Origin of the sequence: Streptomyces sp. NPDC057287 (genome assembly GCF_042667905.1) — a bacterium.
Classification (GTDB): domain Bacteria; phylum Actinomycetota; class Actinomycetes; order Streptomycetales; family Streptomycetaceae; genus Streptomyces.
Genome location: NZ_JBHUYV010000017.1, coordinates 124892 through 181485 on the forward strand (window position 1 = coordinate 124892; position 56594 = coordinate 181485).

Here is a 56594-nt window from a genome sequence, read left to right on the forward strand (position 1 = left end):
CTGCGCGCGTTTTGGGTTGTCTTAAAAATTATAGCACCCCAACCATTTTTGTCGCCGCGGGGGGGGGGGGCCCCCCCTGGGGCCCCCCCCCGACGGAGACCCCAGCACAGCAGAGGACCAAACTGCACGAAGGGGAAGCCATGACAGCGACGACCGACGGAAGCACCGGGGCCGCGCACCTCCGCGCAGCCCCGGCCTGCGATCCGGCCGAATCAACCATCGCCGCGGACGACATGTTCGCCGTCGCGCGGCTGGCCGCGGAACGCTCGGTGGAGCACCTCCTCGGCAGGCAGGACGAGCAAGGGTGGTGGAAGGGCGACCTCGCCACCAACGTCACCATGGACGCCGAGGACCTGCTGCTCCGTCAGTTCCTGGGCATCCAGGACCCGGACACGGTCAAGGCCGCCGCCCGCTTCATCCGGGGCGAGCAACTCGGCGACGGCACCTGGAACACCTTCTACGAAGGTCCGCCCGACCTCTCCGCCACCATCGAGGCCTACGTCGCCCTGAGGCTCGCGGGGGACCGGCCGGACGACCCCCACATGATCCGAGCGGCGGGCTGGGTCAGGGAACAGGGCGGCATCGCGGAATCCCGGGTGTTCACCCGGATCTGGCTCGCGCTCTTCGGCTGGTGGAAGTGGGACGACCTGCCGGAGCTCCCTCCCGAGCTGATGTTCTTCCCGAAGTGGGTCCCGCTCAACATCTACGACTTCGGCTGCTGGGCCCGCCAGACCATCGTGCCGCTCACCATCGTGTCCGCGAAGCGGCCCGTACGCCCGGCCCCCTTCGCCCTGGACGAGCTGCACACCGATCCGACGTGCCCCAACCCGCCCGGACCCACGGCGCCCGCGGTCAGTTGGGACGGCCTCTTCCAGAGACTCGACAAGGCACTGCACCTCTACCACAAGGTGGCCCCGCGCGGCCTGCGCCGCGTCGCCATGAACGCGGCCGCCCGCTGGATCATCGAGCGCCAGGAGAACGACGGCTGCTGGGGCGGCATCCAGCCGCCCGCCGTGTACTCGGTCATCGCCCTGCACCTGCTCGGCTACGACCTCGACCACCCGGTCATGCGGGCCGGCCTCGAGTCGCTCGACCGGTTCACCGTGTGGCGTGAGGACGGCGCCCGCATGGTCGAGGCCTGCCAGTCCCCGGTCTGGGACACCTGCCTCGCCACCATCGCCCTCGCCGACGCGGGAGTGAGCCCCGATCACCCGGCGCTCGTGAGGGCAGCCGACTGGATGCTCGGCGAGGAGATCGTACGGCCCGGGGACTGGTCCGTACGCAGGCCCGAACTCGCCCCGGGCGGCTGGGCGTTCGAGTTCCACAACAGCAACTACCCCGACATCGACGACACCGCCGAAGTCGTCCTGGCGCTGCGCCGCGTCCGTCACCCCGACCCCGCGAGGATCGAGGGCGCCATCGAGCGAGGGGTGCGCTGGAACCTCGGCATGCAGTCGCGCAACGGTGCCTGGGGAGCCTTCGACGCGGACAACACCAGCCCCTTCCCGAACAGGCTGCCGTTCTGCGATTTCGGTGAGGTCATCGACCCCCCGTCGGCCGACGTCACCGGGCACGTGGTGGAGATGCTCGCCGTCGAGGGCCGGGCGCAGGACCCCCGCACCCGCCGGGGCATCGAGTGGCTGCTCGCCGAACAGGAGGCGAGCGGGGCGTGGTTCGGCAGGTGGGGCGTCAACTACATCTACGGAACGGGATCCGTGGTGCCCGCGCTGATCGCCGCCGGGCTGCCTGCCGCGCACCCCGCGGTGAGGCGGGCCGTCGACTGGCTGAGATCCGTCCAGAACGACGACGGGGGCTGGGGCGAGGACCTGCGCTCCTACCGTGAGGAGAAGTGGATCGGCCACGGCAGCTCGACGGCGTCCCAGACCGCGTGGGCACTGCTCGCGCTCCTGGCGGCGGGGGAGCGGGAGAGCAGGTCCGTGGAGCGGGGCGTCGGCTGGCTGGCGGAGACCCAGCAGGCGGACGGTTCCTGGGACGAGCCGCACTTCACCGGAACCGGCTTCCCCTGGGACTTCTCCATCAACTACCACCTCTACCGGCAGGTGTTCCCTCTCACCGCCCTCGGCCGGTACGTGTACGGAGACCCCTTCGCCACCGCCACCGGTATCGGCGCCGGTGCCGGTAAGGGGGCCTGAGCCCGTGGGTGGTGCACAGGAGCCGCCCCGCCCCGTCACACCGCTGTTGATCGCCTGTGCGCTCGGCATCGAGCGCTTCGCCCTGCGTACGGGCAGGAAGAGCGGTCTCCCCGGTCCCGGGCCGGTCAGCATCATCCGGTCCGGGATGGGACCCCGGGCCGCCGAGAACGCCGTCCGGGAGGCCCTGGGGCTGAACGGGGCCGGGGGCACGGCGGTCATCGCCTCCGGCTTCTGCGCCGGGCTGGAGCCCGGCATGCACCCGGGCGACCTCGTGGTGGCCGAGGAGACCCGGGACGCCGGCGGCACCACGCCCTGCACGGGGACCGGGCTGCTCGTCGACGCGCTGGTCAGAGCGGTGCCCGGGCGCACGGTCCACACGGGCCCGCTGACCGGATCCGGGCACGTCGTCCGGGGGCCCGAGCGGGCCGGCCTCCGGGCCGCCGGTGCCATCGCGGTGGACATGGAGTCCGCCGCCACTCTCCGCACCGCCGTACGGACCGGGCCACGCCCGGTTGCGGCCGTACGGGTGGTCGTGGACGCTCCAGAGCATGAGCTCGTCCGTATCGGCACGGTCCGCGGTGGAATATCGGCATTCCGTGTTCTCCGTGCCGTCCTTCCGGCATTTCATGAATGGCACCGTTCTTTGCTGCTCCCCAGGAGGTGAGCCCAGATGGCCATGCCGCTCCGTCAGTCCATCAAGGTCGCGACGTATCTCTTCGAACAGAAGCTCCGCAAGCGGGAGAAGTTCCCGCTGATCGTCGAGCTGGAGCCCTTGTTCGCCTGCAATCTGGCGTGTGAGGGCTGTGGCAAGATCCAGCACCCGGCCGGAGTGCTGAAACAGCGCATGCCGGTCGCGCAGGCGGTCGGGGCGGTGCTGGAATCAGGTGCCCCGATGGTCTCCATCGCCGGTGGTGAGCCCCTGATGCACCCTCAGATCGACGAGATCGTGCGTCAGCTGGTGGCCAAGAAGAAGTACGTCTTCCTCTGCACCAACGCGATGCTCATGCGCAAGAAGCTCGAGAAGTTCACGCCTTCCCCCTACTTCGCCTTCGCGGTGCACATCGACGGGCTGCGCGAGCGGCACGACGAATCGGTCGCCAAGGAAGGCGTCTTCGACGAGGCGGTGGAGGCGATGAAGGAGGCCAAGCGGCGCGGCTTCCGGGTCACCACCAACTCCACCTTCTTCAACACGGACACCCCGCAGACCGTCATCGAGGTGCTGAACTTCCTCAACGACGAGATGCAGGTCGACGAGATGATGATCTCGCCCGCCTACGCCTACGAGAAGGCACCCGACCAGGAGCACTTCCTGGGCGTCGAGCAGACCCGCGAGCTCTTCAAGAAGTCCTTCGCCGGCGGCAACCGCAGCCGTTGGAGGCTCAACCACTCCCCGCTCTTCCTGGACTTCCTGGAGGGCAAGGCCGACTTCCCCTGCACGGCGTGGGCGATCCCCAACTACTCGCTCTTCGGCTGGCAGCGGCCCTGCTACCTGATGAGCGACGGGTACGTCCCGACCTACCGGGAGCTGATCGAGGACACCGACTGGGACAAGTACGGCCGGGGCAAGGACCCGCGCTGCGCCAACTGCATGGCGCACTGCGGCTACGAGCCCACCGCGGTGCTCGCCACCATGGGATCGCTGAAGGAATCCCTGCGAGCGGCACGGGAGACGATCGGCGGGAACCGGTGACGCCATGACCACGGGAGAGCCGGCCGTCACTCTCCCCGCGCCGCCGGCCCGGCCGCTCGCGGTGCGCCGCCCCGCGCGGCGCACCCGGCTCCGGCCGGTGGCGGCGGCGCGGGGGCGTGCCGGTGCGGGCGCCGGCCGATGACGACGACGCGTACGTCCGTTCGGCGGTGCGACGCAGGAGGCGGGAGCCCCCACCGGATCCCGGCCGTGACCGTGAGCCGATGACAGGACCAGAGAGAGGGGCCCGGGCGTGACGATGCTGGAATCCATCAAGGGGCCGCAGGATCTCAAGGCGCTGAGCCGACCGGAACTCGATGAACTGGCTCAGGAGATCAGGGAGTTCCTGATCCGGGCCGTGACGAGGGCGGGCGGTCATCTCGGCCCCAACCTCGGGGTCGTCGAACTCACCATCGCCCTCCACAGGGTCTTCGACTCCCCCGTGGACCGTGTCCTCTGGGACACCGGGCACCAGAGCTATGTGCACAAGCTGCTGACGGGGCGTCAGGACTTCTCCAAGCTGCGCAGCAAGGGCGGACTCTCCGGCTATCCGTCCCGCGAGGAGTCCGAGCACGACGTCATCGAGAACTCCCACGCCTCCACGGTGCTGGGGTGGGCCGACGGCCTCGCGAAGGCCGACGAGGTGCTGGGCCGCCGACGTCATGTCGTGGCGGTCGTCGGCGACGGGGCCCTCACCGGTGGCATGGCCTGGGAGGCTCTCAACAACATCGCCGCGGCCAGGGACCGCCCGCTGATCATCGTCGTCAACGACAACGAGCGCTCGTACGCCCCCACCATCGGCGGCCTGGCGAACCATCTCGCCATCCTCCGCACCACCGACGGCTACGAGCGCTTCCTGTCCTGGGGCAAGGGTGTGCTCCAGCAGACGCCGGTCATCGGGCCCCCGCTGTACGGATCGCTGCACGGTGCGAAGAAGGGCTTCAAGGACACGTTCGCCCCGCAGGGCCTGTTCGAGGACCTGGGCCTGAAGTACGTCGGCCCGGTCGACGGGCACGACACCACCGCCGTCGAGTCAGCACTGGGGCGGGCCAAGCGGTTCCACGGCCCGGTGCTGGTGCACTGCATCACCGAGAAGGGCCGCGGCTATGCGCCCGCCCTGGCCGACGACGCCGACCGCTTCCACACGGTCGGCAGGATGGACCCCCTGACCGGCGAGCCGCTCGTGGTGCCCGCCGCACCGACCTGGACCTCGGTGTTCGGCGACGAGATTGCGGAGATCGGTGCCGAGCGCCCGGACGTGGTCGCGATCACCGCGGCCATGCTGCACCCGGTCGGGCTGACGCGCTTCGCGGCGGAGTTCCCCGACCGGATCTGGGACGTCGGGATCGCCGAGCAGCATGCCGCGGTCTCCGCCGCGGGTCTGGCCACCGGCGGTCTGCACCCGGTCGTCGCCGTCTACGCCACCTTCCTCAACCGGGCCTTCGACCAACTGCTGATGGACGTGGCCCTCCACAGGTGCGGGGTGACCTTCGTCCTGGACCGGGCCGGCGTCACCGGCGTCGACGGCCCCTCGCACAACGGCATGTGGGACATGTCCGTGCTCCAGGTCGTCCCGGGGCTCAGGATCGCGGCCCCGCGCGACGCCGACCGGCTGCGGGAGGAACTGCGCGAGGCCGTCGGGGTGGACGACGCGCCGACGGTGATCCGGTTCCCCAAGGAGTCGGTGGGGGAGCCGGTGGCGGCCGTCGGGAGGATCGGCGGGATGGACGTCCTGCACCGGGCCCCGGACCCGGACGTCCTGCTGGTGGCCGTCGGGGTGCTCGCCCCGCTCTGCCTGCAGGCGGCCGACCTGCTCGCCGGGTCCGGAATCCGCTGCACGGTCGTCGACCCGCGCTGGGTCAAACCGGTCGACGAGCAGTTGCCCCCGCTCGCCGCGCGGCACCGGCTGGTGGCGGTCGTCGAGGACAACAGCAGGACCGGCGGTGTCGGCTGGGCCGTCGGACAGGCCCTGCGGGACGCGGGCGTCGACGTACCGCTGCGGACCTTCGGCATCCCCGAGGAGTTCCTCGGGCACGCAGGGCGCGGTGAGGTGCTGGCCGAGATCGGGCTCACCCCGGTGGAGATCGCCGGACCCATCGGCGCGGCGCTGGAGCGCCGCACGGCAGTGGGAGAGCGGAACGTGCCGAAGGAGAACGGGTCATGAAGGACGAAGAGCCCGGTTTCGATCTGGCTCGGCTCCTCGCGGATCGGGGTGCCGAGCGCTACGAGCTGCACACCCGCCACCTCAACCACCAGCTGCCGCGGATGCTTCACACCCTCGGTTTCGACAAGGTCTACGAACGGGCCGAGGGCGCGTACTTCTGGGACGCGGAGGGCAACGACTACCTCGACATGCTCGCCGGTTTCGGCGTGATGGGGCTCGGCAGGCACCACCCCGTCGTACGCAAGGCGCTCCACGACGTCCTGGACGCGTCGCTCGCCGACCTCACCCGCTTCGACTGCCAGCCGCTGCCCGGGCTGCTGGCGGAGAAGCTGCTGGCGCACAGCCCGCACCTGGACCGGGTGTTCTTCGGCAACAGCGGCACGGAGGCGGTCGAGACGGCGCTGAAGTTCGCCCGGTACGCGACCGGCAAGCCACGGATCCTCTACTGCGACCACGCCTTCCACGGGCTGACCACCGGCTCGCTGTCCGTCAACGGGGAGAAGGGCTTCCGGGACGGGTTCGCACCCCTGCTGCCCGATACGGCCATCGCGCTCGGCGACCTCGACGCCCTGCGGCGTGAGCTCAAGCGCGGTGACGTGGCCGGACTGGTCGTGGAGCCGGTCCAGGGCAAGGGGGTCCACGCCCCGCCGCCCGGCTTCCTGCGGGAGGCGCAGGAACTGCTCCACCGGCACAAGGCCGTGCTCATCGCCGACGAGGTGCAGACCGGGCTCGGCAGGACCGGGGACTTCTACGCCTACCAGCACGAGGAGGGAGTCGAGCCGGATCTGCTCTGCGTCGCCAAGGCGCTCTCCGGCGGGTACGTGCCGGTCGGAGCCACGCTCGGCAAGGACTGGATCTTCAAGCGTGTCTACTCCTCCATGGACCGGGTCCTCGTCCACTCCGCGAGCTTCGGTTCCAACGCCCAGGCCATGGCGGCCGGCCTCGCCGTCCTCACGGTGATGGAGCAGGAGGAGACCGTCGCGAACGCCCGCCGCACCGGCGATCTGCTGCGCGAACGGCTCGCCGCGCTCGTCGGCCGCTACGAGCTGCTGCACGAGGTGCGCGGGCGCGGGCTGATGATCGGCATCGAGTTCGGCCGGCCGTCCTCCCTCAAGCTCCGCAGCCGCTGGACGATGCTCCAGGCGGCCCGCAAGGGGCTGTTCGCGCAGATGGTGGTGGTGCCGCTGCTCCAGAAGCACCGGATCCTCACCCAGGTCTCGGGAGATCACCTGGAAGTGATCAAACTGATCCCGCCGCTGATCATCGGAGAGCCCGAAGTCGACCGCTTCGTGACCGCGTTCACCGCCGTCATGGACGACGCGCACAACGGGGGCGGGCTGATGTGGGACTTCGGCCGGACACTGGTGAAACAGGCTGTCGCCAACCGCTGAGCCTTTTGCCTCCGAGGCAATTAATTTGCCTCGGAGGAAAGCTCCTGGCTCAATGGAGGCATGAATCCTCCTGACGGAGGGGTGGCCGACGAGCTCCCCGGGGTCGCGCCCCGCCTCCGCGACCTGCGTCGCAACCGCGGCCTCACCCTGGAGGCGGCGGCCGGACGGGCCGGTCTCTCGCCGGCCCACCTCTCCCGGCTCGAGACGGGCCGCAGGCAGCCTTCGCTGCCGATGCTGCTCGGCCTGGCCCGTGTCTACGGTACGACCGTCTCCGAGCTCCTCGGCGAGATGCCGCCCGAACGTGACGCGATCGTCCGCGGAGGCCCGCCCGGGGACGCACCGCGCGGCACCGAGGCGGGCGGCTGGGTCTACCGGCAGGCCGGTGGAGCGGGCCGCGCCATGCAGGCTCTGCGGGTCCACGTCCCGTACGGCACCGAGGGCGACCTCGTCCGTGTCCACCCCGGCGAGGAGTGGCTGTACGTCCTCGACGGCAGGCTCCGGGTCGTGCTCGGCGAGACCGTGCACGACCTCGGTCCGGGGGACAGCGCGCACTTCGACTCGCTCACGCCGCACCGGATCGCGGCGCTCGACGCCGGTGGGGTGCGCCTGCTCTTCGTCCACACCCTGCTGCAGAGCCCCGCCGCCGAGCTGTGCCTGGGCAGCGGGATCCACCGGCTCTGAATCCCCGCACGCCCGTCCCCGTAAGCCCCCGCCCTGTTCGTCACACCGGTCCCGGAGGGCCGGAAGAGAGGACCGACATGCCCGATTCGGAGCACTACGACCCCCTGACCCCGCGCAGGGCGAGGAGCGCGGACACGCAGGAGCGGCGGATGCCCCGCGGCGTCGTGATCCGGCTCTTCGCCTACCTGGTGGCCGGCCACGTGGTCGCGGCCTTCCTCTTCCTGCTCTTCACCGTGGCGGGGAAGGGCTGACCTCCGCCGCGTTCACGCGTCCTCGACGAGCCGCTCACGCAGCTGCGCGCGGGTCTCGGGGCTGATCTTCAGTCCTTCGAGGAAGTAGCGGTCCGTGCTGCCCCAGACCTCCTCGATGGTGGCGAACGCCGCGGCGAGGTAGTCGGCGCGTGCGCCGAAGAGGGGATTGAGCAGCTCCATCACCTCTTCGGACATTCCCACCGGGGAGGAGTCGCTGCGCTTCACCTTGTAGCGGCGGTGCGCGTCGTTCGACTTCAGGTAGTCGGCCTCGATGGCCTCCTTCTCGACGCCGACCGCAAGAAGGGAGACCGCGACGGACAGGCCCGCCCGGTCCTTGCCCGCCGCGCAGTGCATCAGCGCGGGCACGCTGTCCTGGGCGAGGGCGTGCAGCACGCGGCTGTGTTCGGCGGTGCGGTCCTTGATGATCGAGCGGTACGAGGCGATCATGCGGTCCGTCCCCTTGTCGCCGGCAAGGATCGAGCGCAGCTGCTGGATGTTCCCGTCGCGCACCAGCCGCCAGAACTCCGCGCCGTCGGCCGGATCGGAGAGAGGAATGCTGACATTCCGGACGCCGGGCAACTCCACGTCGAGCCCGTCGAGCTTGTGGTCGGCCGCGTTGCGGAAGTCGAAGACCGTGTGCAGGCCGAGCCCGGAGAGGAACGCGGTGTCCGCCTCCGTGGCATGGGCGAGATGGCCGCTGCGATAGAGGCGCCCGTAGCGCACGGTGCGGCCGTCCGTGGTCGGAAGCCCGCCGACGTCGCGGAAGTTGCGGACGCCGGTCAGGCCGACGTCCGTCGGCTCCGGGCCGGCCGGGGGGACCTCTGGCAGCTGCGTCACAAGGGCTCCTGGAGTGTCGGGCGTCGGCGCCGCTCGCCGACGGGGGCACGCCCGCGACGATACGACATGGCTGCATCAGGCAACCGTCTCGGTCGCCGCCCCACGGGGCGGTGGGCATGACATGTCCGTATTGGTGCATTTAGCGGAACATGCCCCGCTTGTACGGGAGATGGGGTGAGGCGGGTGAGCGGGATCATATACGTGACGGTGCGTGGTGAAGATTCCGACAGGCATTCCGGACGCCACGCGGAAAGCGAAGATCCGTAATCCACGGAGTGTGACGGGAATTCGGGCCCGGAAATGAAGCGTCGATTCCGGTCCGCAATCCGAGGCTTGTTCGCGGCGTCCCGGTGCGCTTACGGTCACGGTCAATCCGGACGGAACGCCTAATCCTGCCGCCGCCCGGAATCCGCACCGACTCACGTGTGGCAGGAGCGGGGGAACCAGGTAGGCCGCCGGCCGGAGGGATCCGGTACGGCTTGGGGTCAAGACGCGCACCGCGCGGCCGGGCATCTCCAGTCCGAACCCGACAGCTCACCTCGCAGGCGCCGGAGAGGAATTTCCCCATGCCCGCAAAAGGCAAGCACCGTCGTACGAAGACCGGCCCGATCTCCCGAGGCGTCCTTGCCGCAGGGACCGGCGGCGCCGTCCTCGCCCTCCCGCTGATCGGCGCCACCGGCGCCCACGCTGCCGAGCAGGCCGCTCCGGCCGCCAAGTCGGCTGCCGCTCACAGTGCGCCCGCATCCGCGGCCAAGAGCTCCGCGAAGACCTACACCGTGGTCTCCGGCGACTACCTCGCGAAGATCGCGGCCGACCAGAAGGTCAAGGGCGGCTGGCAGAAGCTGTACAAGGACAACCGCGACGTCGTCGGCGAGAACCCGAGGCTGATCGTCCCGGGCATGAAGCTCACGCTCGGCGCCAAGGCATCCGGCTCCGCCGAGGCCGCGCCCTCCAAGGCCGCGCCGAAGGCCAAGGCCGCCGCTCCGGCCGAGCAGGCGGCAGCGAAGACCGCCGACTCCGCCGCCTCGGAGAGCAACGGCTCCGGCTGGGCCACCCCGGTCGAGAACCCCAACGTCACCACCCAGTACCGCGCCGCCGGCGCCAGCTGGTCCAGCGGCTACCACACCGGCTCGGACTTCCAGGCGGCCTCGGGCACCAGCGTCCGGGCCATCGGCCAGGGCACCGTGGTCTCCGCCGGCTGGAGCGGCTCGTACGGCAACGAGGTCGTCATCCAGCACAGCGACGGCATGTACTCCCAGTACGCGCACCTGTCCTCGCTGGAGGTCTCGGCCGGTCAGACCGTCACCGGAGGCCAGCAGATCGGCCTCTCCGGCTCCACCGGCAACTCCACCGGCCCGCACCTCCACTTCGAGGTCCGGACCGGCCCGAGCTACGGCTCGGACGTCGACCCGATCGCCTACCTGCGTTCGCACGGCGTCTCCATCTGAGACGCGCCACCTGAGGGTGGAGGAGAGGGGCGGGGCGCCGACGCGCCCCGCCCCTCTCCTTATTCCGGCTTTACCAAAAACTGACCGGGTGGTCTTTCTCACCACCCGTCAACCCCTTATTACGGTCGCGTAGGTCACAATCGAAGGTGCAGGATAGGCCCTTGTGGCAGACGATTCGAGAAACAAACAACGAGGCATCATCGGGTCGTACGCAGCGATTGGCGACAGCTTCACCGAGGGCGTCGGAGACCCCGGCCCTGGCGGGACGCTCGTCGGCTGGGCGGACCGGTTCGCGGTCCTCCTCGCCGACCAGCTCCCGGTCCCCGATGCGGTGGTCGGCCCCGTGGACGACCCGCACGGGAACTTCCGGTACGCCAATCTCGCCGTACGCGGACGCCTCCTCGACCAGATAGTCGAGGAACAGGTCCCCCGGGCCAAGGAGCTGGCACCTGATCTGGTGAGCTTCTGCGCCGGCGGCAACGACATCCTCCGTCCCGGTTCCGACCCGGACGACGTGGCGGAACGCTTCGAGCGTGCGGTCGCCGAGCTGACGCAGTCCGTCGGCACCGTCATGGTCACCACCGGCTTCGACACCCGGGGCATCCCGGTGCTCAAGCACCTGCGGGGCAAGATCGCCATGTTCACCGCGCACGTCCGGTCCATCGCCGACCGCTACGACTGCCCGGTCCTGGACCTGTGGTCCCTTCGGTCCGTGCAGGACCGGCGGGCGTGGGACAGCGACCGGCTGCACCTGTCGGCCGAGGGACACACCCTGGTCGCGCTGCGCGCCGCCCAGGTCCTCGGACTCGACGGGCCGGCCGACCCGGACCAGGTGTGGCCTCCGCAGATCCACCGGGGGGCCTTCGAGGTGCGCCGTGACGACATCCAGTGGGCGCGTGAGTACCTCGTCCCGTGGATCGGGCGGCGGCTGCGCGGGGAATCCTCCGGAGACCACGTCGAGGCCAAGCGCCCCGACCTGCTGCCTCTCTGACGCGCCGTCACCGGTGGTGGTCGACGACTGACGGAGGGGAGCGGACGCCGGGCGGGGGCCGATGGGCACGAGCCGATGGGCGACGGGCCCCCGTACGGCCCGCGACGGGCTCACTCAGCCGGTCAGTACCTCGTGGTCGATGCCGAGTTCGCGGGCGAGCGCTTCTTCGGTCCACAGCAACATGGTGGCCCGGGAGAGCGGACCCGCGTACGACGTCATCTGGACGGCCAGGCCGTCCAGGAGGGCGGTCAGCCGCCAGGCCACGGACATCGGGTCCTCGCAGTGGAACTCACCCGCCGCGGCGCCCTCCTCGATGACCTCGGCCAGCTCGGCCTTCCACTGCTGGTCGAGATCACCGGCCACTTCCCGCAGCACGGGGTCACGCAGGGACGACGCCCAGCCCTCGATCCACAGCCGCCAGCCCTTGGCCTGGCCGGTCGGCGCGTACCAGCGGACGGCGGCACGGAGCCGCCGGACGGCGCTGGTGCGGCGGGTCAGCAGCTTGCGCAGGTGGGCGAGATCGGCCTCCGCCGCATACGCGAACGCGGCGGCCACCAGCTTCTCCTTCGACGAGAAGTGGTAGAGCACCAGTGCGTTGCTCACCCCGAGAACAGCGGCCACATCGGCGATCCGGACGGAGGACACACCCCGGACCTCGATCTGTTCGACGGCAGCGCGCAGCAACTCCTCACGACGCTCCGCCACGCTCAGCCGCACTCTCGCCACGGCGTCACCCTAACCAACGCACCGGCCCGGGGGCCGCCCCGGTGCCTGACGGCCTACCGGTACCAGCCGAAGCGCTCCGCCATCACCGGCAGCCGGTCCGCGGCGAGCGCGTGCGCGGCCGCCCGTGGAGTGCAGCCGTCCGCCGCCGCCCGGTCCAGTACGCGGTCGACGAGGGTGCGCATGGAGTGGCGGATGTGTCCGAACGCCTCCTCGGCATCGGCCCCGATGTCCCCGAACAGCGTCCACCACCACCAGGCGTTCGTGCCGGAGTTGGCGACCACATCGGGGAGCACCGCGATGCCTCGATCAGCGAGGAGCGACTCCGCTTCCGGCAGCACCGGCATGTTCGCCGCCTCGACCACCCAACGGGCCCTGACCGAAGCCTGGTTCACGGTGTTCACGGCGTACGACACGGCCGCCGGCACCAGCACCTCCGCATCGGTGGCCAGCCAGGCGTCGGCGGGCAGCTCCCGGCACCCCTTCGGCAGCGCCCCGCGGTCCACCGTCCCGTGCGCGTCACGCGCGGCCAACAGCGCCTCGACGTCCAGACCGGACGGGTCGGCGATCGTGCCCTTCACGTCGGCGATCGCGACGACGGTCAGCCCGGCCCGGGAGAGGAAGCGCGCCGTCGCCCCTCCCATGGTGCCGAATCCCTGCAGGGACACCCGTGCCCCGGCGTGCGGCAGGCCCGCCCGGTCGAGCGCGGTGAGGACGGATTCCGCGACCCCGCACCCGCCGGCCAGCTCGTCGAGACCGAGCCCGTCCACTGTCACGGCGAAGGCGTCCGCCAGCCGTCGCCGGGCCCCCGCCTCGTCGTCCAGCAGGGGGTAGACCGCCTGGACCGTCGAGACGAGCCCGGCCTCCGCCGCCGCCCGGTCGACGAGGTCCTGGCTGAGCCCGAGATCCTCGCCGGTCGTCCAGACGTTCTCCACGTACGGGCGCATCGCCCTGAGGAAGCGCACGAGCACCCCGTACGCGGCCGGATCGAGCGGATCGCAGTCGATGCCCCCCTTGGCGCCACCCAGCGGGATGTAGCGCGCGCCCGTGTCCTCGGGGTCGAAGTGCAGGGCCTCCTTCATGGTCATACCCCTCGCCAGGCCCGCGACCTCCGTGAGGGTGCACCCCTTCCGCATCCGAAGACCCCCGCTCGACACACCGCGCACCAGACGGTCCACGACGAGGTGTCCCTGAGTGCCGGTGACATGGTCCGTCCAGGTCAGGGTGATCAGTGGGGCGGGGAAGGGGGACGTCACAGAGCGGCTCCTCGGGGGATCTGCAGGGTCGAGGTACTGAACAGCGGGTCAGTATCCGGATGGGCGGCAACGGATGTCAACGCGTCCGGCCCACGGATGTGAACGCGTCCGGCCCACGGATGTGACGTGACCGGAGCCCGGATGCGGAATCCTGCGAGGGGCACGGACGTTGGATCCGGCATGAGTGACTTCGAACCGGGCCGAGAGGCGCTGCTCCGACTCCTCGGGGAGCGCGACGGCGGGGTGCTGGTCACCCTCAAGCGTGACGGCGGGCCGCAGCTGTCCAACGTGAACCACGCCTACTACCCCGATGAGGGAGTGCTCCGTGTGTCCGTCACGGAGGACCGGGCGAAGACCCGAAACCTCCGCCGGGACCCCCGGGCGAGCTACCACGTGACCAGCGAGGACCGCCGGGCCTGGACCGTGGCCGATGCCACCGCCGAGCTCACACCGCCCGCCGCGGATCCGCACGACGCGGTGGTGGAGCGGCTGATCACCCTCTACCGGGACGTCCGGGGCGAGCATCCGGACTGGGACGACTACCGCCGCGTGATGGTCCAGGACCGCAGGGTCGTCCTGACCCTGCGGATCGATCATGTCTACGGCCTGCCCCGTGCCTGAGGTGTCACCACTCGCGACACCGGTCCGGGCGAGCGTCCGGCCCTGCTCCGTTCACCGGCGAGCTCTCGCCCTGTCGTACCTCCCGACCATAATGAGACGACACCGACTCCCCCTGGAGATGTTGTGACCGGCGCCGACGATCAGCCCTCGCTCCGTACCCGACTCCGCTCGCTGCGCCCGGACGCCTTCGGGGCGGACCCGGCCGGTGCCCGGATGGAGCGGATCCGCCGCTCTCCCAATTTCGCCGACGGAGTCTTCCAGAACCCCGAAGGGGCGCGGACCAGGCCGTCCGGCTCCATGATCGAGTTCGCCAAGGTCTACTTCCACAAGGAGCAGCGGGCCCGCAGATCCCCGCTCGGCACCGTGCCCGTCCACGCCACGACCCTGGCCGACCTGGCCTCGCCGCCGGCGACGGGCCTGCGGGTCACCTGGCTCGGTCACTCCAGCGTGCTCACCGAGATCGACGGCCGCCGGGTGCTCTTCGACCCGGTCTGGGGCGACCGCTGCTCACCCTTCGCCTTCGCCGGACCCAAGCGACTGCACCCCGCGCCGCTGCCGCTGGCAGCGATGGGGCCGGTCGACGCCGTCGTGATCTCCCACGACCACTACGACCACCTCGACCTGCCCACGATCAAGGCCCTGGCCGGCACGGACACGGTCTTCGCGGTGCCGCTCGGCGTCGGCGCCCACCTGGAGCGGTGGGGGGTGCCCCTGGACCGGATCCACGAGCTCGACTGGAACGAGACCGTGCAGATCGCCGGCATCAGCCTGACCGCCACCCCCGCGCGGCACTTCTGCGGCCGAGGACTGCGCAACCAGCAGCACACGCTCTGGGCGTCGTGGGTCGTCGCGGGCCCGGAGCACCGCGTGTACCACAGCGGGGACACCGGCTATTTCTCCGGGTTCAAGGACATCGGGGCCGAGCACGGCCCCTTCGACGCGACGATGATCCAGGTCGGCGCCTATTCGGAGTACTGGCCGGACATCCACATGACACCGGCCGAGGGGCTGCGGGCGCACCTGGACCTCCAGGGCGGTCGGCCGCACGGCGCGCTGCTGCCGATCCACTGGGGCACCTTCAACCTCGCCCCGCATCCGTGGTCGGAGCCGGGGGAGTGGATGAAGGATGCTGCTGGGGAGGTGGGGCAGCCGGTGGCGTTCCCCCGCCCGGGTGAGCCGTTCGAACCGTCCGGGGAGCTTCCCTCGGATGCCTGGTGGCGTGCTGTGGCGGCACCCGGTGAGCACCCATGGCGCCGCTCCGACGTGGTGGATGCGGCACCGGTGCACCGTGAGGAGGTCGACCTCGCGGGGGAGCGGTGACGGAGTACAAGGAGGATCTCCAGCAGCTCGCCCGGATGCTGGGCGAAGAGCGGGACCGTCTCTGCGCGGCTTTCGACGGGCCCTCCCGAGAGGGACGGCCTGCGGCGCCGCGACCGTGCTCACCGTTTCCCGCCGCGCAGGGATCGTCGCGCATTCCGGTCGGGACTCGCATGGTCTGAGTCGCGTGTTCACAACCGTGTGGCCCCGAGGAGCAGGTTCGGGGCCACACGCGTGTGCTGGGTAGCGGCCGCTCTCCTACGGTGTCGACCGCTCGGCCAGGACGACAGCTCTGAGGGGTTCCGGATGCCCGCGACCCCGGCCCGGTGGAGGCGGTCCCTGCAACCGCACGTCACCTCGCGGCACTCGGCACTCGGCACAGGGCACAGTGTTCGGCTGGGCGGGCACCGGCTTCCGAGGTGTGCGACAGGCGTCAACCCGCGTTGGAGGAGGCACCCGTTAGTGATCTTGCCCGTCGGATACCCCTGTGTCGTGCTGGAGTTGGGTGATAACCGCTGGTATCGAGCGGTTGGTGAAACGACGAGGGGATGACGATGAGCAGCACAAGCGCCGAGGGCTCCACCTTCCCGATCAGCACGGTCGCCGGTACCGGGGCCCCGGGGTTCAAGGGAGAAAGCGAACCAGCCGTCTCGGCTCAACTGAACCGCCCGTACGGGATCGCGGTGGGCAGCACCGGCACCGTCTACTTCTGCGACTACAGCAACCATCGGGTCCGGCGGATCACGACCGACGGCAAGATCGGCACGGTCGCGGGGACCGGTGTCGCCGGGTACCGGGGTGACGACGGTCCTGCTGTCTCCGCCCAGCTGAACTGCCCTCGCCAGATCGCGGTGGACAGCGCGGATGCTCTCTACGTCACTGATTCCAGCAACCACCGGATCCGCAAGATCACAGCCGACGGGAAGATCAGCACCATCGCCGGGGCAGGAGTCGCGGGCTTCAGCGGGGACGGCGGCCCCGCCACCGCGGCCCGGCTGAACCTTCCGTTGGGGATTGCGGTGGACAGTACCGGCATCGTCTACTTCTCCGACTACAGCAACCACCGGGTCCGGCGGATCACGACCGACGGCAAGATCGGCACGGTCGCGGGGACCGGTGTCGCCGGGTACCGGGGTGACGACGGTCCTGCCGCCTCCGCCCAGCTGAACTGCCCCCGCCAGGTGGTGGTGGACGAGGGCGGCGACCTCTATGTCGCCGACGCCGGTAACCACCGGATCCGGAAGATCGCAGCCGACGGGAAGATCACCACGGTCGCCGGCACGGGCGTGGCCGGCTTCAGTGGTGACGGGGCGCCGGCTACGGAAGCCCGGCTGAACTCTCCCCTGGCCATCGTGGTGGACAGCACCGGCACCCTCTACATCTCCGACCACAACAATCACCGCGTCCGCATGGTCTCGGCCGACGGGAAGATCACCACCGTCGCAGGCACGGGCACAGGGGGCTTCAGCGGTGACGGAGCCCCCGCTCTGTCGGCCCAGCTGAACAACCCCTTGGGGCTCGCGGTGGACTGCGTCGACACCCTCTACGTGGCCGACTACCTCAACAACCGGATCCGCAGGATCGTGTCGGCGAGGATGGCCGGGCTGCCGGACTCAGGTGCGGCGGTCTCGTGGGCCAACGTCCGCAGCAGGCTGCGGATGGGGGTGCTGCGTGAGTCCATGAAGGACGGCGCGGAGATCCACCAGTCCCTCGCCGCGTCCAGGTCACATCAGCAGTGGCGTCTGGTGGCCGCGGGCCAGGACGACGGCGAGGTCCTGTACCGGATCGAGAACCTCCGCAGCGGCAAGGTCCTGGAAGTCGTAGGAGGAGGCACGTCGGACGGGGCGGTGGTCGCTCAGCGCGCGTACGAAGGGAGTGGAGCGGATCACCAGCAGTGGCGGCTCATCCCCGCGGGCCCGGTGACCGACACTCCCCGGGTGTACGAGATCGCGAACCGGAACAGCGGCCTGCTCCTGAGCATCGACACCAACGCGCCTTCGGTGATCAAGCAGTACGGGGCGCAGCGCGACCGACGTGATCGGCAGTGGCAGCTGCTCCCTGTGTGACGCATGACGAGTGGTCAGGGGCGACCGTCGCCCCTGACCACTCGGATACGCGTGTCTACTTGGCGTCCGACGGCTTTTCGGCGGTCGCCTTGGGCGCTTTGGGAGGCTCCTCCGCTTCAGGGGTTGCCGGGGCCTTCGGCGCCTTGAAGTCGCTCCTCTTCGGCTTCTCCAGGTCCTCGTCCTTCTGGAGGTCGGCGTGCCCGGTCACGGTCGTGCTCGACTCCTGCATGCCGGCGGCGGCGGCTGTGGCGACCGAGCCCGGATTCTGGGCGTAGGCGGCCTGCGCGTCCGCGGACGCCTGGGTGGTCCGGATGAAGGAGCCGAGGAAGCCGAGGACGGCCCGCGCCTCGGGTGACTGCTCCTGCACGACCTTCGCCCGGTTCGAAGCGCCGTGGATCGCGCTGGTGAACAGGCTCGTGCTCGTGTCGTCGTACGTCTCGTCGTCCGCATCCTCGAAGTCGACACCGGCCCCCGGCTGGGCGCTGTCGCGGTCGGGGATCACCGAGAAGAGCCCTGCGCCCCTGCCCGCGGACCCGAAAATGTTGTCGAACACCATGGTCGTCACCTCTCGTTGTCGTGGTGGCGGTGCTGCACGCCGGGTCAGGGCTGCTTGTGCGGGGCACGGTCGCTGTCGGTCAGACTCTCGCCGTCGAACATCGTGTGGTGGACCTCCAGGGCGGAGACGACTTCGGCCAGTCCCTTCATGCGGAAGCCGCCACCCGCCAGATCGAGGTCGCTGATGTCGCGGGCGACCAGCTCGTCGAGCCCGGGATGGTCCCCGCTCTGCGGGGGAGACAGGACCGCTACCGGCACGTCGTACTTCACCGCGAGCAGCCCGGAGAAGGTCACCGGGATCTCGTAGGTGTACTGCTTGTGGGCGCGGCGCTGAGTGACGATGGTCTCCACGCGTGATCCCGGCGGGACCTTGCCGGAGATCTGCGATTTCGAGGCCCAACTGGTGGTCAGGGACCCGCCGACGGAGGCCGCGATGCCGAGGGCCAGTGCGGCGTTGAGCGCCGCGGTACCGGAGGCGCTGCCCGTGGTCGTGAAGTCCACCGAGCCGGCCATGGAGGCCGACGCCGAGTTCGTCGCACCGTTGGTCACCGCCGTGTCGACGGTGTTGGCGTTGTCCACCCCCACGCTGTCCTTGCTGTTCTTGTTCGTCACCGTGTTCGCGTTCTTGTTCGCCATCTCGTTCTTCAGCTGCGTTCCCAGCTGCGTCTGAAGGTTCAGACCGAGCTTGCTCTGCAGTTGCAGTTGGAGCTGTGCGCTGAGGCTGCCGCCGAAGGTGAGCTTGGAGTCCCCGGAGAGCGACCACGTGGCCCCGTTGGACACGGTGAAGTCGACCGCGTCGTTGAAGGTCATTTCGGACTGGCTGCGGTTGACGTAGGTGCGCGAGGAGAACGTGTCGGGCGGAGGCTGGGAGATGTTGCGCCGCTCCTCGATCAACGGCTCCCCGAGATTCATGTAGGCGAGCCACCCCAGCTGGAACGCCGTCCCGGGGAAGGCGCCGAAACGTGACTTGTTCACGGAGAACCCGACGGGCTTGTGCCGCACCCCGTAGTCGTCGACGTAGACCAGGTTGGGGTGGTCCAGGATCGACTGCCAGGTCTGCTCGATGTTGAGCTCCCGCAGGTTCTTCTTCGTCAGCGGCTGGCGCTTGGCCCGTTCCAGGTTGTACGCGTTGGAAGGCAATTTCTGTCCTCGACTGATCTGGCCGAAACCGCGCTCGGTTAAATGGAACCAGGCATCTGCGCACGTGTTCCGACGAGTGAAGTTATCAGGGACCTCGTCGCCCGAGAAGGCATGTCCAAGTACCGCACTCCATCGGGTGATCAAGTTCTCCAGGCCTTCTTGATCACCCGATCGATAGCACTTCGTCGTTTCTCCCATGAGGTGTGACCTCGAACGATACCGCTTTGAGGGCATTTGCTTCGGTCAAGTATTCGTTTCTACGGCTGATTCGACGGAGGATGACTGAGGCCGAAGGATTCCATCGTGATAAACCACTGCACTAAGCGCCCGAAGCGTTGTTCTCCACGTCGATAACAGGTGAGGTTTCCGCGATGTACACCCAAGAACGCACAGCGATGTCGAATTTGGTGGTCGGCGGCCCGGTCGCGGTGAACAGCTACGACAACGCGATCGTGGCGGCGCTGGTCGAGAACCGTCCTGTCATGCTCGTCCACGCTTTCAACGGCGGATACCTGCGGCCCGCAGAGCTGAAGGAGGAGAGTCACGACAAGGGGGTCAAGCTCGCCACCGCGCTCGACCCCGCCACCAAGGACGCGCAGGGCCACCTCTGGCACATCACCCCCGGAGGCTTCTTCGGGCAACGGCCGCTCTATTACATCGAGAGCGCCGCGGGCCAGGTGACACCCAAGGCCGGCGACGCGGCCGGAACGGACGGCGGACGCGGGGACGACGGCTTGCCGAAGCCGCAGCGCAGGCGCGTCACCGTCCATCAGGACGCCCCCAAGAGCACGGCCGACATGGTGCAGGTCGGTCTTCCCGCGAAGGTCGGTGACAAGTGGCGGGGCAAGAACGGTGCGATCGAGGACACCCAGCTCTGGGTCGTCACGGTCACGCCGTGGGGCGGGATCACCTTCGTGCCCATCACCCATCCCGACGCGATCCTCGGGTTCAAGGACCACGCGGTGGCGGCCGACAGCGAGGTGCGGCTCACCTACAACTGGGGCGGGGACTTCACCGGGACGGTCATCAACACCTTCTACCCGCGGCTGCCCAATGAGTGGAACGTCCCCTACCACCACGTCTTCACGTGATCCGCGGATATCGCTCCGCAGCCGTCCCGAGCCGTCGCTCCAACCGCCTGGAAGAGGCACCACGATGCCCGTGCCCACGCACGTACTGAAGCTGGAGATCGTCAACGCCGCAACGGGGCAACCCCTCGGCGCCAGGGCCACACCGGGCGCGGACGGGGCACTCGTCGTCCGCGACCACCCCGAGGACGGCCCGAGCCCGGAGCAGTGGCTGTTCGTCCCCGTGCAGGGCTCGGAGGACGATCCGGCGTATGTGATCCGCAACGCGGTCGGCGGCAAGGTGCTCGACAACCCCGCCGCCGCGGACCGCGGCATCCGTCAGTGGGACGCCGCCGCCAACAAGAAGAGTCAGCAGTGGCGTCTCGTCTCCGTAGAGGGCGAAGCGGGCCTCTACTTCATCGAGGGCGCCGCCGACGGAGCTGTCCTCGGCCTCGCCGAGCCCGGGGCGGACGACACCCGGATCGTTCTCGGCGAGTACGACGACAGCACGCGGAGCCAGTGGTGGCGCCTCGTGCCGGCCGAGCCGGAGCGCACCAGCGACCTCGTGCTGCACTGGGCGCCGCTGAGCCACTGGAACAGCCGGCGGTCCTGGCGACTGGGCCACGAGAGGACCGCGCTGCGGCCGGCAGCCGACGCGGCCCCTTCCTTCAGCAACGTGCTGCTGGTCCTGGAGAAGTTCGGCAGCGACCAGAGCGCCGGCGGGTGGAAGCCGGACAGGCCCGCTCCCTTCCCCGCCGGACAGGGGAACCGGTGGGCGGGGCTGGGTGAACGGTTCCTGGCCGACACCACAGGAACAGGGCGGGCGGACATCGTCGGGCTCAAGCCGGCGAAGGGGGCTGTGACCTCGTCCGGCAGAGGGGACGGGACCTTCGACGACGGTGAACGGGTTCTGCACCCGCCCGCGTCCTCTGCGAGTCCTGCGGATCTGTGGACCCTCGCGAACCTCACGGGCGAGGGCCGTCCCAGTGTCGTCGTGCTGTCCGCCGGAGGTGTCCGGGTGTCCGCCCAGGACGCGGGCGGCACATTCGCGCCCGCGGGTGCCGAACCGGTCCTCAAGGCGTTCGGCCACGGCAAGCAGGCCGGTGGCTGGCTCACCGACAGGCACCTCCGCCTTCTCGCCGACACCACGGGTGACGGCAGGCTCGACGTCGTCGGATGCCACGACGACGGCGTATGGGTGTCCCTCCAGGACGAGGAGGGCGCGTTCGCGCCGATCGGCGACGAACCCGTGCTCCGGGCATTCGGCCACAACGACGAAGCGGGTGGCTGGCTCACCGACAAGCACCCCCGCTTGTTCGGTGACATCACGGGTGACGGCAGGCTCGATGTCGTCGGATGCCACGACGACGGCGTATGGGTGTCCCTCCAGGACGAGGGCGGGGCGTTCACCGAGCCCCTCTACGTCCTTGACGACTTCGGGGTCGACCAGGGCTGGAGCTCGGTCGCTGAGCACCCGCGCTTCTTGGCCAGCACCGTCAGTGGCGGCCCCCAGGGCATCATCGGGTTCGGCCCGCAGGGCGTCGTCGTGTCCCGCGGGCGCGGCGACGGCACGTTCGAGCCCGCGAAACTCGTCCTGAACGACTACGGGCAAGCCCAGGGATGGTCGAGCCGGAGGCACCTCCGGCTCCTCGCCGACGTGACCGGGGACGGCGCCCCGGACATCGTCGGCTTCGGCGACGAAGGGGTCTGGGTGTCGCACAACGACGGCGACGGCGGGTTCGGGCAGGCCCAGTTGGTCTGCCGGGGATTCGGATACAACGACGACGCGGGCGGCTGGCGGGTCGACCGCCACCCGCGCTTCCTCATCGACATCACCGGCGACGGAAAGGTCGACATCGTCGGCTTCGGCGGCCCGGGCGTGCACGTCGCCCGCAATCTCCACCGCCGCTTCAGGACCGGGTGACGTCTTCAGGAACCCGCACGGACCACCGTGTAGCTTGCCTTGCCGGGTGCCCAGGAACGTAGCCCCCCGACGCCCGGCCCGTCCGTTCCCCCGTGGTGCATCGCGGAATTCTCCGGGGGGCGCCCGCCCGTCATTCCAGCTCTGGGCGAGGTTCGTATCGTTTGCCACCGGTGAGGCAGCCAAGAGTTCTGTGTCCGGTGACATCTTGAAAAGGTCCGGGTTACTCACTCCGAGGATGCCCCATGTTCCGAACAGAGGGTCGAGTCGCCTATCTCTCCGAATTGCATCAGGCTACCTGGATGCTCGTCATGCGCCAAAGATACAGAATCAGCCATCGCGGCTGATTCAGTCGTCAGCTGCATCTATATCGAGCCATATCGGAGGCTCTCTTGCCGGTACGTTACGGCACGGTTCGAGAAGAATTGCGCAACCCCATCTCGATGATGGCGTGTTCTGCCGTGATGTCGGCATCCGGTGATCAGTTCATGCCCGTATCCGTCCCTCGCGGAATGGCCTGGGGTTTCCATTTTTGTCCGACCCCGGGAAATCGCATGGCTCGAACTACGCGCCGCCGCTCATCTTCGGAGTTCTCCTCGTCCTCGTCCTGTGCGTGGTGCTCTCCGAGATCGCGGAAGGCGGCATCACCTCCAAGGCCCTCGCCATGCTCGGCGTCGTGTCCGCCGTCAACGCGGCACTGCGACCGCTGGGCGCCGGGACCGCGGGTATCGAGACCGTCTTCTTCGTTCTCGTCCTGGCGGGGCGCGTCTACGGGCCCGGCTTCGGATTCACCCTCGGCTGCACCTCGCTCTTCACCTCCGCGCTGATCACCGGCGGAGTCGGGCCCTGGATGCCGTACCAGATGTTCGGCTGCGCCTTCTGAACCTGTCCTTCTGGCCGTGCTGGCCGGACCCGCCGTGCTCACCACATTCCGCCGCGCCGCCCGACGCGCCCGCTTCCAGGCACCGGCCCGCTTCACCCCTTCCCGCCCGGCGCCGCCGGACGGGAAGGGAGGAGGCGACGCCCGCGTCAGCCCTCGGCGCCGTCGGGGTGGAGCCTCAACAGGTACGTGTCCATGATCCACCCGTGCTCCGCCCGCGCCTCGGCACGCACCCGCCGGATGCGGTCCGACACCTCGTCGAGCGGCCCGGAGACCAGAATCTCGTCCGGGGTACCGATGTACGCACCCCAGTAGATCCATATGCCGCTCCCGGCGAGGTGCCGGAAGCTCTCGTGCGCGTCGAGCATGACGACGATGTCGCCGTCGTCGTTCGGGAGGCTCTCGGAGAGCCGTCGGCCCGGAGTGATGTGAACGGAGCGTCCGACCCGGTTCAGGTTGATCCGGTGACGTGCTGCCAGAGCGGAGACGCTGCTGATCCCAGGAATCACCTCGTACTCGAACGCCACCTGCTCGCGGCGCCGGATGTCCTCGAGGATGGCGATGGTGCTGTCGTACAGCGACGGGTCGCCCCACACGAGGAACGCACCGCACCGACCCGGGGCCAGCTCGTCGCGGATCAACTGTTCGCAGACGTCGGCACGTCGGCGCCGCCAGTCATGAACCGCGTCGGCGTAACCCGCGAACGCGTCCTGGGACCGGTCACGCCAGGGATCGTCGGCCTCGACGACGCGACACCCCGTCCCCACGTGCTCGTCGAGGATGTCCCGCCGCAGCCGGGTGAGGGAGTCCTTCTCGCTGCCCTTGCCCAGAACGAAGAAGACGTCCGCTCTGCGCAGTGCCTTTACGGCGGCCAACGTCAGGTGGTCGGGGTCACCGGCGCCGATGCCGATGACCAGAAGATGCCGGATCTCGCTGCTCATCTGCTGTATTCCTTCGCGTGCGCATCGTGGACTTCCTTCACTGCCGGACTGTCGTGCGGCGGGTTTCGACGGCCTCCTGTGCATCCTCGCTCCGCCCGGCCGCAGGACCGACGTCGGCGCGAGCAGCGCTTCTCACGGTGTGCCACGCGCGACTCCGGCGATGTCGCCGCCCGCACCATGGTCCTACAACCGGTACAGATCGTCCAAGGCGGCGAACCTCAACAGGAGCTCTGAACAAGCCGATTCGTCGCATGCCCGCACCATCGGCCGGACATGATGCCGACCATGAAGCGCGAGACGCGACGGAAGCTGGTGTGGGGCGGCTGCGTGGCCGGGGCCGGACTCTTCATGGCGGCGCTCATCTGGGGGCCCTGGCTCTTCGAGGGCCGCCACGTCCGGGACAGCGAGCTGGCACCGGCCGCCGGAATCATCATCACCGGATTCCGCACCATGCTCGTCGCCCTCGCAGCCGGAGGGGTCGCCGGACTGGGGCTCTTCTACACCCACCGCAATCACCAACACGCGGAGCGGCTCTACGACCACAGTCAGGAACAGTTCGCCCACGTCCGGAGCACGGACAGGGAGCAGGCAGACCTCGCCCGCGAGGGACATGTGACCGGCAGATACGTCGAGGCCAGCAAACTCCTGGCGTCGGGAAACCCGACCGAACGCCTCTGCGGCATCTACGCGTTCGAGCGCATCATGCGGGACAGCGAGAGGGACCATCAGACCGTCGTCGAAGTCCTGGCAGCCTTCATACGGCAAGGCGCGCACGAGGGCCGGCCCGATGACCACGGGGGCGACGGCCCACGACCGGAGCGAGCAGCCGAAGACGTCATCGCGGCCTTCACCGTGCTCGGAAGACGCCCGGTTCGCACCGAGGCATTCCGCACGGACCTGAAGATCACCGACCTGCGAGGAGCGCACCTGACCGGCGCGAACCTGCACCGCGCCCATCTGGAAGGCGCTCGCATGCAGTCCGTGGTGCTGGAGGGGGCCAACCTCCACCGAGCAAGCATCGCAGGAGCCGACCTGGAGGGGGCGGATCTCAGAGACGTGAACCTGCACGATGCCGATGCCGTGTCGGCGAACCTGAAGCACGCGGACTTGCGGAGAGCCAACCTCCACCATGTCCTGCTCCAGGCAGCAGACCTCGAAGGCGCGGATCTCCGTGAGGCCAACCTCCACGATGCGGTCCTGGACGAAGCGAACCTGCTGGACGCCGATCTGCAGGGCGCGTCGCTCGCAGGAACCCGGATGGCCGAGGTCAGGCACGTGACAGTCGAACAACTGGTCGGTGCGCGCCTTTTCGGCTCGACCGTCCTCCCCGGGAGCCTTGCCGCAGATGTCCGTGTCCAAGCCCGGATCCGAGCGTGCGAGGAGCAGCGGCGGCACGGCCGGGAGTGACTGCCTGAAGAACACGCGCTGCCTGGCCGTGCTGACCACGGGGCGCACCCGGAGCTGTGGTCCGCACCGGCCGGGCAGCCGACGACCTCCGCCAGGTGCTCGGCCGTGACCTCACCGATGAGGAGTACCAAGGGCTGCCCGGCGAACCGCCGGAGGAGTCCTGCCCCGCCCGAGGGGGCGCGGACCGGGTGGTTCGCCGCCGCGGCGGCTCGTCTCACCCGTCCAGGGCATTCACGTACGGAGCCAGCTTGGCGGGGTTCATCACCCACATGAGGTGTTCGATGCCGCGTGCCGAGGCATCGACGGACAGGAGTGCCACGGCCTCGCCGCCGGCCGAGACGAGGAGGGCCGGCCTTCCGTTGGCCTCGACCCGTCGGATCTCCGTCCCGGGCCAGAAGCGCGGGGCGAAGGCGACGAGGTACTTGGAGACCTGCGGCCGCCCGACCACCGGGATCCTGGATGCTCCGCGCACCCCTCCGCCGTCGGAGTGGCTGACGACGTCCGCCGTGAGTACGTCCTCCAGCGCCGACAGACTTCCCGTCCGTGCCGCGGTGAGGAAGACCTCCAGCAGTCGCCGGTGGGCGTCGGAGCTGACGGGCTCCCTGCGTTCCGCGGACAGGTGCTTCCGGGCGCGGCTCACCAGCTGGCGCGTGTTGGGCTCATTCGTCTCCAGAATGTCGGCGATGCGCCTGTACGGGTAGTCGAAGGCTTCCCGCAGCACGTAGGCGGCCCGTTCCACGGGGGTCAGCTTCTCCAGGAGGAAGAGCACGGCCAGGTCGAGCGCCTCTGCCCGTTCCGCGCCCAGCTGCGGATCCGCGCGGGTGTCGACGGGTTCGGGAAGCCAGGGGCCGGTGTACGACTCATGGCGCACTCTGGCCGACCGGGCAAGGTTGATCGCCAGACGGGTTGTCACCGTGGCCAGGAACGCCGCCGGTTCGCGGATGCCCGAGCGGTCGGCCCTCTGCCACCGCAGCCATGCTTCCTGGACGATGTCCTCGGCCTCCACGGCGCTGCCGAGCACGCGGTACGCGATGCCGAAGAGCTGGGGCCGCGCTCCCATGAAATCCCGCGTAGCCCGGTCGAGGGAGTCCGGGTCGTCCGCGGCACGCATATGTGTCCTCCAGCTCTGGGCCATCAGGCTACAAGCCGTAGCCGCGGGATGCGCGCAGCGATGTCGGAGCCGGATCCGGGTGACATCCGCACGCGGCCGGAGCGGCGGTTCGCGCCCTCACCCGGCCCTGCGTCCGGCCCCCTGTCCCGCCGCCTTCCCGCCCTGCGGCAGGAAGGCGGTCCCGCGCCCGGAGGGGTGCGCGGTGCCGGCCCTCCGCCTCCCACGCCACCTGCGAGGGGGAGGAGAGGCCACCGGCCGGGTGAGCGGCGCAGGTCAGCCGAACTGGCCGGGCTGGTAGTCCCCGGCGGGCTGCTGATTGATGACGTTGATGCGGTTGTAGGCGTTGATGACGGCGATGAGGGAGATCAGTGCCACCAACTGGTCCTCGTCGAAGTGCTCGGCCGCGTTCGACCAGGCTTCATCGGAGACACCACCTGCGGCGTCGGCGATCCGGGTGGCCTGCTCCGCGATCTCCAGGGCGGCGCGCTCGGCGTCGGTGAACACCGTGGCCTCGCGCCAGGCCGCGACGAGGTTGAGGCGCTGCACGGTTTCCCCCGCGTGGGCGGCGTCCTTGGTGTGCATGTCGGTGCAGAAGCCGCAGCCGTTGATCTGGCTGGCGCGGATCTTCACCAGTTCCTGGGTCGACACCGGAAGCGTCGAGTCCGCGACCGCCTTGTTCGCCGAGTTGATGTGCTTCAGCACCTTGCCCGCGAGGGGGTGGCCGAAGTAGTCGAGACGTGATTCCACGGGGGTCTCCTAGCCGTGTTGCGGATACACACGTCTGACCGGGACGACCGTGGAAATGTGACAGCGGGCGGTGCGTGACGTGCGTCTCATCGCGTGGCGAGCGCTCAGCGACGCCACGGCGGCCCACCGGGGTGCGAGGACGGCGGGCCCGAGGGGCGCGCGAGGGCCGGACCAGGAGCCCACGGGAGGAAGAGGAGGTGGGGGCAGGCAGGCCGATCGTCTCAGCCGGGCGGCCGCGCGCGAGTGCCGTCGGGAACGGCCGGCGCGGCCGCCGGTGGAGTCGCCCTCGTCAGTGTGACGCAAGCCAGTCCGCGTAACGAGTGGGGGCGAGTGAGGCGTCGGCCTTGCCCGTGAGGACGTCCCCGCGGACGACGGCGAACATACCTGCGGATTCGTCCGTGGTGACGGTACGGCTGTCGGAACGGGCCGTGAGAGTGATTCTGCCCAGTTCGTCCAGGGGGAAGACCTCGGGCCCCGCGATGTTGTGGATCCCCTGCAGAGGGTCCCCGGCGGCGACCGCGGCGACCGCGTCGGCGACCTCCTGGGCGGCGATGGGCTGGATGGGGGTGGTGGGCAGCCGGACGGTGTCGGCGTCGGCGGTCCAGCTCATGACCGCGTCGACGAACTCCATGAACTGTGTGGCGCGCACGACGGAGTACGGGATCGGTCCCGCGGCGAGAATCTCCTCCTGGAGGGCTTTGGCGCGGTAGTAGTCCAGCTCGGGCACCTGGTCCACGCCGACGATCGACAGCACGACGAAGTGACGGACGCCGGCCTTCCGCCCGGCCTCCAGCAGGTTCTCCGTCGACTGCCGGAAGAAGGCCGGAGCCGCGTCGTCGAAGGTCGGGGAGTTCGTCAGGTCGATGATGGTGTCCGCCCCGGCAGTGGCCCTCTCCAGGCCTTCGCCGGTGATGACGTCCACGCCCGTCGACTTCGAGACGGGCACAGCCTCGTGCCCGGCGCCGTTCAGCTTCTCCACGACCTTCGAGCCGATCAGCCCGGTACCACCGACCACCGCGAATCTCATGACAGGCCCTTTCGCCGGGGATCTCTGTTCCTGTTGCAGATCACCGGCCCACTCAAACACGCACATCCCGGCACCGCACACGCTCTCTCCGCGAGGGCTTCTCGTCGGCGGACAGCCGCCCGCCGTCCGGTGCGCCTCCACCGCGTCGGCGGCGAGCCAGGGTCCGTGAGCCACCGGTGGTGGGGACCGCGGACCGCGGGCGGGTCCGCCGGAGGCGGTCTCGTCACCCGGGAGGGCCACTGCCATGGGTGCCTGCTCCGGCGCCCGCGGTTCCGGCGCCCGCGGTTCCGGCGAACGGCCCGTTCGGGGACGCGGTCGCGCCCGGGCCACGTCAGCGGTCAGTCCGCGGTCATGGCCGCGTGGTGTTCCGCGAGGCGAGCCTCGGTCAATTCCCTGGGGTAGACGGCGACTTTGCCGATCCCGCCGAGGAAGAAGGACCGCAGCGCCGCGCTCCCGATCCGCAGGGGCGAAGTGGTGTTGCCCGGAACGATGCTGTAGTCGGCCAGTGCGTCGCTGTCCCGCAGCCGGCCGTCCCGGTAGATCTTGGTGCGACCCGGAGGCCGGGCCGGGCCGTCCGGTGCGGTGGTGATGACGAGCGCGTAGTGGATCCACTCGCCGGGCCGGAGCGGATCCTGGAAGTACGAGCCCGCACCCAGCCCGCCCGGAGGGTTGAAGGCGTAGCCCGAGACCCGGTTGACGCGGCCCTCCGTGTTGTCGGCCGAGTAGATCCGCGCGACCCATTCGCACTGGTTGACGGTGGCGTAGGTGAGCTTGCCGAGCCAGTGGACGTAACCGGATCCCTCTGTGCGGGGGAAGACCAGCACGTCCGGGCGCAGCCACGCCTCGATGGTCAGGGCTCCGGTGGTGGAGACGGACAGGGCGTCGCTGTCGGGCACTTCGACGTACTGGTCACCGGTGCCGTCGAACAGGGTGGCCGGGTCGCCGTTGGGCAGGTGCGTGTGACCGGGGGAGCCGTGGAAGGCCGCGGTCGGTCCACCCGGGGACACCTCGGTGCCGGCTCCGCCGAGTCTCAGGAAGAGCACCGGGTCGTCCGAAAGGATCATCTGGTCGTAGCTGCTCACTTGCGCCCTCCTTGCGGCTGGTCGCGCCGATGCTCGGCCCGGTGCGGCCGTCCTCCACGGTGTGGCAGGCGGCGGGGCGTGAAACGCGGCGGGCGAACCGTCTCACCCTAGAAGGGGGCGAGCGCTGAGGTAACGGCGCTCGGACAGGTGCTACGGGGCCGGGGAGGTGCGCCGGAGTACGTGTCCGCGGGGGCGCGCCGGAGTGCTGTGCCCGTGTTCGCGGGGACCAGTGGCAGCGCGTGCGTGCGGCGGCATGACGCGCCCCTGGACACCTCCTGGACGCGCCCGATTGGCCCAAGGTCCAGGCGCCCAAATGGCTCCCGTCGCTGGGCCCATGTGGGCATAGAGTCGTGTTCATGACGGAGAACACGATTGCCTCGCCCCTTCCGGTGCTCACCCGCCACGCCGATGCCGAGACCACCGTCGATCCGAGCAGTGTGATGCGTCTGCTCGGCGAGGGCCGTCACGCCGACGGAGGTTTCACCAGCTACCGGTCCACCTTCGCCGAAGGGGCGGCGGGTGCACCTGCCCACTTCCACACCAAGGCCACCGAACTCTTCTTCGTTGTGGGGGGAGCCCTTCGCGTGCTCGTCGGCGACGAGGTGACGGTGCTGCGGGACGGCGACTTCCTGGCGGTGCCGCCGCACACCCCGCATGCCTTCGCCGCCGCCCCCGGCTCCACCGCCGACGTGCTGTTCGTCTTCGACCGTCACATGGACCGCTTCGAGTACCTGCGTCTGCTCGGAAGGGTCGTGCGAGGAGAGGCGGACCCGAAGGAGATCGCCGAGTCGGCTCAGCGCTTCGACAACCACTACGTGGAGAGTGCCGTCTGGAGCGCCGCGCTGAAGGCGTCGTGAGCGCTCGGGGCACCGGGCCGGTGTGAGGCGGCGCACCGGGCCGGGGGCAGAGCGACGGTGGGCATCGCGGGGGCCGGCCGGTACGACCGCGAAGGCATACGGAGATGCGTGCGCTGCCGACTACCGGGTACTCGGCAGCGCAAGGCGTTACCGAGCGAAAAAGAAGGGGTTGTTCTCATGTCCGCCTCCCTCGTCGAAACTGTCGATATCAAGGCGCCGGTCAGCGTCACCTGGGCGCTGTGGAGCGATGTGACGCAGTGGCCGAAGTTCCTGAGCCACGTACGACGCGTCGATCCGATGGACGAGGTCCGGTTCTCCTGGCAGCTGTCCCTGCCTGGCGCGGACAAGAGCTTCGTCGCGGAGCTCACCGAGGTCGTCCCGGAGGACCGGATCGCCTGGAAGACCATCGAGGGCGTGCACCATGCGGGTGTGGTCACCTTCCACCGGCTCGACGACACCTCCAGCCGGGTGGCCCTGCAGATCGAGTACGACCCCAGCGGATTCGTCGAGCGCCTGGGAGCCCTCACCAACCTCGACTCGGCGCTCGCCAACTACGACCTGGGCGAGTTCCAGAAGCTGGCCGAATCCACCGCCGTGGGCGACGGTCCCCGGGGTCTGTGACCACGGCCCGTTCAGCGGGGGCGTCGACCGCCCCCTGCAGACGTGACCGCCCGTGCGCCCCTCCGGGGTGCGCGCGGGCGGTCACGTCTGTCGCCGGGCCGCGCGGAGGGATCAGCGTCGTGACGGCGTGGAGGAATCGGGCCGACGAGTGACCTGTGCGCCGACGTCCGCGCGCCGCTCGTGCGGTGTCTCGTCCTCCGGCGCGGGCGCCGCCCCCGGCTCGTGCGCCGTCCCGGACTGTCCTGCGCCTGCCGTCTCGGCCTCTCGTCGCGTATCGGACTCGCCTGCCGCCGCGGACGCGCGCCGCCTCTCGGACTCGCGTGCCGCCGCGGACTCCCGCGCGGTGCGCAGTGGTGACTGGGTCCACTCGGCGAACCACCAGACACCGGCGACCACGCACGCCCACAGGAGCCCGCGCAGGACCGCGCTCGACCACGGTGCCTGCTCCGCCCACCGCTCCACGGCAGTCAGTGCCACCCAGCCGCTGAGAAGCACGGTCAGAACTCGTACACGCCTATACCTGAACATCTCGGCCCGGTACCCGGTCGGCGGGGGATTACGCAGCGTGATCCCGAATAAATCGGCGTGCCGCATCGAAGACCCCGCTCGCGCGAAGTGGAGGGGAACGGATCGGTGCTCGTCGGACTTCCGTCTCTCCCCGTGGAAGGGGGGTTGTCGGCAGCGGCGTGAGCGGGTGGGATGACCTCATGGAGAAAGCGCTTTCATCGCTCGGCACCGAACACCCGGCGCCCTTCGACCACCTCGATCACCGCTACCGCGGCGAGAACCCGGTCCGCACCCTCGGCCATCTCTTCCGCCCCGACCGCGGCCGACTCGCCCTGGCGGTGGCCATCTTCGTCGTGAAGCACAGCCCCATCTGGCTGCTGCCGCTGATCACCGCCACCGTCCTCGACGTGGTCGTCCAGCACGGCCCCGAGTCGGGCATCTGGAGGTCCGCCGGCGTCCTCCTGTTCATCCTCGTGATCAACTACCCGCTCCACCAGTGGTACGTGCGGTTCCTGGGCGGCAGCATCCGCCGCATGGGCACGACCCTGCGCTCGGCGCTCTGCCGCCGCATGCAGCAACTCTCCATCGGCTACCACGCACGGGTCAGTTCCAGCGTGCTCCAGGCCAAAGTGGTCCGCGACGTCGAAGCCGTTGAGCAGATGGTCCAGCAGAGCTCCGACATGGGACTCGGCGCGGTCGTCACACTCGTCGGCGGGCTCGTCGTCATCGGCGTACGCGTGCCCGAGTTCCTGCCCGTCTTCCTCGTCGTGGTCCCCGCATCCGGCATCCTCGTGATGAAGCTGCGGAGCCGACTGCGCAGCCACAACGAGTCCTTCCGCCGCGAGGTCGAACAACTCTCCTCCCGTGTAGGGGAGATGACGACCCTCATCCCTATCACCCGCGCCCACGGACTGGAGCGGACCGCGCTCGGCAGGGTCGACGGATCGCTCCGCCAGGTGTTCGCGGCCGGGCTGCGCCTGGACATGGTCAACGGCCGGTTCGGGTCGCTCGCCTGGGTCATCCTCAACACGCTCGGAGTTCTGTGCCTCACGGGCTCGGCGCTGGTCGCCTACCACGGCTGGATGCCGGTCACCGCGGGCGACGTGGTGATGCTCAGCGCCTTCTTCACCGTGCTGACCGGATCCGTGACGACGCTGCTGGGCCTGGCCCCCGTCCTCACCAAGGGACTGGAATCGGTACGGTCGGCGGGCGAGGTGCTCCAGGCGCCCGACCTGGAGAACAACGCCGGCAAGGCGCGGGTCGAGAGCGTCGTCGGCCGCATCGACTTCGAGGACGTCGGGTTCGCCTACGAGGACGGGAAGCCGGCGGTCGAGGGGTTCACCCTCTCCGCGCGGCCGGGGGAGACCATCGCGCTCGTCGGGGCCTCGGGCGCGGGCAAGTCCACGGTGCTGAACCTGCTCATCGGGTTCATCAGGCCCACCTCTGGCCGCATCCTGCTCGACGGCACCGACATGGCGGGACTCGATCTGCGGTCCTACCGGCGCTTCCTGTCGGTGGTGCCCCAGGAGTCGATCCTCTTCGAGGGCAGTATCCGCGAGAACGTCACGTACGGCATGGCGGACACGGACGAGGACACGCTGATGAGCGCCCTCCGCGACGCCAACGCCCTGGAATTCGTCAACGGCCTTCCGCACGGCCTGGACACGGTCATCGGGGAGCGGGGCGCACGGCTGTCGGGTGGTCAGAAGCAGCGTCTCGCCATCGCCCGGGCGCTGATCCGTGACCCGAGGGTGCTGGTGCTCGACGAGGCCACCTCCGCGCTCGACAACCGTTCCGAGGCCCTGGTGCAGGAGGCGCTCACCCGGCTCGTGCACGGCAGGACCGTCTTCGTCGTCGCCCACCGGCTCTCCACGATCCAGGGGGCCGACCGCATCGTGGCGATGAAGGGCGGCCGGATCGCCGAGGTGGGGACGCACGAGGAGCTCCTGAGCACGGACGGTGTGTACGCGGGGCTCCAGCCCGCCCACCCGAGCTGAGACACGGATACCCCGCCAGGGACGGACACCCCCGGACCGGTGGCCGAGGGGACGCCCGACGCGGAGGGGGACGACCGGGGCGGTTGCTCCCCGGTCGTCACACCGGTCGCGAGTGGGGAGCAGCGGCTGGGCCCCGGTCTCCGGGGGCGGGAGGCGCAGGCGACGGACGCAGCCACGGGCTGACCGGCTCCGCTCCGGCACGAGTCCTGGACCCGCCGGTGTACCTCTGGTTGGCTTTGCGCATGACCAAGCACCCCGGGTTCGGCGCCCTGCTGGCACGGCTGCTGAACCACAGGGAGCTCGGTACCGAGGCGTTGGCCGAGCGGGCCGGGACGGCTGAGAGCGAGATCCGGCAGGTGCTCGCCGGGAAGGCCCCCGAGGTGGAGCTGCTCCGGTGGCTCGCGCCCGCGGTGGGTCTCCAGGTCCTCGATCTGTTCGTCCTCGCGGGTGCGGCGGTCCCGGACGATGTGGCGCCGGTGGACGCCGCTGCCCAGGAGTGGGTGTGGCACCTGGTGGCCGACGGGGTGCACCTCCCGGCCGCGGGACGGCGGGAACTCCTGGGGCTCGTCCGCTCACTGCCCGAGGCGGAACCGTCATCCCCCTTCGCCCCGAAGCTGCTTGCGGACCCCGCCGACGGTCCGGGCGCCTGGATCATCCGCATGCTCCAGTACCGCAACCTGAGCCGGACAGGCATGGCGCACACGCTGGCGGTCGTGACCCCCACCTATCTGTCGGCTGCGACCTACGGCGCGATCGGCGCCGGCCGCAAGGTGCTGACACCTCGCCTGGTGACGGACTTCGCCGGCCTGCTGGGCATGGACCCCGGTGCACTCGCCGCGCTGACGGGCGTCATCCTGCCCGGTGCGCCCCGCCCTCCTGCTCCCGAGACGCGGGACGCCGCGGCACTTCTGTGGGAGGCGCGCCGTCTGTCCGCTGCCCAGGCCCGCCACGTCGCCGGACTGGCGCGCTCGATGCGCGGGGACTCCGGCGACGGCTACCACTTGAACCTGCCTGCTTCCTGACGCCCGCGGTCGCTCACGCGTCACGGCGTGGTGGCCGCCCACCCCAGGAGTCCCCGAGGGCCCTCCGCCGGAGGGGGCGCGATACGTACACCCGGTCGGTACCAGGATCTCCGTACGAAGTGGGCAGCTCTTGGATTCGGCTGCCCGTGCGACGCGTCATACCAGAGCGGGACGCCCGGCGGGCAACTTCGACAACTGCACGTCGAGCGCGGACGATTGGCGACTACCGTGTGTGGCCGGTGATCAACGGTGGGCTCATATCGGTCGAGCCCGCCCCGACCGTTGACCCGTGCCTGACCGACCACCGTAGGTGTCACCACACGAATGCCGATTCCTGGTGCCCCACGTACCGAGGACGATGATGTCTCAACTTCGCGCACCCACCGCGCGACCGGAACGCCGCGAAGGCGGGCGGCACGGCCGTCCGGGTGGCCGTTCGCACTCGGCCGCGAACCGGCCGCGCGCCGCGCAGCCCGCCCCCGACACCCGTGTCCGACCACAGCTGCTGCGAACCGCCCTCCTGCCGACCGTGGCCGCCGTACTCAGCGGGGCCGCAGCCGTCATCTTCACCATCCGGTCCTCAGGGGTGCGCCCCTCCGGCAGCCTCCTGGCCGCGCTCGGCGGATCCGGGGCGCTGGCCGTGGCAGCCGTGGCGGCGGCCCTCCTCGGCGCCAACCGCGTCGCCGCCGGGGTCCTCGACCGGTGTCTGGCGCTACGACGCACCGGCGCCCAGCACCAGGCCGAGCTGCAGCGCGTCGTGGAACAGCTCCGCGACGGCGAACCCCTGCCGGCCCGCCGGGCCACACCCGCCGCAGCCCCCGGCGCGGATGCCTTCGACCTCCTCGCCCAGGAGATGGGCCGCGCACAGGATGACGCGGTGGCGGCCGTCGTCCAGGCTTCACAGCTCTTCCGGGGCAACGGCAACGAACAGAAGGTCGAGGTCTTCGTCAACCTCGCCCGCCGGTTGCAGTCCCTCGTGCACCGCGAGATCCAGATCCTCGACGAACTGGAGCACGAGGTCGAGGACCCCGACCTGCTCAAGGGCCTCTTCCATGTCGACCATCTCGCCACCCGCATCCGCAGGCACGCCGAGAACCTCGCCGTGCTCGGCGGTGCCGTCTCACGGCGGCAGTGGAGCAATCCCGTCACCATGACGGAGGTGCTCCGCTCGGCGATCGCCGAGGTCGAGCAGTACCCACGGGTCAAACTGGTCCCGCCGATCGACGGCACCCTGCGCGGACACGCGGTCGCCGACGTGATCCATCTGCTCGCCGAACTCGTCGAGAACGCCACGGTGTTCTCCGCTCCGCACACCCAGGTCCTGCTGCGCGCCCAGCGCGTCACCGCCGGACTCGCCCTGGAGGTGGAGGACCGGGGGCTCGGCATGCCCGGCCCCGAGCAGAAGCGGATGAACGCCCTGCTCGCCGACCCCGACCAGGTCAACGTCGCGCATCTGCTGCAGGACGGGCGGATCGGACTGTTCGTGGTCGCCTCTCTGGCCCGCAGGCACGGTATCGCCGTACGGCTGCAGAGCAACATCTACGGGGGCACGCAGGCGGTACTCGTGCTGCCCGAGGTCCTCCTGGGCATCGACATCGATGCCAGTACGGCTCCCGATGCCATCACGGCTCCCGATGCGGCACCGGTCCCGCCCGCGGGCCCCGTGCACCGCCCGCCCGCCCACGACACACCGCCGGCGGTCCCGCAGCAAGGGGGGCAGCCCCCGCTGCGGCTGGACCAGCGGCCCGCGCAGGACCGACGTCAAGGGGAGGGACCTCCGCTTCCGTTGCGAGCGGAACGGGTCGACCGCCCGAACCTCGCCGCGTCCTCGCCGGTCGTCCGGCCCGTCGGGACGGCCGATCCCGCAGGGGCCACCGGGCCCGCCGAGACCCCCGTTCCCGTCCCGTCCTCCGATTCTCCCGATCCCTTCCCGCTGTCCGGCCATGTCCCGTCGTCCGGGTCCGCTTCCCCCGCAGGGTTCGTCGAGCACGGGCGGCCCGCCACGGCCGCGGGTGCTCCAGTCGAAGCGCCCCCCGCCGCCGTGGCCGGCCCCAGCCGGCCACAGCTTCCCAGGCGCAGCAACCAGGAGCATCTGGTTCCGCAGCTCAGGGAGGCTCCGGCCCCGCGCGCCGAGGACGAGAACGCCCTGCACGACCCCGGCCTGATGGCGGCCTTCCGCCGCGGAGTCGACCTCGCCGAGGCCCAGACCGCCGAGGAGGCGGCATCCGAGGACACCTATGGCTCCCCGGGTTCGCCTCCTGCCACCGGAGGCCCCGTCATGGGCGTGGGGGCACAGCGGTCCCACGCCCTCGCCCCACTGCCCTTCCGCACCCCCACAGCCGCGACTGTCCCCGCGGAGCGGGCGGCTCCCGGGCACCGGGGGCCGCAGGCGTCCGAACCGGATCCACGAACCGAGAACATGTTCAAGGAGTAGATGCACCATGACGACAGAAATGCCGTCCGGTCAGGTCTCGGACCTCGACTGGCTGCTGAGCGGCCTCGTCCAACGCGTTCCTCACACACGCAGTGCGGTCCTCCTCTCGGCGGACGGCCTGGTGAAATCCGTGCACGGCATGGACTCCGACAGCGCCGACCACATGGCGGCCCTGGCCGCCGGCCTGTACTCACTCGGCCGGAGCGCGGGCGCCCGGTTCGGCGACAACGGGGACGTGCGGCAGGTCGTGGTCGAGCTCGACTCGACGCTCCTGTTCGTCTCGACCGCGGGGGCAGGGACCTGTCTCGCCGTTCTCGCGGGCCGTGAGGCGGATGCCGCGGTGCTGGGCTACGAGATGGCCATGCTGGTCAAGAGTGTCCGTCCCTACCTGATGACGCCGCTCCGGCAGCCGGCCGGAGCACCGTTCACTCCGGGGCTGTGAGGATGCCGGCCCCGCAGGACGGGCCGTTGCTCGACGACGCGGCAGGCCGGCTCATCCGCCCTTACACCGTGAGCAACGGCCGGACGAGGCCGACCACCGTGCTCGACCTGCTCTCCCTGGTGATGGCCACGGGGAGCCGGCCCCAGTTCCATCTCGGCCCCGAGCACACCGTTGCCCTGGAGCTCTGCGGGGGTCCCACGTCCGTGGCCGAGATCGCCGCCCATCTCCGGCTGCCCGCGGTCATCACCAAGGTGCTCCTCTCCGACCTCGTCGACTGCGGGGCGGTCACCGCGCACGCCCCCGCGTTCCATGACATGCCAACCGACCGATCTCTGCTGGAGGCAGTGCTCGATGGTCTACGACGACAGCTCTGACAGCTCCGGAAGCTCCGGTCATTTCCCGGTCGCCCTCAAAATTCTTGTCGCGGGAGGGTTCGGCGTCGGCAAAACGACGTTCGTGGGCGCCGTCAGCGAGATCGCGCCGCTGAGCACCGAGGAGCTCCTGACACAGGTCAGCGCGGCGACCGACAGCCTCGAGGGCATCGAATCCAAGTCGGCGACCACCGTGGCCATGGACTTCGGCCGGATCACGCTGTCCGAACAGCATGTGCTCTACCTCTTCGGCACCCCGGGCCAGGAGCGGTTCTGGTTCATGTGGGACGAGCTGTCCAAGGGTGCCCTGGGAGCGGTCGTCATCGCCGACACACGCCGGCTGGCCGAGTGCTTCGCCGCCGTCGACTTCTTCGAGCGGCGCGGCATCGGATTCATCGTCGCCGTCAACGAGTTCGACGGCGCCTATCGCTACGAACCCGAAGAGGTGCGGGCGGCCCTCGACCTGGGGCCCGACGTGCCCGTCGTCCTCTGCGACGCCAGGATCGCGAGCTCGGGGACCGGGGCGCTGGTCACCCTCATCCAGCACCTGCTCAACGCCACGGCACCGGCACCGCTCTCGGGTTTCGGAGCCCGCCCGTGATTCCGTGCGGGACGGGACGGCCGCCTGTGCTGACCCCGGTCGACCGGGACGGATCACGCAGGAGCGCCCGGCTTCGCAGACTCGGGCAATCCGGTGATCGACGACATAGGCATCCGCTCCTACCTCGGTGCCCCGCTCATCGACCGTACGGGCGTCGCGCTCGGCACGGTCTGCGCCGTGGACACCGTGCCGCGCCTCTGACGGCGGTGGCACTCGGGATGGTTCGCGGGCACCACTCCTCGGCGGCGCCCGTCACCGCGCGCCGGTGTTCCCGGCGCCCGGTCCGTGGAAGCGCAGCCAGTCCACCGTGAACAGGTCCGGCCCCTCGCTGTTCCAGGCCGAGTTGGTGAACACCACGTACAGCCGCGCACTGTCGCCGGGGTCGTCCAGTGCGGCCGTCGGTGACACGGCTCCGTTGCCCGCAGCGGGGACGGGCAGCGAGCCGAGCAGGGGGCCGTCGGGGGAGCCGGCCCGGAACTCGATCGTCCCGCCGAGTCCGCACGGCGTCGCACCGACCGTCACCGACCGGATGCCGCCCAGGTGCAACGGGTCGAAGGCGATCCAGTCGCCGTCCTCGATCTCCGTCAGGGCCCTGCCGCCCGATGCCCTCGCGCGGCTACCGGTGACGGCTCCGCCATGGGTGCCCCCGGTCGTCGTGAACAGCTCCGCCTCCTGGACGGCCGTACGGACGGTGAGGGAGGCGGAGCCGGTCAGTTCCGGGGCGTTCGGGGCGCCTCGGTCCGTGTACTGCACCGTGAGCCGTCGGAGGCCGGACGGGGAGGCGACGCCGGCCTCCGTGGTGAGGGAACCCCGGCACTCCGGTGAGCCGGCGAGGGGGCGCAGCGGTTCCGGGCGTCCGGCCCCGGAGCGTACGAGGATCCTGGAGCACTCGATCGGAGCGGTCGCCCCGTCCTCTTCGTCCGTCACGCTCACCGTGAAGGCGAGTGCGTCGCCGGGGACGAACACCGCGCCGTCCGGCAGCCGGTGGACGGCGACCCGGGGCCGGGTGTTGCCGACCGTGATTTCCTGGCCCGCCATCGCCGTCGTGCCCTCGGGCCCGGTCACCGTGAGGCGCGCCGTGAACTGCCCCTGGGCGCGGTAGGTGTACGTGGGGTCCGCCTCGGTCGAGTCGGTATCGCCGTCACCGTCGAAGTCCCAGGCATACGTGACCGGAGCGCTGCCGGTGCGTCCGGGCCCGCCCCCCTCGAAGGCCACGGTGAGAGGGGCGGAGCCGTTGTCGCGGTCCACGGTGATGTCCGCGCCGGGCAGCCGGCCGTCATCGACGTGGTCGATGCGGAAGACCCCCGCGCCTTCGCTGCCACCGTCGTGCCCCGTTCCGCTGCCGAGTCCCGAGTCGACGACGTACAGCGCACCGTCCGGGCCGAAGACGGCGGCCGTCGGCCGGTGCCACTCCATGTCTTCGAAGAGACCCTCGACGGCGAGGAGTTCACCGGGCTTCACCGATCCCGGGCGCGGACCGGAGGACGTCCGGCCCTCCCGGTGGAACGCGTGCGTGGTGAAGCGCCGGCCAAAGGGGTCGTACGTCAGCCACTTGCCGTCGAAGTACTCGGGGAACTTGGTGCGGTAGAGGTTATCCGGGGCGTAGTCGTAGACGGAACCGGCTGTCCGACCGGCGGCGCTTCGGCCGGCCCCGCCTTGGCCGTCCTCGCCCTGGCCGTCCCCGCCCCGGCCTTCCTCGCCCTGGTCGGCGCCCCGGTCCGCGCTGCTCCGGCCGGGAGCCGGCGCGCCGTTGCCGGGGGAACAGTCAGCGGCTCCGCGGGACATGCCGCCGGAGCAGTACGGTCCGCCCACCTGCCCCGCCCCGGTGACCCGGACGTATTCCACCGCGCCGTCGGGGGCGGTGCCGACGGCCAGCAGGGTGCCGCTCACCGGGTCCACCGTCATGCGGAAGGGGGTGCGCATGCCCGTCGCGTAGATCTCGCGACGGGTTCCGGGCGTGCCCACTCGCGAGAGGTTGCCCTCGGGCACGCTGTAGGTGCCGTCGTCCTGCGGGGCGATACGCAGAATCGAGCCCCGCAGATCGTCCGGGGTCTCCGGAGCGCGGGGGAGCGGGTCGCCGCCCGTCGCCACGTACAGACGGCCTTCCCGGTCGAAGACGAGAGACCCGGCCGGGGGAGGCTCCCCGCCGGCCGTGGGCCGCCGGCCGGGGAGGACGAGAAGACGCTTCTCCGACGCGGGGTCGACCGTGTCCCCGTCGGAGGTGAAACGGGAGAGGACCAGCCTCCTTCCCGACGTGTCGGAACGCAGCAGGTACAGCCAGGCGTTCTCCGCGAAGTCCGGATCCAGGACAAGGCCGATCAGCCCGTCCGAGCGGGCGGCCGTCTCCGGCGTGTACGCGAGATCGAGAGCCGTGGAGACCCTCATCGACCGCTGGTCGACAACCTTGAGCTCGCCGGTGCGCTGGGCGACGAACACCCGCCGGTCGGGAGTGATCGCCACGTCCACCGGATCGACGAGACCACCGGACACGAGCGGTGTCCGCTGGAAGGAACCGGCCCGGGTCGCAGTGCAGTCACCCGGCTCCGCGCCGGCGGCCCATTCGATGCCGCCCAGCAGATGGGCGAGGAAGGTGTCCTCCAGGAAGGCCGAGGGCGCGTGGCCGCCCGCGGTGAACCACGAACGGCCGCCGTCGTAGTTCTGGCACCACGACCAGGGATGGTCCACGCCCCCGTCGAGGCCCGCGATGCCGTCACGCACCCTGACCCGGGCAAGGGTGTGCACCGTGGAGGCGGGACCGGTGCGCCAGTTGGGCCACTCCTCCGTGCGCTCCCAGAGGTCGGGAAGCGCCGCCGTCGAGGGATGCGCGTGGTCGAGGACCTCGATGCGTCCGCCCTGCACGGGCGTGCCCCGGTCCGGGGCGGCGCCGACCAGTCCCTCGTACCAGTCCCAGCCCGTGCCCGCGGAGGCGTCGTGCAGGCCGACCCAGCCGCCACCCGCCCGCACGTACCTCTGCAGAGCGGCACGCCCGCGTTCGTCCGGGGCGCCGGCCCTGCCCGGCGCGGCGGCGGTGTTGTTGAAGACGACCGCGTGGAACCGTGCGAGATCGGTGTCGTTGAATACAGCTGGATCGTCCGTCGCCTCGACCCCGAATCCGTTCCGGACCCCGAGCCCCCTCACCGCCTCGACACCGGCGCGGACCGTGTCCTGGGACGCGTGCGCCGCCCCGGAGTACACCAGCACCCGGAACGGGACCGCAGGGCCCCTCGGGAACGAGGCGGCAGACACCGAGCCGGTGATCAGCGCCAGGACGGCGAGGAGGGACATGAGGGCGATCGACGCCGGGGAGGGGACCGGCGACGTGGGATCGCTGGACAACGGGTGGCTGCTCATGAGGGCGCTCCCGGTGCGGTGGGGCCGGGCGGGGGAAAGCGCTTTCTGAGGTGCGTGCTTCAGAGTAGGTTCACGGCATTTCCGGGTCAATGGCACCAGTGGGGCCGCCCGGGCCCCGCAGGTGCCGGAGGCGGGGCCCGCCTCCGGACGGACCGCGGCGGCACCTCAGCGGTGCAGGAATCCGGTGATCCGCCGGCGCAGCGCCCGCCTGTCGAGGCCATGGGCGACGAGGTGCTCCGCCATCTGCCCGTATCTGCGCAGCTCACCCCGCCCCACCCCCAGCCCGAGCACCCGGTGCGGCAGCTCGGCCAAGGCGTCGTTGGCGGCCGTCGTGGACGTCCCGGCCAGGTAGGGCTCGACGATCACGACGTCCGCCGCGGTGCCCCCGCCGACCGCACTGCGGAGCCCCGCCGCGTCGAAGGGGCGCACGGTCGTCGCGTACAGCACCGTCGTGTCCAGACCGTCGGTCGCCGCGAGGACGTCGTCGAGCATCGGCCCCACGGCGATCACCACCCCGCCCGTTCCCTGCCTCACGGTGCTGAAGCCGGGGGCCGCGACCGGGCGGCCCACGCTGTTCGACTGGAGGGAGAGCCGTACATAGACACGGCCGTCCCCCACGACGGCCCGCCGCAGCAGCGCCTCGGCCTCGTCGGGGTGGCCCGGCACATGCACCGTCCAGTCGTCGAGTGTGTCGAGGAGAGCGACGTCGCCCGGTGCCATATGGGTGAAGCCTCCGGCCGGCCAGTCGTACGAAGCCCCTGCGCTGACGAGCACCCCGCCGACGCCCTGGTGTCCCAGGTCCAGCTTCACCTGCTCGAACGGGCGCTCCACGAGGAAGCTCGCGAAGGTGTGCATGATCGGCCGCATCCCCGTCAGGGCCATCCCGGCGCCCGCGCCGATGAGGAGCTGCTCCCTGATCCCGACGTTGACCACCCGGTCCGGGTGGGTCTGCTCGGCGCGCTCGAAGCCGTCGCGGCTGATCTCGGCGAGCACCACGGCGAGGCGCGGGTCCTCGTCCAGCAGCCGGGTGGTGGTGGCGATGAAGCGGTCACGCATGGTGTCCATGGAAATGTCCTCCGTCGTCCTGGGGGTGCGGCCGGTCAGCGCTTGGGTGCCACGCGGGCGATCACGGCGTGCGGGCGGCCGGGGTGCGGTGCGGTGAAGGCGGCGTACAGCGCCTCGTGGTCCCGGCCGTCCACGGTCCGCGCGGACCATCCGGCGGCCTCGAACCGGGCCGCGATCCCGCCCGGCCTGGAGTACGTCGCCGAGGTGTTGTCGATCACCACGGTGTGCAGCTGATCGAGCCCGGCCGGGCCCGCGTAGGCGATCGCCTCGTGGTTGCTGCCCTCGTCCAGCTCGGCGTCGCCGGTCAGCACCCACACGCGGGGGTCCGTGAGCCCCTGGGCCCGCAGTCCCAGCACGTTGCCCACGGCGAGCGGGAGGCCGTGCCCGAGCGACCCGCTACTGATCTCCGCGCCGGGGACCAGCAGCCGGTCGGGATGGTGCCCGAGTGGTGAGTCGTACGAACCGAAGCCGGCGAGCAGCTCCTCGTCGAAGAAGCCGCGTGCGGCGAGCACGGCGTAGTAGGCCATGGGGCCGTGCCCCTTGGAGAGCAGGAAGCGGTCACGGGCGGGGGAGTCGACCGTGCCGGGCGAGATCCGCAGCACCCGGTCGTACAGCACCCAGAGGGCGTCCAGGGTCGAGGTCGCGGCCGGACCGTGCTTCTCGTCACCGGTCATGAGACTCATGAGCCGGTCGAGCTCGTCGTAGCCGTACAACGGAAGGGAAGTGGTCTGCGTCATGCGGCTCAGCTTCCGACCTCGACCAAGGTTGAGGTCAAGCCCCTGGAATCGGGTTCGTGAGCACCGGTGCAAGTGCGGTATTGTTCTCATGCGCGTTCGGCCAGGGGAAACCCCAGGTCAGACGGACAGCGGGACGTGGCGCAGCTTGGTAGCGCACTTGACTGGGGGTCAAGGGGTCGCAGGTTCAAATCCTGTCGTCCCGACTCGAGAGAGTCGCAGGTCAGGGCCGGTTTCGGAGACATCCGAACCGGCCCTTGACAGTTCCTGGACAGTTGGCAATCAGCGCGCTCGGCCGGCGTCGGCGGGTGAGCGCGATCGGGCCCGGCAGGGGACGTTGCGCGCGTCGCACGCCGAGGTGCGCGGAAAGCGCTGCGCCGGCAGTCGTGATCTTGTGTTCGTCAACTGTCCAGGACGGCTTCGCCGCCGTGATCACACCGCCACCTGTAGATCGTCACATCGGCGTCAGGCGGAGAACCCCACGCCAAGCTCTCGCGGGCAGACCCGGCCTCTGGTGTGCCTGCCGCCCGACCTCCTCGCCGTGAGACGCTCCGGCCGGCCGGAGCGTCCCGAGTGCCGGACCCCTTGACGACGAGCTGGTCGGCGGCGGCGGACGTCTCCGGGGCGGCACCCGTAGCACCGGCGGCCGCCGTGGCGGCGTCCGTGGCGCCGAACGTCTTGATGTCGCTGTACTGCAGGACGGGGAAGCCTGAGTGCCCGTCGATGTACACCTGCTGCTTCACCGGCTGCCCGTCGAGCGGGCTGATGCCGGTGACGGTGATCTGCCGGGTCAGTACGCCGGTTCCGTGCGGGAGGATCGTGACGCCCTCGGCCGTTCCGGTGAGCTGCTTCCCGCCCGGCTTCTCACCCTTGGCCGGGGCGCGCAGCAGGCCGCCGGCCAGCTGGGTGGAGACGGCGCTGACGGCGCGCTCGATCGCGGTCCTCTCGGAGACCTCCGGTGTCACCGTGTCGAGCTTCAGCTCGGTGAAATAGCTGCCGGAGGTGCCGGTGACGGTGCGCTTGCCGTCCTTCTTGGTCATCCGGACCAGGTACTGGCCGCCCAGGACCGCGACCCCCTTGTACTTCTGCTGGAGGCGGACCGTCTCCCTGCCGCCCCCCTCGGCCGTCGTCCCGGCCGATGCCAGGTCCTTCGCCGAGGTGTCCGCGATGTGGTAGCGGCTCTTCTTCGACTTGAGATGACCGCGGGCGGCGTCCGCCGCGGTGCCGGTGGCGGTGGCTTCCTCGTTCAGTCCGGTGACGAGCGACGGGGTCTCGGTCCCCGCGTCCGCCGTCGCCTCGGACGCGGCGGACACGGTGGCGGCGTCCGCGTGCGCGGACGGTATTGCCGTGACCAACAGGCCCGCGGCGGCCAGCACCGCGGCTATGCCCCGGCCGGTGAGCGTGCTGCCCGCCCCCTGCCCTGCTCTGGCTGATCTCTTGCGTGCTGAACTCCGCACGGTGCCCCTCCGGTGCCCCTCCGGTGCCATGGCTGCGTGGACGAATATCGGATGCCGACATGCAAGTGCCGGAACAGGGCTGTGAACAATGTGTTCCGGGCGTGCACTTGTGGACGACCTCACTTGTGTGGCCTGCGTTGACAGGTGAGAATTCCGCCGGTGGGGCTGACTGGGTGGGATACGCAATGGCAGGCGCTCGGGTTCGGTGCGGACCAACTCCGGGTGTACGAGGCGCTGCTCGACCTGACCGGGCACAGGTCCAGAACCGCCCTCGCCCAGTCCCTGGGGTTGACCACGCGCCGGGTCGCGAACGCGCTCGATCACCTGGCCGAGTACGGCTTCACGCACCCGGCCCGAGGTGCGGCAGCGCTCCCCGTCGCCGTCGCTCCCTCCACCGCGCTGCGCAGTCTGATCCACTTGAGACAGGCCGAACTCCTGCACAGATCTGCCGAGTTGGAGGAGCTGACCGGATCTGTCGACCGGATCGCGGCCCAGCTGCTGAGCTCTGTGAACACCCCCCGCGCCGTCGGCATCGAGACGGTCCGTGGTGGTGCGGCGATCGCCGCACGGGTGGCCTCGCTGCTGGTGTCGGCGAGTGAGGAAGTGGCGCTTCTGGACCGGCCGCCCTACGCGGCCAGCCAGCCGGACGGGATGCCCGCGCCCCTCGACGTGGCCGAACCGGTCCGGCGCGGGGTACGGGTGCGCGTCGCCGTGGACCGCGAGGGGCTGAGCTTCCACGGGCGCGCCCGTGGGCTGGGCGATCTGGCCGTGCAGGGTGTTCGGATACGGGTGGGAACGGATCTGCCCACCAAAATGATCACGGTGGACCGGCGGGTCACCCTCCTGCCGCCGACCGACGCGGCGGACCCGACGGCCTCGGCCCTGGTGGTGAGCGACTCACTCCTGAGCAACGCGTTGGTGCCGCTGTTCGAGTCGGTCTGGGAGCGGGCCGTCCCCATCGGGGCCGTCACGCCCGACCGGATCACGGACGAGGACCGGGAACTGCTGACCCTTCTCGCCTCAGGTCTGAAGGACGAGGCGATGGCCCGGCGCCTCGACATCCACGTGCACACGGTCCGTCGCCGGATCACCCGCCTGATGCAGGCCCTGAACGCGGAGACCCGGTTCCAGGCCGGGGTGCAGGCGGCGCTGCGGGGCTGGCTGACCGTGTGAGGGGGGCCGGATCAGGAACGTGACCGTCCGGTGGATGCCGATCAGCTCGTCAGCTGCCCGACGTGAAGGACCGGTCCCGGCCGCTCGACGCCGTCTGTGAGGGGACGGCGGCAGGCCGGCGGTGCGTTGGCGGTGCACCTCCCGGATTGCGGATCTATGCTGATGTCCGTCCGTTTTGTTCGATATGGGAGGTGGCTTGCTCGTGCTCAGTGGCCTTGATGTCGATGCCATCGGTCCGGTCGATGTCGCAGTAGTCACCTTCGAAGGCAACCGGTTCAACGGAGACATCGCGCCGGCGCTGCGTGAGCTGCAGAACAACGGCACCGTGCGCATCCTCGACATGAGTTTCGTCAGGAAGTCGGGCGACGGTTCCGTCGACATCATCGAGCTCGGCGACGAGCGGGTGGCGGACGGGTTCCAGCAGGTCGCGCAGGTCCAGTTCGATCTGCTCAGCGACGAGGATCTGCGCACCGTCGCGGACGGTCTTCCGGTGGAGTCCTCGGCACTGGTTGTGGCCTGGGAGAACACCTGGGCCGCGCGTCTTGCGACTGCCTTGCGGGAATCACGGGGCGAAATGGCGCTCCTCGAACGCATCCCCAGGGACGCTGTTGTCGCGGCGGCCGCCGCGCTCGACGCCGGATGACCGAAAGACGTGGAAGGGATCGGCATGCCTCGACGATTCGGAAGGCCGGGCCTGCTGGGGACGATCGCGCGCACAGCGGTCATCTCCGGGACGGCCACCGCTGTGTCCAACCGCGTGGAACGGCGCGACGAGCGCAGGCAGGCGCAGGACCAGCAGCAGGGGTGGGCGAGCCCGGCGGCGACGCAGCCGGCGCCCCCGCCCGCCGCCGCTCCGTCCACGGACCGCGTCTCCCGGCTCACGGCGCTCGCCGACCTCAAGGCCCAGGGGCTGCTGACGGAAGAGGAGTTCGCCGCGGAGAAGGCCAGGGTCCTGAACTCCTGATGTGGCCGCTGCGCCGGCTCAGCCTCGCAGGGCCGACGCGAAGATGCCCGGCAGGCGCGTCGGTCGCGGGTCCGTCGCGTAATTCGTGAGCCTCTCCATCGTCGTACGCCCGGTCCGGTTGGTGACGTAGTACGGCGGGCGTGGCGACAGTGACGGAGAGCCGGTGAACAGGCCGCGTGGCGCGGGCGCGAAGGGGGCGCGCAGCACGGTCTTCTCCACGTCCTCCAGCATGAACGCGTTGTGGACGAACCCGATCCCGCTGCCGATGTCCTGGCGGGTGTGACCGGGGAAGGCCCCCCAGGGCGTGTAGCCGAGCAGGAAGCCGAAAGCGGACCAGCAGTTGACGCCGAGGGTGCCGTAGCGCAGGTCGGCGACGGCCCGGTCGACGGCGGTTCGGTGGGCGCGCTCGGTGCGGGGGTGCACCAGGAGCGTGGCGCCGAGGGTGCCGGGGAGCCTGTCGTTGGCGAACTCGACGGCGGCGCGCAGGAACTGAGGTGCGTCCTCGCCCGGGAGGCGCACCACACCCATGGCGCTGGCGAAGACCTCGTCCGTGAGCATGGGGTCGTCCGCGTCGGGGATGTCCGGGACGAGTACGCGGCAGGTGTCGCCGGCGTAGGTCTCCGCCTCGGGGTGGGCGCTGGTCACCGCGTCGAGGCGGGCGGCGGCGCCCGGGTAGTAGTCGCTGCGCCGGGGCAGTTCGCGGAGTACGTGACGGATCTCCGCGAGGAGCCGTTCGGTGCCGTCCCAGTGGCGGGGCAGGAGCAGGATCTGTGTGGCGACGCAGTTGTGTCCGGAGTTGTTCAGCTTGCTGGTGACGATGTGTTCGGCCTGGAAGCGGAAGTCTGCCGCGCTCCACGGTCCGGGTGTCACTATGCAAGGGCTGACACCACCCAGCTCGCTCGTGAACGGCTTCGCGTTGAGGGGGGAGTCCGCGCGCCGGCGTTCCTCCGCCCCCTTGCCGGTGCCCCACACGATGGCGTCGTGGGTGCGCTCGCTGCCGGTGACATGGATGGTGTCGACGTCCTCATGAGTCGTGAGGTACGCGCCCTCGGCGGGGCCACCGTCGACGAAGCGTACCCAGCCGTGTTCCACGAAGTCGGCGAACACCTCCTCGAAATGCGGTCGGAGGTAGGCGTTGACCGGGTTCATCTTGGCGAGGACGACCTGTCCCTCGGCGTAGAGCTTGTGCAGGATGTCGAGTGGGGTGATGGCCGGGACGTTCCCGGCGCCGAGCACCAGCGCGACAGCCGGTTCACCCGGCCGGCCGCGGTATTCGCCGGCGGCGCGGGCCAAAACCTGCTCGCGGGTCGTTCCGGGGAGTGTCCACACTTCGGCGGTGAAGCCGTTCAACAGCAGGCGGTCCGTCCCCGTGGCGGGGAAGACGTCCACGACGGTGCGGTCGTCACGTGAGCGGATGGCTTTGGCGGGCACCGGGTCGTGCCCGGCGGCCATGCGGCGCAGTACGTGCAGGTACGCGCCCGCGGTCTGGGCCAGCGCCCAGGGGGCTGAGACCCAGTCCTCGGCAGCCCAGTCGGACAGGGGGGCGTAGCCCTTGGCGTGGGCGGAGTCGGCCACCATGCCGGGTGCAGCCTCCCTGATGCGGGGGAGTATCCGCTCCAGCAGACGGATGCGCTCCGGCAGCGGTGTCGCGGTCCACGAGTCGGCGTGGCCACGCAGCTCGGCGACGGCGCGGTCGATCGTGGTGGTGTCGAGTGTCGGTGCGGTGCTCAAGAGTCAGCTCCTGTTCGGGTGGGGTGAGAAGGCCGGCCGCCCAGCCGGGCGATGTCCCGGTCCGGGTCGACGAGGACGAAGGACGCGGCAGCTCCTGCGGCGAGCAGGACGCCGGCCAGCACGATGGCGCTCTGATAGCCGGAGGTGCCGTGTGCGTCGACGAGCGCCCCGACGACGGCGGGCGCGGCGAGGCCCGCCACGGTCACCACCGCGTTCATGACGCCCAGGGCGCCGCCGTTCCTGGACGGCGGGGCGAGTTCGGCGACGGTCGTGGCGGCGATCGCCGCGTAGGATCCGCCGACCCCGAACCCGAGTGCGACCAGCACGGTCTTCGCGGTCGGTCCGTCGGCCATGGGCAGAGTCAGGCAGCAGACGGCGCCGACGCCGAGGAGGCAGCCGCCGACCCAGCCGCGGGCACGCCGGCTGCCTGCGCCGCGACGCATCATCCGCCCGGTGACGCCGGCCTGGGCGAGCAGGACGACGGCACCGATCGCCCACGGGGCGATGACGACGGTGCCCGCGTCGTGGGCCGAGTAGCCGAGGGCGTTGCGCAGGTAGGACGGGAGCCAGACCAGCATCAGGGCCACCGACCAGTAGCTGGTGAAGTAGGCGAAGGTGGCGCCGAGCCAGGTCCGGCTGGCGAAGATCCTCCGGTACGGCAGGTCGGCCCGTTCCTCGGCCCGTGCGGCTGCGGAGCCCTGCTGTCCCGTACGGTGCCGGCCGTCCGCGCCGAGTGCCGCCCACGCGATCGCCCAGGCCGTTCCGACGCCCACGAGAACCCACAGGGCCGCCCGCCAGCCATGGTGCTGGATCACCCACGACAGCCCGGGTGCGGAGACGATCACCCCCAGAGTGATGCCGAGGGTGATCAGGGCACCGGGCAGATTGCGCCGGTCGTTGGGGAACCAGGCGAGCGTGGCCTGTTGCGCGACGGGGAAGGCCGGCCCCTCCGCCGCCCCGAGGAAGACCCGTGACGCGATCAGCACGGCGAGGCCGCCGCCGATCGCCGCGGGCACCTGTGCCACGGACCAGAGGGCGGCCATGATCAGCAGGAGCATCTTCGGTGACACCCGGTCGGCCGCCAGGCCGACGACGACCGCGGCGACGGAGAAGAGCAGGAAGAACGCACTGTTGGCGAGCCCGAACCGGGTGGCGTTCAGATGGAGGTCGGCGCGGATCTCGTCGGCGGCCAGGCCGAGGACGGACTTGTCGGCGAAGTTGACCATCATGAAGACCACGAGCAGCGTGGTCACCGTCCAGGCGCGGACCTTGCTGCTGGTGGCCCCGGTGTTCACGGGCCGGTGCTGGGGCAGGGGCGGTGCCGCGGTCATGAGATCTCCCTACGTTGTCGTGTGGCCCGGGGTCAGGACAGCGGGACGCCGGCGATGGCGATGCGCTCCATCACCCGGCGCCGGGGGAAGTAGTCGTTGACCGCGTAGTGCTGGGTGGCGATGTTGTCCCAGATCGCGACGGAGTCGGGCTCCCAGCGGAAGCGGATCTGGAACTCGGGTATGCGCGCCTGGAGAACCAGGATGTCCAGCAGCTCGCGGTTGCCGGCCTCGGACAGCCCCTTGATGTACCGGGTGAACGGCTCGTTCACGTACAGGGTCTTGCGGCCGCTGCGCGGGTGCCTCACGACCACAGGGTGCTCGACCTGCGGCCAGGACTCACGGAAGTCGGCCTTCTGCTCGTCGTTCATGAGGGCGCCCCAGCTGGCCTCCCAGTCGTGGACGGCGGTGAGCCCCTCGATCCGCTCCTTCAGGCCGGAGGGGAGGTTGTCGTAGGCGGAGGCCATGTCCGCCCACATCGTGTCGCCGCCCGCGGCGGGCACTTCCACGGCTCGCAGGACCGCGCCGAGCGACGGGTTGGCCATGAACGAGTGGTCGCTGTGCCAGATGTTCTTGTTGCCGGCGGCCTTCGCGTCCTTGGCGAGCCTGGAGATGCCCGGGGTCCCGGTCCGGGCGAAGAACGGGTTGGCCTCAGGCGGGCCCCAGACGCCCGACAGGGCGAGCTGATGCTCGGGGGTGAAGCCGGTCTGACCGCGGAAGAAGATCACTTTCCACTCCAGCAGCGCCTGGCGGAGCTCCGCCGCGAGCTCGTCGGTGATCGTCCTGGTCAGGTCGACGCCGCCGAGCACGGCCCCGAAGTGGGGGGTGAGGGGGGCGATGTCCAGCAGTCGGTAGCCGGACTGCTCGGCTCCGGGAGCCAGTCGCTCCAGGACGCGGTTCCCGTAGTGCATGAGGGGCTTGTCGAGTACGGGCCTGGGGTTGGTCACAGGGGTCGAAGCGACGTCCTGCATGAGGTTCCTCCCGATGGTGGCACTCATTACGTAACCGGCAGTATCGATATTGTCCGGCGGCTGTGCAAGGGGTTGGGAGGGATTGATCTTCTGCGGGTTCCTGGCCCGGCGTACGGACCGTCGCCACTGCTTCCGGACAGCCCGGAAGGCGCACGGGCGCGAGAGGGCGCCGCACGGAAGGGTGCTGAGGTCCGGTGCCTGCGTCAGGTCACGGCCGGTCGCCGACCGCCCGGCCGATCAGGTCCACCACGGACTCGACGAGCACCTCGTCGGGCAGCCGCTGCTCTCCGACCATGCGGAAGGCCAGTGACGCTGCCACGAGTGTCGCGGCGGCGTCCACGTCGACGTCCGCTCTCACGTCGCCGCGCGCGACTCCGCGCTCCAGCAGGTGCCGCGTCTCGCTCATCACGCGCGCTGTGTAGGCGCGATAGGCGCCGGGCTCCGCTCCGGCCTCTGCGGCCGCGCCGATCACCCCTGCCAGCAGCCGGTCGACGCCCGGCCGGCGGTACGCCTCCATGCGTGAGGTCAGCAGGGCCCGCAGTTCAGCGCGGAAGTCTCCCATGTCGGGTACGGCGAGCGGGCCGATCCGGGACTCGGCGGCGGCGATGACGAGATCCTGCTTGGTGGGCCAGCGCCGGTACATCGCGGGCTTGCTCACCCCGGCACGGGCAGCCACGGCGTCCATGGTCAAGGCGCTCATGCCGCTCTCCGCCACCAGGTCGACGACGGCGTCCAGGACGGCGCGGGTGACATGGGCCTGGCGCGGCCGCCCAGGCCCTCTCCGCGTCTGCTGATCGTGCTCGTCGGCCATGCCGAGACCCTATGCGGTCCTCGGCTGCTGCCGCCCGAGGGGTGCGGAACCGCAACCGCTCACTGCCGCTCCGCCTCGGCCAGGCCGGCCCGGATCACATGCTTGGTGATCTTCCCCGAGGGGGTGCGGGGGAGCTCCCGGCGCAGCACCAGCTCGCGGGGGATCTTGTAGCGGGCGATCCGTGTCTCCAGCCACGCACGCAGTCCGTCCAGGTCGGGTTCCGTCCCGTCGCGCGGCACCACGACGGCCACGACGGTCTCTCCCCATTGCGGGTGCGGACGGCCGACCACGGCGATGTCGAGGATGTCCGGGTGGCCCCGCAGTGCGCCTTCCACCTCCTGGGAGGCGACGTTCTCCCCGCCGGTGATGATGAGGTCCTTCAGGCGGTCCACGACCGTCACGAACCCGTCCTCGTCGAGTCGCCCCAGGTCGCCGCTGCGGTACCAGTCTCCGGCGAAGACCTCCGCGGTGGCGGCGGGGTCGTCGAGGTAGCCGACCATGCGTGTGTCCGAGCGCAGCCAGATCTCGCCGGTCTCCCCGGCGCAGGCGTCCGAGCCGTCCGGCCGGACCACGCGCAGGTCCACGCCGGGCATGCCGCCGCGCCCGATCGCACCGGCCTTGGCGACCTGCTCGGCCGGGGAGAGCGAGGCCCCCACGGGGCCCGTCTCGCTCATCCCGTACACCTGGTGGAAGCCGTCCGAGCCGTACGCCTTCATCAGGCGGCGAGCCGTCCCGGCGTCCAGAGGCCCGGCGCCGTAGATCCAGGCGCGTACGGACGTCAGGTCGAAGTCGGCGAAGTCGGCGACGGTCCGCACCGGGGCGATGAGCGCGATCGGGGCCCCGAACAGGGCGGTGATCCGCTCGCGCTGGATCGTCTCCAGCATGGCGCGGGGGTCGTACTCGCGCTGCAGTACGACCGTGGCCCCGAGCAGCAGGGTGCTCATCGTCCAGTTGTTGAGCGGGGACGCGTGCCAGATCGGCATGCAGATCAGGAACCGCTCGTCGCGGTGGAGGGGGATGGCGGCGGCGGTGTACGTCGCGGTCAGGGCGATGGACCGGTGCGTGTGCACACAGCCCTTCGGGTTTCCGGAGGTGCCCGAGGTGTACAGGATCTGGGCGATCTCGTCGTCCGCTCCCGGCTCGCCGATCCAAGGCTCGGCGGATGCCACGAGAGACTCGAAGCAGTCCGCGGGGCGCGTGCCGGCACCGGCGTCGGGGTGGCTGACCAGCCAGGGCATGTCCACGTCGGTGGAGGTCGCGCGCTCGCCGATCTCTGCGTCGACGATGCCCAACCGTGCTCCGCAGTGCCGAAGTTGGCGTGACACCTCGGCCGTCCGGAGCTTGTGGTTCACCGGCACCAGCGTGGCGCCCATGTGCCAGGCGCCGAACGCGGCGAAGAGGAAAGCGGGGGTGTTGTACGTCATGACCGCCAGCCGGTCACCCGGTCGCAGCCCGGCTTCGCGCAGTACGGTCGCGGCGCGACGGGCGGCGTCGGCAACCTCCTGGTAGGTCCAGCGCTGTTCGCGGTAGACGACCGCTTCCTTCACGCCGGCCGAGCGAGCCGCGCTTTCCAGCAGGGTGCTGAGATGCATCACGTTCTCCTGACGAGCCGAGCCGTCGGGAACCGGTCACGGCGGAAACTCTGAATCGGTCATGGCGGGAAACTCTGAATGATGGTTCACTCCTTTCATGCCCTACCGCAAGACCCCAGCCGAAATCAGTCGGCTCGAAGCCGCGCGAGAGCGCCTCGTCTCCTGTGCCACCTCGGTCGTCGCCGAAGTGGGCTGGTCACAGGCGACCGTGACCGCTGTCGCGGACGCGGCCGGCATCGCAGCCGGTTCGGTGTACCAGCACTTCCCGTCCAAGGCCGCGCTCGCCGTGGAGGTCTTCCGGCGCGCCGCCGGACGCGAGGTGGAGGTACTCGGCGAGGTGCTGCACGGCCCGGGCTGCCCCGTCGATCGCCTCCGCCGGGGTGCCGAGGTGTTCGCCCGCCGCGCCTTGGAGAACCGCGGACTCGCCTATGCCCTGCTCGCCGCCCCGGCGGAGCCCGCGGTCGGCGCCGAGCGCCTCGAATTCCGGCGGCACTACCGCGCGCTGTTCGCCGAAGTGGTCCGCGAGGGCATGGCCGTAGGCCGGCTGCCGCAGCAGAACGCCGAGATCACCGCCGCCGCTCTCACCGGCGCGATCGGTGAAGTGCTCGTCGATCCACTCGCCGATCCCGATGAGAGCGCCACCGAGGAATTGCTCACCGACCTCACCGCCACTGCTCTGCGCTGCGCGGGCGCTCCCGACTCCTGACACATCCGCTCGTCCTGAAGGAGGGCCCATGCCCACGACCGGCTCCGTCACCCACGAAGTGACGAACCAGGTACCACCGTTGACCGGTCATGACGCCGCGGACGACCCGGTGCTGATCGAGGGTGTCCGCCGCGAGGGGGCTGCGTGGTGTCTCGACGACCTGCACCGGACAGGCCGACGGGCCGCCAGCGAGGAAGTGCAGTGCTGGGCCGACCAGTCCAACCGGTACGAGCCCGTGCTGCGCACCCACGACCGCTATGGCCACCGGGTCGACGAGGTCGACTTCCACCCCGCCTACCACGCGCTGATGGAGGTGGCGATCAGCGAAGGGCTCGGCGGCAGCGCATGGGCCGACGAGCGGGCGGGCGCCCATGTGGCGCGGGCCGCGGGCTTCATGGTGTGGAGCGGCACCGAGGCGGGCCACGGCTGCCCGGTCTCCATGACGTACGCGGCGGTCCCGGCCCTACGGCACGCCCCTGACCTCGCCAAGGTGTACGAGCCTCTGCTCACCAGCCGCGTGTACGACCCGGGTCTGCGCACTCCGGCCGGCAAGCGGGGCCTGCTGGCCGGCATGGGAATGACGGAGAAACAGGGCGGCTCCGACGTCCGCGCCAACACCACCACGGCCACCGCGCACGCCGACGGAACCTGGCGACTGCGAGGGCACAAGTGGTTCACCAGTGCCCCCATGAACGACCTGTTCCTCGTCCTGGCCCAGGCGCCCGGCGGCCTGTCCTGCTTCCTGGTCCCCCGCGTCCTGCCGGACGGCAGCCGCAACACCTTCCGCATCCAGCGCCTCAAGGACAAGCTCGGCAACCGCTCCAACGCCAGCAGCGAACCCGAGTTCGACGACACGGTGGCCTGGCTGGTCGGTGCCGAGGGCAAGGGCGTACGCACCATCATCGACATGGTCACCATGACGCGGCTCGACTGCGTCCTCGGATCCGCCGCCGGCATCCGCGCCGCTCTCGGCCAGGCCGCTCACCATGCCCGGTACCGCTCGGTGTTCGGCGCCAAGCTGATCGATCAGCCGTTGATGCGCAACGTCCTCGCCGACCTCGCGCTCGAGTCCGAGGCCGCCACCACACTCGCCCTGCGCCTGGCCGGTGCCGCCGACCGGGCCCAGCACGGCGACGAGGGTGAGCGCGCTCTGCTCCGCCTCGCCACAGCTGTCGGAAAGTACTGGGTGTGCAAGCGCCAGCCCGTCGCCGTCGCAGAAGCCCTGGAGTGCCTCGGCGGCAACGGCTACGACGAGACCTCAGGGATGCCCCGCCTCTACCGGGACGCCCCGCTCAACGGCATCTGGGAGGGCTCGGGCAACGTCAACGCCCTCGACATGCTGCGGGCGTTCACGCGTGAGCCGGAATCGCTGGAGGCCCTCCGGGCGGAGATCGAGACTGCGGCCGGCGCCGACGGACGGCTCGACGCCGCCTGGCGCACGCTCCAGGGCGAACTCGTGGTCACCGACGACGCCCCGTTGCGTGCGCGCCGGGTCATCGAACGTGTGGCGCTCGTGCTGCAGGGGTCCCTTCTGGTCCGGCACGCGCCCGCTCCGGTCGCCGATGCGTTCTGCGCGTCGCGGCTCGCCGGGGACCGAGGGCTCGCCTTCGGGACGCTGCCGCCGGACACGGACTTCGCGGGAATCCTGGCGCGGCTCCCCGTCTGACCGCCACCCCGGCCCCGCACGCGCTCCTGCGTGTGCGGGGGACTGCGAATCGCCCCCGCCCGAAGGCGGTTGAGGTGGTCGGCGTCCAGAGGCCCGGCGTCGGCAAGGGCATCCGGGATCCGGCCGGAGCAGTTGCTCCGACCGGATCGTCCTGCCCTGGCGACTGCGGTGTCCACTCCGGCGCGGGCTGAGCTCCGCTCGCTGCTTCGGAGCTCCCGTGGCTCGGGGTACCACCGCGTCGCTTCCGTCAGGCCGCGCCCTGGGTGCGACGGCGGCGCACGAAGAGGAGTGCACCCCCGCCCGCGATCGCGGCTGCGGCAGCGGTGCCCGCGACGGCCGTCGTGGAGGAGGCCCCGGTCGCTGCCAGCTCGCTGCCGTGCGTCGTGGGTTCGTTACCTCCGGTCGAGCCGGTCGAGCCGGTCGAGCCGTCCGTCGAACCTGTGGAGCCGGTGGAACCGCCGCTCTTCACATCCAGGGTGATGTCGGCCTTGTCGTTGCCCTTGTCCGGGTCGAACGGCCGGGCCTCGGCGTTCAGTGCCACGGAACCCTTCGCGCCCTCCACCCGCTTGTCGATCTTCAGCTTGAAGGTGTAGGTCTCGCCCTTGCCCTCGTCGACCCACCGCTGGCTGGTGCCGCACTCGTACACCTTGCCCGCGGGCTCGCAGTATCCGTCTGCCTTGACGACGGAGGTTCCGGCCGGAAGCGTGATCAGGACCTTGGGCAGCGGGC

Annotated in this window: 49 protein-coding genes, 1 tRNA gene, 2 pseudogenes and 1 riboswitch (1 of these 53 cut by a window edge); of the genes and pseudogenes, 31 read left to right on the forward strand and 21 right to left on the reverse strand. The window is 70.5% G+C overall.

Annotation, left to right across the window (positions count from 1 at the left end; genetic code table 11):
• Positions 1 to 140: 140 nt before the first annotated feature.
• From shc to ACFUNE_RS28780, 7 genes are all read left to right on the forward strand, one after another.
• Positions 141 to 2153 carry a squalene--hopene cyclase gene (gene shc, locus ACFUNE_RS28750; protein WP_383574029.1) on the forward strand — a complete coding sequence of 671 codons (2013 nt, stop codon included), beginning with the start codon at positions 141 to 143 and terminating at the stop codon, positions 2151 to 2153.
• 4 nt (positions 2154 to 2157) lie between these two features.
• Positions 2158 to 2817 carry a 1-hydroxy-2-methyl-2-butenyl 4-diphosphate reductase gene (locus ACFUNE_RS28755; protein WP_383574031.1) on the forward strand — a complete coding sequence of 220 codons (660 nt, stop codon included), beginning with the start codon at positions 2158 to 2160 and terminating at the stop codon, positions 2815 to 2817.
• 6 nt (positions 2818 to 2823) lie between these two features.
• Positions 2824 to 3843, forward strand: coding sequence for an adenosyl-hopene transferase HpnH (gene hpnH / locus ACFUNE_RS28760; RefSeq protein WP_383574032.1), 1020 nt, complete (start codon positions 2824 to 2826; stop codon positions 3841 to 3843).
• Positions 3844 to 4093: 250 nt separating this feature from the next.
• Positions 4094 to 6004, forward strand: a complete 1911-nt coding sequence (dxs, locus tag ACFUNE_RS28765) for a 1-deoxy-D-xylulose-5-phosphate synthase (RefSeq protein WP_383574034.1) — start codon at positions 4094 to 4096, stop codon at positions 6002 to 6004.
• Positions 6001 to 7395, forward strand: a complete 1395-nt coding sequence (locus ACFUNE_RS28770) for an aspartate aminotransferase family protein (protein ID WP_383574036.1) — start codon at positions 6001 to 6003, stop codon at positions 7393 to 7395. Before dxs ends, ACFUNE_RS28770 begins: the two co-directional genes overlap by 4 nt.
• Before the next feature lie 60 nt (positions 7396 to 7455).
• The gene (locus tag ACFUNE_RS28775; protein WP_383574038.1) at positions 7456 to 8076 is read left to right on the forward strand and encodes a helix-turn-helix domain-containing protein; all 621 of its coding nucleotides are present in this window, start codon (positions 7456 to 7458) and stop codon (positions 8074 to 8076) included.
• A 77-nt stretch (positions 8077 to 8153) separates the two neighbouring features.
• Positions 8154 to 8327 (forward strand): DUF6126 family protein, encoded by a 174-nt coding sequence (locus tag ACFUNE_RS28780; protein WP_383574040.1) that lies wholly within the window; start codon positions 8154 to 8156, stop codon positions 8325 to 8327.
• A 12-nt stretch (positions 8328 to 8339) separates the two neighbouring features.
• On the opposite strand, the gene ACFUNE_RS28785 is transcribed toward ACFUNE_RS28780, so the two are convergent.
• Positions 8340 to 9164: a tyrosine-protein phosphatase gene (locus ACFUNE_RS28785; protein ID WP_383574042.1), complete on the reverse strand. Its 825-nt coding sequence runs from the start codon at positions 9162 to 9164 to the stop codon at positions 8340 to 8342.
• 402 nt (positions 9165 to 9566) lie between these two features.
• Positions 9567 to 9727: riboswitch (cyclic di-AMP (ydaO/yuaA leader) on the forward strand.
• Between the two features lie 3 nt (positions 9728 to 9730).
• On the opposite strand from ACFUNE_RS28785, the gene ACFUNE_RS28790 reads away from it, so the two are divergent.
• Positions 9731 to 10612: a peptidoglycan DD-metalloendopeptidase family protein gene (locus tag ACFUNE_RS28790; RefSeq protein WP_383574044.1), complete on the forward strand. Its 882-nt coding sequence runs from the start codon at positions 9731 to 9733 to the stop codon at positions 10610 to 10612.
• A gap of 163 nt (positions 10613 to 10775) precedes the next feature.
• A complete protein-coding gene (locus tag ACFUNE_RS28795; RefSeq protein WP_383574046.1) occupies positions 10776 to 11603 on the forward strand; it encodes an SGNH/GDSL hydrolase family protein in 828 nt (275 codons plus the stop codon).
• A gap of 114 nt (positions 11604 to 11717) precedes the next feature.
• Here ACFUNE_RS28795 and ACFUNE_RS28800 read toward each other — a convergent pair whose 3' ends face one another.
• Together ACFUNE_RS28800 and ACFUNE_RS28805 are read right to left on the reverse strand one after the other, a co-directional pair.
• Positions 11718 to 12329, reverse strand: a complete 612-nt coding sequence (locus ACFUNE_RS28800; protein WP_383574048.1) for a TetR/AcrR family transcriptional regulator — start codon at positions 12327 to 12329, stop codon at positions 11718 to 11720.
• Between the two features lie 53 nt (positions 12330 to 12382).
• Complete coding sequence (locus tag ACFUNE_RS28805) at positions 12383 to 13582, reverse strand: Glu/Leu/Phe/Val dehydrogenase dimerization domain-containing protein (RefSeq protein WP_383574050.1); 1200 nt, start codon at positions 13580 to 13582, stop codon at positions 12383 to 12385.
• A 180-nt stretch (positions 13583 to 13762) separates the two neighbouring features.
• On the opposite strand from ACFUNE_RS28805, the gene ACFUNE_RS28810 reads away from it, so the two are divergent.
• The 3 genes from ACFUNE_RS28810 to ACFUNE_RS28820 all read left to right on the forward strand — a co-directional run bounded on the left by ACFUNE_RS28810 (position 13763) and on the right by ACFUNE_RS28820 (position 17586).
• A complete protein-coding gene (locus ACFUNE_RS28810) occupies positions 13763 to 14203 on the forward strand; it encodes a PPOX class F420-dependent oxidoreductase (RefSeq protein ID WP_383574052.1) in 441 nt (146 codons plus the stop codon).
• A gap of 123 nt (positions 14204 to 14326) precedes the next feature.
• Positions 14327 to 15523: an MBL fold metallo-hydrolase gene (locus ACFUNE_RS28815; RefSeq protein WP_383574054.1), complete on the forward strand. Its 1197-nt coding sequence runs from the start codon at positions 14327 to 14329 to the stop codon at positions 15521 to 15523.
• A 545-nt stretch (positions 15524 to 16068) separates the two neighbouring features.
• Positions 16069 to 17586, forward strand: coding sequence for an RICIN domain-containing protein (locus tag ACFUNE_RS28820; RefSeq protein ID WP_383574056.1), 1518 nt, complete (start codon positions 16069 to 16071; stop codon positions 17584 to 17586).
• Between the two features lie 55 nt (positions 17587 to 17641).
• On the opposite strand, the gene ACFUNE_RS28825 is transcribed toward ACFUNE_RS28820, so the two are convergent.
• Together ACFUNE_RS28825 and ACFUNE_RS28830 are read right to left on the reverse strand one after the other, a co-directional pair.
• Entirely contained in the window at positions 17642 to 18142 is a 501-nt protein-coding gene (locus ACFUNE_RS28825; protein ID WP_383574058.1) for a hypothetical protein, read from the reverse strand.
• 44 nt (positions 18143 to 18186) lie between these two features.
• Positions 18187 to 19281, reverse strand: coding sequence for a hypothetical protein (locus ACFUNE_RS28830; protein ID WP_383574060.1), 1095 nt, complete (start codon positions 19279 to 19281; stop codon positions 18187 to 18189).
• Positions 19282 to 19652: 371 nt separating this feature from the next.
• Between ACFUNE_RS28830 and ACFUNE_RS28835 the strand changes: the two genes are divergently transcribed.
• The 3 genes and pseudogenes from ACFUNE_RS28835 to ACFUNE_RS28845 all read left to right on the forward strand — a co-directional run.
• Complete coding sequence (locus ACFUNE_RS28835; RefSeq protein ID WP_383574062.1) at positions 19653 to 20372, forward strand: hypothetical protein; 720 nt, start codon at positions 19653 to 19655, stop codon at positions 20370 to 20372.
• A gap of 64 nt (positions 20373 to 20436) precedes the next feature.
• A complete protein-coding gene (locus ACFUNE_RS28840) occupies positions 20437 to 22272 on the forward strand; it encodes an FG-GAP-like repeat-containing protein (RefSeq protein WP_383574064.1) in 1836 nt (611 codons plus the stop codon).
• A 520-nt stretch (positions 22273 to 22792) separates the two neighbouring features.
• Positions 22793 to 23348 (forward strand): annotated as a pseudogene (locus ACFUNE_RS28845) (hypothetical protein); the annotation flags it as partial.
• On the opposite strand, the gene cobF reads toward ACFUNE_RS28845, so the two are convergent.
• The gene (gene cobF, locus ACFUNE_RS28850; RefSeq protein WP_383574066.1) at positions 23299 to 24090 is read right to left on the reverse strand and encodes a precorrin-6A synthase (deacetylating); all 792 of its coding nucleotides are present in this window, start codon (positions 24088 to 24090) and stop codon (positions 23299 to 23301) included. The pseudogene ACFUNE_RS28845 and the gene cobF overlap by 50 nt on opposite strands.
• Positions 24091 to 24375: 285 nt before the next feature.
• On the opposite strand from cobF, the gene ACFUNE_RS28855 reads away from it, so the two are divergent.
• Positions 24376 to 25497 (forward strand): pentapeptide repeat-containing protein, encoded by a 1122-nt coding sequence (locus ACFUNE_RS28855; protein ID WP_383574068.1) that lies wholly within the window; start codon positions 24376 to 24378, stop codon positions 25495 to 25497.
• Between the two features lie 214 nt (positions 25498 to 25711).
• On the opposite strand, the gene ACFUNE_RS28860 is transcribed toward ACFUNE_RS28855, so the two are convergent.
• From ACFUNE_RS28860 to ACFUNE_RS28875, 4 genes are all read right to left on the reverse strand, one after another.
• Complete coding sequence (locus ACFUNE_RS28860; RefSeq protein ID WP_383574070.1) at positions 25712 to 26608, reverse strand: RNA polymerase sigma-70 factor; 897 nt, start codon at positions 26606 to 26608, stop codon at positions 25712 to 25714.
• Between the two features lie 273 nt (positions 26609 to 26881).
• Positions 26882 to 27355, reverse strand: coding sequence for a carboxymuconolactone decarboxylase family protein (locus tag ACFUNE_RS28865; protein WP_383574072.1), 474 nt, complete (start codon positions 27353 to 27355; stop codon positions 26882 to 26884).
• A 289-nt stretch (positions 27356 to 27644) separates the two neighbouring features.
• A complete protein-coding gene (locus tag ACFUNE_RS28870; RefSeq protein ID WP_383574074.1) occupies positions 27645 to 28382 on the reverse strand; it encodes an SDR family oxidoreductase in 738 nt (245 codons plus the stop codon).
• 338 nt (positions 28383 to 28720) lie between these two features.
• Positions 28721 to 29464 carry a LamG-like jellyroll fold domain-containing protein gene (locus ACFUNE_RS28875; protein ID WP_383574076.1) on the reverse strand — a complete coding sequence of 248 codons (744 nt, stop codon included), beginning with the start codon at positions 29462 to 29464 and terminating at the stop codon, positions 28721 to 28723.
• A gap of 356 nt (positions 29465 to 29820) precedes the next feature.
• Here ACFUNE_RS28875 and ACFUNE_RS28880 point away from each other — a divergent pair, with 356 nt between their 5' ends.
• Both ACFUNE_RS28880 and ACFUNE_RS28885 read left to right on the forward strand, forming a co-directional pair.
• A complete protein-coding gene (locus ACFUNE_RS28880) occupies positions 29821 to 30321 on the forward strand; it encodes a cupin domain-containing protein (RefSeq protein ID WP_383574078.1) in 501 nt (166 codons plus the stop codon).
• A gap of 177 nt (positions 30322 to 30498) precedes the next feature.
• Complete coding sequence (locus ACFUNE_RS28885; protein WP_383574080.1) at positions 30499 to 30942, forward strand: SRPBCC family protein; 444 nt, start codon at positions 30499 to 30501, stop codon at positions 30940 to 30942.
• Between the two features lie 111 nt (positions 30943 to 31053).
• Here ACFUNE_RS28885 and ACFUNE_RS28890 read toward each other — a convergent pair whose 3' ends face one another.
• Positions 31054 to 31437 carry a hypothetical protein gene (locus ACFUNE_RS28890; protein ID WP_383574082.1) on the reverse strand — a complete coding sequence of 128 codons (384 nt, stop codon included), beginning with the start codon at positions 31435 to 31437 and terminating at the stop codon, positions 31054 to 31056.
• 212 nt (positions 31438 to 31649) lie between these two features.
• Between ACFUNE_RS28890 and ACFUNE_RS28895 the strand changes: the two genes are divergently transcribed.
• The 7 genes and pseudogenes from ACFUNE_RS28895 to ACFUNE_RS28925 all read left to right on the forward strand — a co-directional run.
• Positions 31650 to 33446: an ABC transporter ATP-binding protein gene (locus ACFUNE_RS28895; protein WP_383574084.1), complete on the forward strand. Its 1797-nt coding sequence runs from the start codon at positions 31650 to 31652 to the stop codon at positions 33444 to 33446.
• A 242-nt stretch (positions 33447 to 33688) separates the two neighbouring features.
• Positions 33689 to 34468, forward strand: a complete 780-nt coding sequence (locus ACFUNE_RS28900) for a hypothetical protein (RefSeq protein ID WP_383574086.1) — start codon at positions 33689 to 33691, stop codon at positions 34466 to 34468.
• 361 nt (positions 34469 to 34829) lie between these two features.
• The gene (locus ACFUNE_RS28905) at positions 34830 to 36902 is read left to right on the forward strand and encodes an ATP-binding protein (RefSeq protein ID WP_383574088.1); all 2073 of its coding nucleotides are present in this window, start codon (positions 34830 to 34832) and stop codon (positions 36900 to 36902) included.
• A 7-nt stretch (positions 36903 to 36909) separates the two neighbouring features.
• The gene (locus ACFUNE_RS28910; protein ID WP_383574090.1) at positions 36910 to 37344 is read left to right on the forward strand and encodes a roadblock/LC7 domain-containing protein; all 435 of its coding nucleotides are present in this window, start codon (positions 36910 to 36912) and stop codon (positions 37342 to 37344) included.
• A gap of 2 nt (positions 37345 to 37346) precedes the next feature.
• Positions 37347 to 37718 carry a DUF742 domain-containing protein gene (locus ACFUNE_RS28915; protein ID WP_383574146.1) on the forward strand — a complete coding sequence of 124 codons (372 nt, stop codon included), beginning with the start codon at positions 37347 to 37349 and terminating at the stop codon, positions 37716 to 37718.
• Entirely contained in the window at positions 37696 to 38316 is a 621-nt protein-coding gene (locus tag ACFUNE_RS28920) for an ATP/GTP-binding protein (RefSeq protein WP_383574092.1), read from the forward strand. The genes ACFUNE_RS28915 and ACFUNE_RS28920 overlap by 23 nt, the downstream gene beginning before the upstream one ends.
• A gap of 66 nt (positions 38317 to 38382) precedes the next feature.
• Positions 38383 to 38511, forward strand: a pseudogene (locus tag ACFUNE_RS28925) (GAF domain-containing protein); the annotation flags it as partial.
• Positions 38512 to 38568: 57 nt separating this feature from the next.
• Here ACFUNE_RS28925 and ACFUNE_RS28930 read toward each other — a convergent pair.
• The 3 genes from ACFUNE_RS28930 to ACFUNE_RS28940 form a co-directional block, all read right to left on the reverse strand.
• Positions 38569 to 41667, reverse strand: a complete 3099-nt coding sequence (locus tag ACFUNE_RS28930) for a ThuA domain-containing protein (protein ID WP_383574094.1) — start codon at positions 41665 to 41667, stop codon at positions 38569 to 38571.
• 165 nt (positions 41668 to 41832) lie between these two features.
• On the reverse strand, positions 41833 to 42732 hold the full coding sequence (locus ACFUNE_RS28935) for a transketolase family protein (protein ID WP_383574096.1): 900 nt from the start codon (positions 42730 to 42732) through the stop codon (positions 41833 to 41835).
• A 35-nt stretch (positions 42733 to 42767) separates the two neighbouring features.
• Positions 42768 to 43469 (reverse strand): transketolase, encoded by a 702-nt coding sequence (locus ACFUNE_RS28940; RefSeq protein ID WP_383574098.1) that lies wholly within the window; start codon positions 43467 to 43469, stop codon positions 42768 to 42770.
• 129 nt (positions 43470 to 43598) lie between these two features.
• On the opposite strand from ACFUNE_RS28940, the gene ACFUNE_RS28945 reads away from it, so the two are divergent.
• Positions 43599 to 43672 (forward strand) — tRNA-Pro (locus ACFUNE_RS28945).
• Between the two features lie 195 nt (positions 43673 to 43867).
• Here ACFUNE_RS28945 and ACFUNE_RS28950 read toward each other — a convergent pair.
• Positions 43868 to 44923 carry a hypothetical protein gene (locus tag ACFUNE_RS28950; protein ID WP_383574100.1) on the reverse strand — a complete coding sequence of 352 codons (1056 nt, stop codon included), beginning with the start codon at positions 44921 to 44923 and terminating at the stop codon, positions 43868 to 43870.
• Between the two features lie 159 nt (positions 44924 to 45082).
• Between ACFUNE_RS28950 and ACFUNE_RS28955 the strand changes: the two genes are divergently transcribed.
• From ACFUNE_RS28955 to ACFUNE_RS28965, 3 genes are all read left to right on the forward strand, one after another.
• On the forward strand, positions 45083 to 46096 hold the full coding sequence (locus ACFUNE_RS28955) for a LuxR family transcriptional regulator (RefSeq protein ID WP_383574102.1): 1014 nt from the start codon (positions 45083 to 45085) through the stop codon (positions 46094 to 46096).
• Between the two features lie 202 nt (positions 46097 to 46298).
• Positions 46299 to 46739, forward strand: coding sequence for a DUF6325 family protein (locus tag ACFUNE_RS28960; protein ID WP_383574148.1), 441 nt, complete (start codon positions 46299 to 46301; stop codon positions 46737 to 46739).
• A gap of 24 nt (positions 46740 to 46763) precedes the next feature.
• Positions 46764 to 47060, forward strand: coding sequence for an SHOCT domain-containing protein (locus ACFUNE_RS28965; protein ID WP_383574104.1), 297 nt, complete (start codon positions 46764 to 46766; stop codon positions 47058 to 47060).
• Between the two features lie 18 nt (positions 47061 to 47078).
• Here ACFUNE_RS28965 and ACFUNE_RS28970 read toward each other — a convergent pair whose 3' ends face one another.
• From ACFUNE_RS28970 to ACFUNE_RS28990, 5 genes are all read right to left on the reverse strand, one after another.
• On the reverse strand, positions 47079 to 48791 hold the full coding sequence (locus ACFUNE_RS28970; protein ID WP_383574106.1) for an aldehyde dehydrogenase family protein: 1713 nt from the start codon (positions 48789 to 48791) through the stop codon (positions 47079 to 47081).
• Positions 48788 to 50122, reverse strand: coding sequence for an MFS transporter (locus tag ACFUNE_RS28975; RefSeq protein ID WP_383574108.1), 1335 nt, complete (start codon positions 50120 to 50122; stop codon positions 48788 to 48790). Before ACFUNE_RS28975 ends, ACFUNE_RS28970 begins: the two co-directional genes overlap by 4 nt.
• Positions 50123 to 50154: 32 nt before the next feature.
• Positions 50155 to 51090: a TauD/TfdA dioxygenase family protein gene (locus ACFUNE_RS28980; RefSeq protein WP_383574110.1), complete on the reverse strand. Its 936-nt coding sequence runs from the start codon at positions 51088 to 51090 to the stop codon at positions 50155 to 50157.
• Positions 51091 to 51298: 208 nt separating this feature from the next.
• Entirely contained in the window at positions 51299 to 51901 is a 603-nt protein-coding gene (locus ACFUNE_RS28985) for a TetR/AcrR family transcriptional regulator (RefSeq protein WP_383574112.1), read from the reverse strand.
• A gap of 59 nt (positions 51902 to 51960) precedes the next feature.
• Positions 51961 to 53493, reverse strand: coding sequence for a class I adenylate-forming enzyme family protein (locus ACFUNE_RS28990; protein ID WP_383574114.1), 1533 nt, complete (start codon positions 53491 to 53493; stop codon positions 51961 to 51963).
• Positions 53494 to 53590: 97 nt separating this feature from the next.
• On the opposite strand from ACFUNE_RS28990, the gene ACFUNE_RS28995 reads away from it, so the two are divergent.
• Together ACFUNE_RS28995 and ACFUNE_RS29000 are read left to right on the forward strand one after the other, a co-directional pair.
• Positions 53591 to 54199 (forward strand): TetR/AcrR family transcriptional regulator, encoded by a 609-nt coding sequence (locus ACFUNE_RS28995; RefSeq protein ID WP_383574116.1) that lies wholly within the window; start codon positions 53591 to 53593, stop codon positions 54197 to 54199.
• A gap of 28 nt (positions 54200 to 54227) precedes the next feature.
• Complete coding sequence (locus ACFUNE_RS29000) at positions 54228 to 55865, forward strand: acyl-CoA dehydrogenase family protein (protein WP_383574118.1); 1638 nt, start codon at positions 54228 to 54230, stop codon at positions 55863 to 55865.
• 247 nt (positions 55866 to 56112) lie between these two features.
• Here the strand turns inward: ACFUNE_RS29000 and ACFUNE_RS29005 are convergent, their stop codons facing one another.
• On the reverse strand, positions 56113 to 56594 hold the 3' end of the coding sequence (locus ACFUNE_RS29005) for an LPXTG cell wall anchor domain-containing protein (protein WP_383574120.1). Its footprint extends 691 nt past the window's final position; 482 of the gene's 1173 nt are visible here — the last part of the coding sequence; its start codon lies off the right edge, out of view; its stop codon occupies positions 56113 to 56115.

Bases quoted from the DNA above. Each gene is read 5' to 3' on its own strand.
- shc (WP_383574029.1), top strand. From the start codon at position 141: ATGACAGCGACGACCGACGGAAGCACCGGGGCCGCGCACCTCCGCGCA.
- hpnH (WP_383574032.1), top strand. From the start codon at position 2,824: ATGGCCATGCCGCTCCGTCAGTCCATCAAGGTCGCGACGTATCTCTTC.
- ACFUNE_RS28770 (WP_383574036.1), top strand. From the start codon at position 6,001: ATGAAGGACGAAGAGCCCGGTTTCGATCTGGCTCGGCTCCTCGCGGAT.
- ACFUNE_RS28775 (WP_383574038.1), top strand. From the start codon at position 7,456: ATGAATCCTCCTGACGGAGGGGTGGCCGACGAGCTCCCCGGGGTCGCG.
- ACFUNE_RS28780 (WP_383574040.1), top strand. From the start codon at position 8,154: ATGCCCGATTCGGAGCACTACGACCCCCTGACCCCGCGCAGGGCGAGG.
- ACFUNE_RS28790 (WP_383574044.1), top strand. From the start codon at position 9,731: ATGCCCGCAAAAGGCAAGCACCGTCGTACGAAGACCGGCCCGATCTCC.
- ACFUNE_RS28810 (WP_383574052.1), top strand. From the start codon at position 13,763: ATGAGTGACTTCGAACCGGGCCGAGAGGCGCTGCTCCGACTCCTCGGG.
- ACFUNE_RS28820 (WP_383574056.1), top strand. From the start codon at position 16,069: ATGACGATGAGCAGCACAAGCGCCGAGGGCTCCACCTTCCCGATCAGC.
- ACFUNE_RS28825 (WP_383574058.1), bottom strand. From the start codon at position 18,142: ATGGTGTTCGACAACATTTTCGGGTCCGCGGGCAGGGGCGCAGGGCTC.
- ACFUNE_RS28835 (WP_383574062.1), top strand. From the start codon at position 19,653: ATGTACACCCAAGAACGCACAGCGATGTCGAATTTGGTGGTCGGCGGC.
- ACFUNE_RS28840 (WP_383574064.1), top strand. From the start codon at position 20,437: ATGCCCGTGCCCACGCACGTACTGAAGCTGGAGATCGTCAACGCCGCA.
- cobF (WP_383574066.1), bottom strand. From the start codon at position 24,090: ATGAGCAGCGAGATCCGGCATCTTCTGGTCATCGGCATCGGCGCCGGT.
- ACFUNE_RS28855 (WP_383574068.1), top strand. From the start codon at position 24,376: ATGAAGCGCGAGACGCGACGGAAGCTGGTGTGGGGCGGCTGCGTGGCC.
- ACFUNE_RS28860 (WP_383574070.1), bottom strand. From the start codon at position 26,608: ATGCGTGCCGCGGACGACCCGGACTCCCTCGACCGGGCTACGCGGGAT.
- ACFUNE_RS28870 (WP_383574074.1), bottom strand. From the start codon at position 28,382: ATGAGATTCGCGGTGGTCGGTGGTACCGGGCTGATCGGCTCGAAGGTC.
- ACFUNE_RS28880 (WP_383574078.1), top strand. From the start codon at position 29,821: ATGACGGAGAACACGATTGCCTCGCCCCTTCCGGTGCTCACCCGCCAC.
- ACFUNE_RS28885 (WP_383574080.1), top strand. From the start codon at position 30,499: ATGTCCGCCTCCCTCGTCGAAACTGTCGATATCAAGGCGCCGGTCAGC.
- ACFUNE_RS28895 (WP_383574084.1), top strand. From the start codon at position 31,650: ATGGAGAAAGCGCTTTCATCGCTCGGCACCGAACACCCGGCGCCCTTC.
- ACFUNE_RS28900 (WP_383574086.1), top strand. From the start codon at position 33,689: ATGACCAAGCACCCCGGGTTCGGCGCCCTGCTGGCACGGCTGCTGAAC.
- ACFUNE_RS28905 (WP_383574088.1), top strand. From the start codon at position 34,830: ATGTCTCAACTTCGCGCACCCACCGCGCGACCGGAACGCCGCGAAGGC.
- ACFUNE_RS28910 (WP_383574090.1), top strand. From the start codon at position 36,910: ATGACGACAGAAATGCCGTCCGGTCAGGTCTCGGACCTCGACTGGCTG.
- ACFUNE_RS28915 (WP_383574146.1), top strand. From the start codon at position 37,347: ATGCCGGCCCCGCAGGACGGGCCGTTGCTCGACGACGCGGCAGGCCGG.
- ACFUNE_RS28920 (WP_383574092.1), top strand. From the start codon at position 37,696: ATGGTCTACGACGACAGCTCTGACAGCTCCGGAAGCTCCGGTCATTTC.
- ACFUNE_RS28930 (WP_383574094.1), bottom strand. From the start codon at position 41,667: ATGAGCAGCCACCCGTTGTCCAGCGATCCCACGTCGCCGGTCCCCTCC.
- ACFUNE_RS28935 (WP_383574096.1), bottom strand. From the start codon at position 42,732: ATGGACACCATGCGTGACCGCTTCATCGCCACCACCACCCGGCTGCTG.
- ACFUNE_RS28940 (WP_383574098.1), bottom strand. From the start codon at position 43,469: ATGACGCAGACCACTTCCCTTCCGTTGTACGGCTACGACGAGCTCGAC.
- ACFUNE_RS28965 (WP_383574104.1), top strand. From the start codon at position 46,764: ATGCCTCGACGATTCGGAAGGCCGGGCCTGCTGGGGACGATCGCGCGC.
- ACFUNE_RS28975 (WP_383574108.1), bottom strand. From the start codon at position 50,122: ATGACCGCGGCACCGCCCCTGCCCCAGCACCGGCCCGTGAACACCGGG.
- ACFUNE_RS28980 (WP_383574110.1), bottom strand. From the start codon at position 51,090: ATGCAGGACGTCGCTTCGACCCCTGTGACCAACCCCAGGCCCGTACTC.
- ACFUNE_RS28985 (WP_383574112.1), bottom strand. From the start codon at position 51,901: ATGGCCGACGAGCACGATCAGCAGACGCGGAGAGGGCCTGGGCGGCCG.
- ACFUNE_RS28990 (WP_383574114.1), bottom strand. From the start codon at position 53,493: ATGCATCTCAGCACCCTGCTGGAAAGCGCGGCTCGCTCGGCCGGCGTG.
- ACFUNE_RS28995 (WP_383574116.1), top strand. From the start codon at position 53,591: ATGCCCTACCGCAAGACCCCAGCCGAAATCAGTCGGCTCGAAGCCGCG.
- ACFUNE_RS29000 (WP_383574118.1), top strand. From the start codon at position 54,228: ATGCCCACGACCGGCTCCGTCACCCACGAAGTGACGAACCAGGTACCA.